Origin of the sequence: Salinibacterium sp. GXW1014, from assembly GCF_044769865.1 — a bacterium.
GTDB lineage: Bacteria > Actinomycetota > Actinomycetes > Actinomycetales > Microbacteriaceae > Homoserinimonas.
On record NZ_JBIZWA010000001.1, the window covers coordinates 1512780 to 1568449 of the forward strand.

General features: G+C 65.9%; 62 protein-coding genes (2 of these 62 cut by a window edge). 57 read left to right on the forward strand and 5 right to left on the reverse strand.

What is annotated here, in order from left to right:
- Positions 1–237: the 5' portion of a PQQ-dependent sugar dehydrogenase gene (locus ACIQK7_RS07470; RefSeq protein WP_403022846.1), read on the reverse strand. Its footprint begins 924 nt before the window's first position; 237 of the gene's 1161 nt are visible here — the first part of the coding sequence; the start codon lies at positions 235–237; the stop codon falls past the left edge of the window.
- Positions 238–258: 21 nt separating this feature from the next.
- A complete protein-coding gene (locus ACIQK7_RS07475; protein ID WP_403022849.1) occupies positions 259–1113 on the reverse strand; it encodes a spermidine synthase in 855 nt (284 codons plus the stop codon).
- Between the two features lie 328 nt (positions 1114–1441).
- Here ACIQK7_RS07475 and rpoB point away from each other — a divergent pair, with 328 nt between their 5' ends.
- From rpoB to ACIQK7_RS07500, 5 genes are all read left to right on the forward strand, one after another.
- On the forward strand, positions 1442–4951 hold the full coding sequence (gene rpoB / locus ACIQK7_RS07480) for a DNA-directed RNA polymerase subunit beta (RefSeq protein ID WP_403022852.1): 3510 nt from the start codon (positions 1442–1444) through the stop codon (positions 4949–4951).
- Positions 4952–4996: 45 nt separating this feature from the next.
- Positions 4997–8848 carry a DNA-directed RNA polymerase subunit beta' gene (gene rpoC / locus ACIQK7_RS07485; protein ID WP_403022855.1) on the forward strand — a complete coding sequence of 1284 codons (3852 nt, stop codon included), beginning with the start codon at positions 4997–4999 and terminating at the stop codon, positions 8846–8848.
- A gap of 115 nt (positions 8849–8963) precedes the next feature.
- The gene (locus tag ACIQK7_RS07490; RefSeq protein WP_403022858.1) at positions 8964–9767 is read left to right on the forward strand and encodes a hypothetical protein; all 804 of its coding nucleotides are present in this window, start codon (positions 8964–8966) and stop codon (positions 9765–9767) included.
- 50 nt (positions 9768–9817) lie between these two features.
- Positions 9818–10429 carry an FHA domain-containing protein gene (locus ACIQK7_RS07495; RefSeq protein WP_403024005.1) on the forward strand — a complete coding sequence of 204 codons (612 nt, stop codon included), beginning with the start codon at positions 9818–9820 and terminating at the stop codon, positions 10427–10429.
- 188 nt (positions 10430–10617) lie between these two features.
- Positions 10618–12285: an ATPase, T2SS/T4P/T4SS family gene (locus ACIQK7_RS07500; protein ID WP_325210203.1), complete on the forward strand. Its 1668-nt coding sequence runs from the start codon at positions 10618–10620 to the stop codon at positions 12283–12285.
- A gap of 196 nt (positions 12286–12481) precedes the next feature.
- On the opposite strand, the gene ACIQK7_RS07505 is transcribed toward ACIQK7_RS07500, so the two are convergent.
- Positions 12482–13321 (reverse strand): hypothetical protein, encoded by an 840-nt coding sequence (locus tag ACIQK7_RS07505; protein ID WP_403022860.1) that lies wholly within the window; start codon positions 13319–13321, stop codon positions 12482–12484.
- A gap of 37 nt (positions 13322–13358) precedes the next feature.
- Between ACIQK7_RS07505 and ACIQK7_RS07510 the strand changes: the two genes are divergently transcribed.
- From ACIQK7_RS07510 to rplQ, 45 genes are all read left to right on the forward strand, one after another.
- Positions 13359–14474, forward strand: a complete 1116-nt coding sequence (locus tag ACIQK7_RS07510) for a type IV pilus twitching motility protein PilT (RefSeq protein ID WP_403024007.1) — start codon at positions 13359–13361, stop codon at positions 14472–14474.
- Positions 14474–15706, forward strand: coding sequence for a type II secretion system F family protein (locus tag ACIQK7_RS07515; protein ID WP_403022863.1), 1233 nt, complete (start codon positions 14474–14476; stop codon positions 15704–15706). Before ACIQK7_RS07510 ends, ACIQK7_RS07515 begins: the two co-directional genes overlap by 1 nt.
- Positions 15707–15857: 151 nt before the next feature.
- The gene (locus ACIQK7_RS07520; protein WP_403022866.1) at positions 15858–16301 is read left to right on the forward strand and encodes a type IV pilin protein; all 444 of its coding nucleotides are present in this window, start codon (positions 15858–15860) and stop codon (positions 16299–16301) included.
- 101 nt (positions 16302–16402) lie between these two features.
- The gene (locus ACIQK7_RS07525) at positions 16403–17653 is read left to right on the forward strand and encodes a prepilin-type N-terminal cleavage/methylation domain-containing protein (protein ID WP_403022868.1); all 1251 of its coding nucleotides are present in this window, start codon (positions 16403–16405) and stop codon (positions 17651–17653) included.
- Complete coding sequence (locus ACIQK7_RS07530; RefSeq protein ID WP_403022871.1) at positions 17650–18345, forward strand: prepilin-type N-terminal cleavage/methylation domain-containing protein; 696 nt, start codon at positions 17650–17652, stop codon at positions 18343–18345. Before ACIQK7_RS07525 ends, ACIQK7_RS07530 begins: the two co-directional genes overlap by 4 nt.
- A complete protein-coding gene (locus tag ACIQK7_RS07535; RefSeq protein WP_403022873.1) occupies positions 18342–20138 on the forward strand; it encodes a hypothetical protein in 1797 nt (598 codons plus the stop codon). Before ACIQK7_RS07530 ends, ACIQK7_RS07535 begins: the two co-directional genes overlap by 4 nt.
- Entirely contained in the window at positions 20135–20992 is an 858-nt protein-coding gene (locus tag ACIQK7_RS07540; protein ID WP_403022876.1) for a prepilin peptidase, read from the forward strand. The genes ACIQK7_RS07535 and ACIQK7_RS07540 overlap by 4 nt, the downstream gene beginning before the upstream one ends.
- A 35-nt stretch (positions 20993–21027) precedes the next feature.
- Complete coding sequence (gene pilM / locus ACIQK7_RS07545) at positions 21028–22071, forward strand: type IV pilus assembly protein PilM (RefSeq protein ID WP_403022879.1); 1044 nt, start codon at positions 21028–21030, stop codon at positions 22069–22071.
- On the forward strand, positions 22068–22748 hold the full coding sequence (locus ACIQK7_RS07550; RefSeq protein WP_403022881.1) for a hypothetical protein: 681 nt from the start codon (positions 22068–22070) through the stop codon (positions 22746–22748). Before pilM ends, ACIQK7_RS07550 begins: the two co-directional genes overlap by 4 nt.
- Entirely contained in the window at positions 22745–23431 is a 687-nt protein-coding gene (locus ACIQK7_RS07555; protein WP_403022884.1) for a hypothetical protein, read from the forward strand. Before ACIQK7_RS07550 ends, ACIQK7_RS07555 begins: the two co-directional genes overlap by 4 nt.
- 84 nt (positions 23432–23515) lie before the next feature.
- Entirely contained in the window at positions 23516–24607 is a 1092-nt protein-coding gene (locus ACIQK7_RS07560; RefSeq protein ID WP_403022887.1) for a hypothetical protein, read from the forward strand.
- 364 nt (positions 24608–24971) lie between these two features.
- Positions 24972–25346 (forward strand): 30S ribosomal protein S12, encoded by a 375-nt coding sequence (gene rpsL, locus ACIQK7_RS07565; RefSeq protein WP_055787040.1) that lies wholly within the window; start codon positions 24972–24974, stop codon positions 25344–25346.
- Positions 25346–25816, forward strand: a complete 471-nt coding sequence (gene rpsG / locus ACIQK7_RS07570) for a 30S ribosomal protein S7 (RefSeq protein ID WP_325210190.1) — start codon at positions 25346–25348, stop codon at positions 25814–25816. The genes rpsL and rpsG overlap by 1 nt, the downstream gene beginning before the upstream one ends.
- A gap of 90 nt (positions 25817–25906) precedes the next feature.
- Complete coding sequence (gene fusA, locus ACIQK7_RS07575) at positions 25907–28021, forward strand: elongation factor G (RefSeq protein WP_403022892.1); 2115 nt, start codon at positions 25907–25909, stop codon at positions 28019–28021.
- Positions 28022–28128: 107 nt separating this feature from the next.
- A complete protein-coding gene (gene tuf / locus ACIQK7_RS07580; RefSeq protein WP_325210188.1) occupies positions 28129–29322 on the forward strand; it encodes an elongation factor Tu in 1194 nt (397 codons plus the stop codon).
- A 98-nt stretch (positions 29323–29420) separates the two neighbouring features.
- On the forward strand, positions 29421–30386 hold the full coding sequence (locus ACIQK7_RS07585; protein ID WP_403022895.1) for a DNA topoisomerase IB: 966 nt from the start codon (positions 29421–29423) through the stop codon (positions 30384–30386).
- 371 nt (positions 30387–30757) lie between these two features.
- Entirely contained in the window at positions 30758–31066 is a 309-nt protein-coding gene (gene rpsJ, locus ACIQK7_RS07590) for a 30S ribosomal protein S10 (protein ID WP_147720261.1), read from the forward strand.
- A gap of 8 nt (positions 31067–31074) precedes the next feature.
- Positions 31075–31725, forward strand: a complete 651-nt coding sequence (rplC, locus tag ACIQK7_RS07595; RefSeq protein ID WP_403022898.1) for a 50S ribosomal protein L3 — start codon at positions 31075–31077, stop codon at positions 31723–31725.
- 5 nt (positions 31726–31730) lie between these two features.
- On the forward strand, positions 31731–32381 hold the full coding sequence (gene rplD / locus ACIQK7_RS07600) for a 50S ribosomal protein L4 (protein ID WP_325210186.1): 651 nt from the start codon (positions 31731–31733) through the stop codon (positions 32379–32381).
- Positions 32378–32677, forward strand: coding sequence for a 50S ribosomal protein L23 (gene rplW, locus ACIQK7_RS07605; protein ID WP_147720264.1), 300 nt, complete (start codon positions 32378–32380; stop codon positions 32675–32677). The genes rplD and rplW overlap by 4 nt, the downstream gene beginning before the upstream one ends.
- 18 nt (positions 32678–32695) lie before the next feature.
- Positions 32696–33535, forward strand: a complete 840-nt coding sequence (gene rplB / locus ACIQK7_RS07610; protein ID WP_147720265.1) for a 50S ribosomal protein L2 — start codon at positions 32696–32698, stop codon at positions 33533–33535.
- A gap of 27 nt (positions 33536–33562) precedes the next feature.
- On the forward strand, positions 33563–33844 hold the full coding sequence (gene rpsS, locus ACIQK7_RS07615) for a 30S ribosomal protein S19 (RefSeq protein WP_147720266.1): 282 nt from the start codon (positions 33563–33565) through the stop codon (positions 33842–33844).
- 25 nt (positions 33845–33869) lie between these two features.
- Positions 33870–34265, forward strand: coding sequence for a 50S ribosomal protein L22 (rplV, locus tag ACIQK7_RS07620; protein ID WP_147720267.1), 396 nt, complete (start codon positions 33870–33872; stop codon positions 34263–34265).
- Complete coding sequence (gene rpsC / locus ACIQK7_RS07625) at positions 34265–35029, forward strand: 30S ribosomal protein S3 (RefSeq protein WP_147720268.1); 765 nt, start codon at positions 34265–34267, stop codon at positions 35027–35029. The genes rplV and rpsC overlap by 1 nt, the downstream gene beginning before the upstream one ends.
- A gap of 2 nt (positions 35030–35031) precedes the next feature.
- Positions 35032–35451 (forward strand): 50S ribosomal protein L16, encoded by a 420-nt coding sequence (gene rplP / locus ACIQK7_RS07630; protein ID WP_147720269.1) that lies wholly within the window; start codon positions 35032–35034, stop codon positions 35449–35451.
- A complete protein-coding gene (gene rpmC / locus ACIQK7_RS07635) occupies positions 35451–35777 on the forward strand; it encodes a 50S ribosomal protein L29 (protein WP_403022906.1) in 327 nt (108 codons plus the stop codon). The genes rplP and rpmC overlap by 1 nt, the downstream gene beginning before the upstream one ends.
- Positions 35777–36067, forward strand: a complete 291-nt coding sequence (rpsQ, locus tag ACIQK7_RS07640; RefSeq protein ID WP_147720271.1) for a 30S ribosomal protein S17 — start codon at positions 35777–35779, stop codon at positions 36065–36067. The genes rpmC and rpsQ overlap by 1 nt, the downstream gene beginning before the upstream one ends.
- Before the next feature lie 39 nt (positions 36068–36106).
- Entirely contained in the window at positions 36107–36475 is a 369-nt protein-coding gene (gene rplN / locus ACIQK7_RS07645) for a 50S ribosomal protein L14 (protein ID WP_147720272.1), read from the forward strand.
- A 2-nt stretch (positions 36476–36477) separates the two neighbouring features.
- A complete protein-coding gene (gene rplX, locus ACIQK7_RS07650) occupies positions 36478–36828 on the forward strand; it encodes a 50S ribosomal protein L24 (RefSeq protein ID WP_325210185.1) in 351 nt (116 codons plus the stop codon).
- Positions 36828–37412, forward strand: coding sequence for a 50S ribosomal protein L5 (rplE, locus tag ACIQK7_RS07655; protein WP_325210184.1), 585 nt, complete (start codon positions 36828–36830; stop codon positions 37410–37412). Before rplX ends, rplE begins: the two co-directional genes overlap by 1 nt.
- A 104-nt stretch (positions 37413–37516) precedes the next feature.
- Positions 37517–37915, forward strand: coding sequence for a 30S ribosomal protein S8 (gene rpsH, locus ACIQK7_RS07660; RefSeq protein WP_147720275.1), 399 nt, complete (start codon positions 37517–37519; stop codon positions 37913–37915).
- Between the two features lie 6 nt (positions 37916–37921).
- Positions 37922–38458, forward strand: coding sequence for a 50S ribosomal protein L6 (gene rplF / locus ACIQK7_RS07665; protein ID WP_325210183.1), 537 nt, complete (start codon positions 37922–37924; stop codon positions 38456–38458).
- A 2-nt stretch (positions 38459–38460) separates the two neighbouring features.
- Positions 38461–38832, forward strand: coding sequence for a 50S ribosomal protein L18 (rplR, locus tag ACIQK7_RS07670; RefSeq protein ID WP_403022913.1), 372 nt, complete (start codon positions 38461–38463; stop codon positions 38830–38832).
- Positions 38829–39542, forward strand: a complete 714-nt coding sequence (rpsE, locus tag ACIQK7_RS07675) for a 30S ribosomal protein S5 (protein ID WP_403022916.1) — start codon at positions 38829–38831, stop codon at positions 39540–39542. The genes rplR and rpsE overlap by 4 nt, the downstream gene beginning before the upstream one ends.
- On the forward strand, positions 39542–39724 hold the full coding sequence (gene rpmD / locus ACIQK7_RS07680) for a 50S ribosomal protein L30 (protein ID WP_187266457.1): 183 nt from the start codon (positions 39542–39544) through the stop codon (positions 39722–39724). The genes rpsE and rpmD overlap by 1 nt, the downstream gene beginning before the upstream one ends.
- Positions 39724–40479: a 50S ribosomal protein L15 gene (gene rplO / locus ACIQK7_RS07685; RefSeq protein WP_403022920.1), complete on the forward strand. Its 756-nt coding sequence runs from the start codon at positions 39724–39726 to the stop codon at positions 40477–40479. The genes rpmD and rplO overlap by 1 nt, the downstream gene beginning before the upstream one ends.
- A 68-nt stretch (positions 40480–40547) precedes the next feature.
- Entirely contained in the window at positions 40548–41870 is a 1323-nt protein-coding gene (gene secY / locus ACIQK7_RS07690) for a preprotein translocase subunit SecY (RefSeq protein WP_403022923.1), read from the forward strand.
- Positions 41867–42484, forward strand: coding sequence for an adenylate kinase (locus ACIQK7_RS07695; protein ID WP_403022925.1), 618 nt, complete (start codon positions 41867–41869; stop codon positions 42482–42484). The genes secY and ACIQK7_RS07695 overlap by 4 nt, the downstream gene beginning before the upstream one ends.
- A 1-nt stretch (position 42485) precedes the next feature.
- Positions 42486–43310, forward strand: a complete 825-nt coding sequence (map, locus tag ACIQK7_RS07700) for a type I methionyl aminopeptidase (protein ID WP_403022928.1) — start codon at positions 42486–42488, stop codon at positions 43308–43310.
- Positions 43311–43502: 192 nt separating this feature from the next.
- Entirely contained in the window at positions 43503–43724 is a 222-nt protein-coding gene (gene infA / locus ACIQK7_RS07705) for a translation initiation factor IF-1 (RefSeq protein ID WP_011186713.1), read from the forward strand.
- A 93-nt stretch (positions 43725–43817) separates the two neighbouring features.
- Positions 43818–43934: a 50S ribosomal protein L36 gene (gene rpmJ, locus ACIQK7_RS07710; RefSeq protein WP_022893853.1), complete on the forward strand. Its 117-nt coding sequence runs from the start codon at positions 43818–43820 to the stop codon at positions 43932–43934.
- A gap of 159 nt (positions 43935–44093) precedes the next feature.
- Positions 44094–44468: a 30S ribosomal protein S13 gene (rpsM, locus tag ACIQK7_RS07715; protein ID WP_108517783.1), complete on the forward strand. Its 375-nt coding sequence runs from the start codon at positions 44094–44096 to the stop codon at positions 44466–44468.
- 41 nt (positions 44469–44509) lie between these two features.
- On the forward strand, positions 44510–44908 hold the full coding sequence (gene rpsK, locus ACIQK7_RS07720; protein WP_108517781.1) for a 30S ribosomal protein S11: 399 nt from the start codon (positions 44510–44512) through the stop codon (positions 44906–44908).
- 161 nt (positions 44909–45069) lie between these two features.
- Entirely contained in the window at positions 45070–46062 is a 993-nt protein-coding gene (locus tag ACIQK7_RS07725) for a DNA-directed RNA polymerase subunit alpha (RefSeq protein WP_403022935.1), read from the forward strand.
- Between the two features lie 63 nt (positions 46063–46125).
- The gene (gene rplQ / locus ACIQK7_RS07730; protein WP_403022938.1) at positions 46126–46734 is read left to right on the forward strand and encodes a 50S ribosomal protein L17; all 609 of its coding nucleotides are present in this window, start codon (positions 46126–46128) and stop codon (positions 46732–46734) included.
- 109 nt (positions 46735–46843) lie between these two features.
- Here rplQ and ACIQK7_RS07735 read toward each other — a convergent pair whose 3' ends face one another.
- On the reverse strand, positions 46844–48778 hold the full coding sequence (locus ACIQK7_RS07735) for an acyltransferase family protein (RefSeq protein ID WP_403022941.1): 1935 nt from the start codon (positions 48776–48778) through the stop codon (positions 46844–46846).
- Positions 48779–48816: 38 nt separating this feature from the next.
- On the opposite strand from ACIQK7_RS07735, the gene ACIQK7_RS07740 reads away from it, so the two are divergent.
- From ACIQK7_RS07740 to glmM, 4 genes are all read left to right on the forward strand, one after another.
- On the forward strand, positions 48817–49740 hold the full coding sequence (locus ACIQK7_RS07740) for a tRNA pseudouridine synthase A (protein WP_403022944.1): 924 nt from the start codon (positions 48817–48819) through the stop codon (positions 49738–49740).
- Positions 49741–49982: 242 nt separating this feature from the next.
- Positions 49983–50429 carry a 50S ribosomal protein L13 gene (gene rplM / locus ACIQK7_RS07745; protein WP_325210773.1) on the forward strand — a complete coding sequence of 149 codons (447 nt, stop codon included), beginning with the start codon at positions 49983–49985 and terminating at the stop codon, positions 50427–50429.
- Between the two features lie 33 nt (positions 50430–50462).
- On the forward strand, positions 50463–50948 hold the full coding sequence (rpsI, locus tag ACIQK7_RS07750) for a 30S ribosomal protein S9 (protein ID WP_325210772.1): 486 nt from the start codon (positions 50463–50465) through the stop codon (positions 50946–50948).
- Between the two features lie 24 nt (positions 50949–50972).
- Positions 50973–52337, forward strand: a complete 1365-nt coding sequence (gene glmM / locus ACIQK7_RS07755; RefSeq protein WP_403022948.1) for a phosphoglucosamine mutase — start codon at positions 50973–50975, stop codon at positions 52335–52337.
- Positions 52338–52349: 12 nt separating this feature from the next.
- Here glmM and coaA read toward each other — a convergent pair whose 3' ends face one another.
- Complete coding sequence (gene coaA / locus ACIQK7_RS07760) at positions 52350–53297, reverse strand: type I pantothenate kinase (protein WP_403022951.1); 948 nt, start codon at positions 53295–53297, stop codon at positions 52350–52352.
- 69 nt (positions 53298–53366) lie between these two features.
- Between coaA and glmS the strand changes: the two genes are divergently transcribed.
- The 3 genes in view from glmS to alr are tightly spaced (at most 3 nt apart) and all read left to right on the forward strand, a layout consistent with a single transcriptional unit that may run on beyond the window.
- Entirely contained in the window at positions 53367–55223 is a 1857-nt protein-coding gene (gene glmS / locus ACIQK7_RS07765) for a glutamine--fructose-6-phosphate transaminase (isomerizing) (RefSeq protein ID WP_403022954.1), read from the forward strand.
- A 3-nt stretch (positions 55224–55226) separates the two neighbouring features.
- Positions 55227–55598, forward strand: a complete 372-nt coding sequence (locus ACIQK7_RS07770) for a holo-ACP synthase (protein WP_403022957.1) — start codon at positions 55227–55229, stop codon at positions 55596–55598.
- A protein-coding gene (gene alr / locus ACIQK7_RS07775) for an alanine racemase (RefSeq protein ID WP_403022960.1) crosses the window boundary here: on the forward strand, positions 55595–55670 show its 5' portion. The gene runs 1028 nt beyond the window's last position; the window shows 76 of its 1104 coding nt (coding positions 1–76); its start codon is at positions 55595–55597; the stop codon falls past the right edge of the window. Before ACIQK7_RS07770 ends, alr begins: the two co-directional genes overlap by 4 nt.

Here is a 55670-nt window from a genome sequence, read left to right on the forward strand (position 1 = left end):
CGTCTCCTCGTCGAGGCGCACGACCGACCACGGTGCGTTGAGCCCCTGCGCGAGTACGGTGGCCGCGCCCGTCGGTGCGACGGGGCCTTCAAGTGGCGTGGGGTCCGCGCTCGCCGAGGGGCTCGGGATGCTCGGTGTCGGCGTCGGGGCAGGCGCGGGTGCGGCGGCGCATCCCGCCAGCAGGGCGACGACCAGGGCGACGCCTGGCGCGATGCTTCTGGCTCGAGTCCTCTCCATGCGGGGCACGGTACCCCCGTTTCAGCCCGCGCCGAAGACGCTCTTGTTGGGGGCGGGGGAGGGGATGGCGGTCTGGTCGGTGACGACGGGGGCGCCCGCGATCCAGTCGCGCAGTTCGCGTCCCGTCACGACCTTGGCTGGATGCGGTCCGCCGGCGAGGAGTCGCGGCATCCACTCCATCGGCAGCGACGAGGTCGAGCCGACGAGCACGACATTGCCGAAGCGGCGCCCCTTGAGGATCTGCGCCTCGGCGAGGGCCGCGACATCCGCCACAGCCATGCCGAGCGTGGCCGCCTGTCCGCGTGCGAAGGCGAGGCCGGGACCGTCAGCGATGTTGACGGCGACGATGCCGCCGGGCGCGAGCAGCGCAGCCACGGACCGGTAGAACTCGACGCTCGTCACGTGGGCGGGGGTGCGCGAGCCGCCGAAGACATCGACGACGACGAGGTCGACGCTGCCGCGCAGGCCGGCGGGCAGCTTCTCGAGCACGGCCCGCGCATCGCCGTGTCGCACCCGGATCGACGCCTGCTTGGGCCACGGCAGGTGCTCGCGCACGAAGTCGACGAGGTCGCTCTCGAGTTCCACGACCTGTTGTCTCGAGCCGGGCCGGGTCGCCTCCACGTAGCGGGGGATGGTCAGCGCGCCGGCGCCGAGGTGCACCGCCGTGATGGGGCCCTCGGGAAGCTGATCGATGACGTGCCCGATGCGCTGCACGTATTCAAAGAAGAGGCGCGTGGGGTCGCCCAGGTGCACGTTCGACTGGGGTGTGCCGTCGACGACGAGGGTGTAGCTGCCCTCGAACCACTTCTCGGGCTCGATCACGGCCCGGTAGCCGCTCAGCGAGAGGACGGTCGACGGATGCTCGGGGTGGCCCATGAACGCATCATTCCACCCTCCGCAGGGCAGCGTCTGTGGCCGCACGCCTGCCAACTCGCCCGCTTATAGTCCAATTCCCGATTCAGGTCAAGAATCGACTGGACAAGGCGGGTCGCGCCGAACTATAGTTGACCTTTGCGCTCCCAGAATTGCTCTGCCTTCATATTGCGGTCGGCCTGTGCGTATCGGATCCCTCGATCCGGTAACCCAAATGTAGGTTCTGGCGTGCGCTTCTCGAACGATCGACTCCACCAACAAAGCACACAACACTCACCGGCTGGCAACGCCCGACTGTATTGGCCCCATGAGGGCCACGGAGGTTATTTCCTTGGCTGCTGCGCGCAACGCATCCACCACGAACTCATCACAGAAGGGACAGCCGAAGAACGGTCGCAACCATTCTCGGCTCTCCTTCGCCAAGATCTCGGACAACCTCACCGTTCCGGATCTGCTCGCTCTCCAGACCGAGAGCTTCGACTGGCTCGTCGGCAACGACGCGTGGAAGGAGCGGGCCGCTGAGGCCGCCGCCTCCGGCCGCCAGGACCTCCCGTCGCTGACCGGCCTCGAGGAGATCTTCGAAGAGATCTCCCCCATCGAGGACCTCGGCGAGACGATGCAACTCTCCTTCACGAACCCGTTCCTCGAGGAGAAGAAGTACTCGATCGACGAGTGCAAGGAGAAGGGCAAGACCTACTCGGCTCCCCTCTACGTCGAGGCCGAGTTCATGAACCACCTCACGGGTGAGATCAAGACCCAGACGGTCTTCATGGGGGACTTCCCGCTCATGACCCCCAAGGGCACCTTCGTCATCAACGGCACCGAGCGTGTCGTCGTGTCGCAGCTCGTGCGCAGCCCGGGCGTCTACTTCGACCGTTCGCCCGAGAAGACCTCCGACAAGGACCTCTACTCGGCGCGCATCATCCCGAGCCGTGGTGCATGGCTCGAGTTCGAGATCGACAAGCGCGACCAGGTCGGCGTGCGTATCGACCGCAAGCGCAAGCAGTCGGTGACGGTCTTCATGAAGGCCCTTGGCATGACGAGCGAGGAGATCCTCGAGGAGTTCAAGGGCTACGCGTCGATCGAGGCGACCCTTGAGAAGGACAACATCCTCACCAAGGAAGAGGCGCTCAAGGACATCTACCGCAAGCTGCGCCCGGGCGAGCAGGTCGCCGCGGAAGCCGCTCGCGCGCTCCTCGACAACTTCTACTTCAACCCGAAGCGCTACGACCTCGCGAAGGTCGGTCGCTACAAGATCAACCGCAAGCTCGGCATCGAGGCGCCGCTCAGCTCCTCCGTGCTGACTCGCGAGGACATCATCGCGACCATCAAGTACCTCGTGGCCCTCCACGACGAGCGCACGACCCTGCCCGGCATCCGTGACGGCAAGAAGGTCGACATCCGCCTCGACGTCGACGACATCGACCACTTCGGCAACCGTCGCATCCGTGCTGTGGGGGAGCTCATCCAGAACCAGGTTCGCACCGGTCTCTCCCGCATGGAGCGCGTCGTCCGCGAGCGCATGACGACGCAGGACATCGAGGCGATCACGCCGCAGACCCTGATCAACGTGCGCCCCGTCGTCGCGGCGATCAAGGAGTTCTTCGGAACCTCGCAGCTGTCGCAGTTCATGGACCAGAACAACCCGCTCGCGGGCCTGACCCACAAGCGTCGCCTCTCGGCGCTCGGCCCTGGTGGCCTGAGCCGTGAGCGTGCCGGCGTCGAGGTTCGTGACGTCCACCCCTCGCACTACGGCCGCATGTGCCCGATCGAGACCCCTGAAGGCCCCAACATCGGCCTGATCGGTTCGCTCGCATCGTTCGCGCGCATCAACTCCTTCGGTTTCATCGAGACGCCGTACCGTCGCGTCGTGAACGGCAAGGTGACCGAGCAGATCGATTACCTCACCGCGAGCGAGGAAGACGAGTTCCACGTCGCGCAGGCCAACGCGCCCCTCAAGGCTGACGGCCACTTCGTCGATGACCGCGTGCTCTCCCGCAAGAAGGACGGCGAGGTCGACCTCATGCCCGTCGACGAGGTCGCCTACATGGATGTCTCGCCGCGCCAGATGGTGTCGGTTGCGACCTCGCTCATCCCCTTCCTCGAGCACGACGACGCGAACCGCGCCCTCATGGGTGCCAACATGCAGCGCCAGGCTGTGCCGCTGCTGCGCAGCGAGTCGCCGCTCGTCGGAACCGGTATGGAGAACTACGCCGCGATCGACGCCGGCGACGTGATCACGGCCGACAAGGCCGGTGTCGTCGCCGAGGTCTCGGCCGATGTCGTCACGCTGCAGCTCGATGAGGGCGGCACGCAGGAGTACTACCTGCGCAAGTTCGACCGCTCCAACCAGGGCACCTCGTACAACCACCGTGTCGTCGTCAGCGCGGGTGACCGCGTAGAGGTCGGCGAGGTCATCGCGGATGGCCCCGCGACGGAGGACGGCGAGCTCGCGCTTGGCAAGAACCTCCTCGTGGCGTTCATGCCGTGGGAGGGTCACAACTTCGAAGACGCGATCATCCTCAGCCAGAACCTGGTGAAGGACGACGTGCTCAGCTCGATCCACATCGAGGAGTACGAGGTCGACGCCCGCGACACGAAGCTCGGCAAGGAGGAGATCACCCGTGACCTCCCCAACGTGAGCCCCGAGCTCATGGCCGACCTCGACGAGCGCGGCATCATCCGCATCGGTGCCGAGGTTCGCCCCGGTGACATCCTCGTCGGCAAGGTCACCCCCAAGGGCGAGACCGAGCTGAGCGCCGAGGAGCGCCTGCTTCGCGCGATCTTCAACGAGAAGAGCCGTGAGGTGCGCGACACCTCGCTCAAGGTTCCCCACGGTGAAGAGGGCACGGTCATCGGCGTCAAGGTCTTCGACGCGCAGGACGGCGACGACGAGCTCGGCTCGGGCGTCAACCAGCGTGTGGTCGTCTACATCGCCCAGAAGCGCAAGATCACCGAGGGTGACAAGCTCGCCGGCCGTCACGGCAACAAGGGCGTCATCTCGAAGATCCTCCCCGTTGAGGACATGCCGTTCCTCGAAGACGGAACGCCGGTCGACATCATCCTCAACCCGCTCGGCGTGCCCGGTCGAATGAACTTCGGCCAGGTGCTCGAGATCCACCTCGGGTGGATCGCCAAGCAGGGCTGGAACGTCGAGGGCAAGCCTGACTGGGCTCGCCAGCTTCCCGCCGAGGCCTTCTCGGCCGAGCCGGGCACCAAGGTTGCGACCCCCGTGTTCGACGGTGCGACGGAGGAGGAGATCGAGGGCCTGCTCGACTCGACCAACCCCACGCGCGACGGCGACCGCCTGATCGGTTCCACCGGCAAGGCACGTCTCTTCGACGGTCGTTCGGGTGAGCCGTTCCCTGACCCCATCTCGGTCGGCTACATGTACATCCTCAAGCTGCACCACCTCGTCGACGACAAGATCCACGCGCGTTCGACGGGCCCGTACTCGATGATCACCCAGCAGCCGCTCGGTGGTAAGGCGCAGTTCGGTGGCCAGCGCTTCGGCGAGATGGAGGTGTGGGCGCTCGAGGCATACGGTGCCGCCTACGCGCTCCAGGAGCTCCTCACGATCAAGTCGGATGACATCCTCGGCCGCGTCAAGGTGTACGAGGCGATCGTCAAGGGCGAGAACATCCAGGAGCCCGGCATCCCCGAGAGCTTCAAGGTCCTCATCAAGGAAATGCAGTCGCTCTGCCTGAACGTCGAGGTGCTCTCGGCCGATGGCACCGCGGTAAGCCTTCGTGACACGGATGACGAGGTCTTCCGCGCGGCGGAGGAACTCGGCATCAACATTTCCTCCCGGTTCGAGAACTCGTCGATCGACGAGATCTAAGCCAGGCCTTTACGACACTTCAGATTTCATTTCCAAGGAGAAAAATTGCTCGACGTAACCACGTTCGATGAGCTTCGTATTGGCCTCGCGACCGCTGACGACATCCGTCGCTGGTCGCACGGTGAGGTGAAGAAGCCTGAGACGATCAACTACCGCACGCTCAAGCCGGAGAAGGATGGCCTCTTCGGTGAGCAGATCTTCGGACCCTCCCGCGACTGGGAGTGCTCGTGCGGCAAGTACAAGCGCGTGCGCTTCAAGGGCATCGTGTGTGAGCGCTGTGGCGTGGAGGTCACCAAGTCCTCCGTGCGCCGCGAGCGCATGGGCCACATCGAGCTCGCCGCGCCCGTCACGCACATCTGGTACTTCAAGGGTGTGCCCAGCCGCCTCGGCTACCTGCTCGACATGGCGCCGAAGGACCTCGAGAAGGTCATCTACTTCGCCGCCTACATGGTGATCTCGGTCGACGAGCAGGGCCGTCACGACGACATGCCCGGCCTCGAGAACGAGATCCGCCTCGAGATCGCCGAGCTCGAGAAGCAGCGCGACTCGCGCATCGCCGACCGCCTCGCGAAGCTTGAGACCGACCTCGCCGCTCTTGAAGAAGAGGGTGCGAAGGCGGATGTCAAGCGTCGCACCAAGGACGGCGCCGAGAAGGAGATGTCGCAGACGCGCAAGTCCTTCGACGAGCAGATCGCGCAGCTTGAGCGCGTGTGGGAGGACTTCCGCACCCTCAAGGTCGGCGACCTCAAGCCCGAGGACAGCGTCTTCCACGAGCTGCAGGACCGCTTCGGCATCTACTTCGAGGCCCACATGGGCGCCGAGGCGATCAAGAAGCGCCTTGAGACCTTCGATCTCCAGGCAGAGTCCGACGAGCTGCATGAGCAGATCGCCAACGGCAAGGGCCAGAAGAAGATCCGCGCCATCAAGCGCCTCAAGGTCGTCAACTCGTTCCTGCAGACGGGCAACTCGCCCGCCGCGATGGTGCTCGATGTCGTTCCGGTCATCCCGCCGGAGCTTCGCCCCATGGTGCAGCTCGACGGTGGCCGCTTCGCGACCTCCGACCTCAACGACCTCTACCGTCGTGTGATCAACCGCAACAACCGTCTCCGTCGACTGCTTGACCTCGGTGCCCCCGAGATCATCGTCAACAACGAGAAGCGGATGCTGCAGGAGGCCGTCGACGCGCTGTTCGACAACGGCCGTCGTGGTCGCCCCGTCACGGGTACCGGCAACCGCGCCCTCAAGTCCCTGAGCGACATGCTCAAGGGAAAGCAGGGTCGCTTCCGCCAGAACCTGCTCGGCAAGCGCGTCGACTACTCGGGCCGTTCGGTCATCATCGTTGGTCCGCAGCTCAAGCTGCACCAGTGCGGCCTGCCGAAGCAGATGGCGCTCGAGCTGTTCAAGCCCTTCGTTATCAAGCGCCTCATCGACCTGAGCCACGCGCAGAACATCAAGAGCGCCAAGCGCATGGTGGAGCGTTCGCGTCCGCAGGTGTGGGACGTGCTCGAGGAGATCATCCGCGAGCGTCCCGTGCTGCTCAACCGCGCACCTACCCTGCACCGCCTCGGCATCCAGGCCTTCGAGCCCCAGCTGGTCGAGGGCAAGGCCATCCAGCTCCACCCGCTCGTCTGTGCTGCGTTCAACGCTGACTTCGACGGTGACCAGATGGCGGTGCACCTGCCGCTGTCGGTCGAGGCCCAGGCCGAGGCTCGCATCCTGATGCTCGCCTCGAACAACATCCTGAAGCCCTCGGACGGCCGCCCGGTCACCCTGCCCACACAGGACATGATCATCGGCCTGCACCACCTCACGACCATCCGCGAGGGTGGCGAGGGTGAGGGCCGTGCGTTCTCCTCGATCGCCGAGGCGATCCTGGCGTTCGACCAGAAGTCGCTGCACCTCAACTCGAAGGTGCGCATCCGTCTCGTCGGCGACAAATTCGAGAACGGTGCCGAGCTCAAGGAGACGACCCTCGGTCGCGCCCTCTTCAACGAGGCGCTGCCGGAGGACTACCCCTGGGTCGAGGCTCTCGCTGACAAGGGCCAGCTCTCCGCGATCGTCAACGACCTCGCTGAGCGCTACCCCAAGGTGGAGGTCGCGGCAACGCTCGACCGCATCAAGGATGCCGGTTTCTACTGGGCGACCCGCTCTGGCGTGACCGTCGCGCTCTCGGACATCCTCACGCCGCCCACGAAGCGCGCGATCATCGAGGGCTACGAGAAGCAGGCCGCCAAGGTGCAGAGCCAGTTCGAGAAGGGCCTCACGACCGACGCCGAGCGTCGTCAGGAGCTCATCGAGATCTGGAACAAGGCCACGGCCGAGGTTGCGACGGCGATGCAGGACAACATGCCCGCCGACAACAACATCAACCGCATGGTCACCTCTGGTGCTCGTGGTAACTGGATGCAGGTGCGTCAGATCGCCGGTATGCGTGGTCTGGTGTCGAACCCGAAGGGTGAGATCATCCCGCGTCCGATCCTCTCGAGCTACCGTGAGGGCCTCTCGGTCGCCGAGTACTTCATCGCGACGCACGGTGCCCGTAAGGGTCTTGCCGACACGGCACTTCGTACGGCTGACTCCGGTTACCTCACGCGTCGTCTCGTGGATGTCTCGCAGGATGTCATCATCCGTGAAGACGACTGTGGCACCTCCCGCGGCCTTGAGCTCGTGATCGCTGCCCCCGACGCCAACGGCGTGCTGGTGCGCGACGCGAACGTCGAGAACTCGCTCTACGCCCGCAGCCTCGCTGAGGATGCGACCGACGCGAACGGCAACGTCGTGGCGAAGGCCGGTGACGATGTCGGTGACGTGCTCATCAACACCCTCATCGAGGCGGGCATCACGCACGCCAAGGTGCGCTCGGTGCTCACGTGTGAGTCCGCCGCGGGTGTCTGTGCTGTCTGCTACGGCCGTTCGCTCGCGACCGGCAAGCTCGTCGACATCGGTGAGGCCGTCGGCATCATCGCGGCCCAGTCGATCGGTGAGCCCGGCACGCAGCTGACGATGCGTACCTTCCACACCGGTGGTGTCGCATCCGCTGATGACATCACGCAGGGTCTGCCCCGCGTCACCGAGCTGTTCGAGGCTCGTACCCCCAAGGGTGCGTCCCCGATCGCCGAGGCGGCCGGAAAGATCACGATCGAGGACACGGACCGCAGTCGCAAGCTCATCCTGACCCCCGACAACGGCGACGAGCCGATTGCCTACCCCGTGCTCAAGCGCGCCACCCTCCTCGTGGAGGATGGCGAGCACGTCGAGCTCGGCCAGCAGCTGCACGTCGGTGCGGTTGACCCCAAGGAGGTGCTCCGCGTTCGCGGTGTCCGTGCGGTGCAGCAGCACCTCGTGGATGGCGTGCAGGGCGTGTACCGCTCGCAGGGTGTGCCGATCCACGACAAGCACATCGAGGTCATCGTGCGCCAGATGCTGCGCAAGGTCACGGTCGTCGACCACGGCGACACCGAGCTTCTCCCGGGTGAGCTGGTCGACCGTTCGCGGTACAACGAGCTCAACCGTGGGGCGCTGACGGAGGGTCGCAAGACCGCCTCGGCTCGCCAGGAGGTCATGGGTATCACGAAGGCGTCGCTCGCGACGGAATCGTGGCTCTCGGCCGCGTCGTTCCAGGAGACCACGCGTGTGCTCACGCAGGCGGCGATGGACGGCAAGTCCGACCCGCTGCTCGGTCTCAAGGAGAACGTGATCATCGGAAAGCTGATCCCGGCCGGTACGGGTCTGCCCCGCTACCGCAACGTCTCGGTCGAGGCAACGGAAGAGGCGAAGGCGGAGCGGTACCCCAACCGCATCTTCTCCGACGACTCCTCGTTCAGTGAGGCCGACCTGAGCTTCGTCGACTTCGACAGCTTCAGCTCGGACGACTTCACGCCCGGCACCTACAACTAGGCAGCGCCAGTCGAACGGCCCGTCACCTCACGGTGGCGGGCCGTTCGCCGTTTCCGCCCTGTTGCCGGCGCCAGACCCGCCGCTAGACTCGGGGCGCTCGGCCGAGGGGGAGACGATGGAGCGCGAGTTGGGGGCGACTGCGTCGCTAGGCGCGACGGAGTATGCGGCGCAGATTGAGTCGGGGCATCCGCTGCGCTGGGACCTGCTCGAAGCGGCGGCCTTCCGCGAGGTCTCGTCGGTGTTCGCGAGTGTGCCGCCTGCCACCCTCGGGTGGCCGCGGACCCCACGCGACCGTCTCCTCTGGGTGGTGGCGGCCCCGATCTGGCTCGCAGCCTATGCGGGCGGCTTCTCTGTGGCTCGGCGCACGAGGAATCGCTTGTGGGGCGACGCGTTCGAGCGGATCCCCACCGCCGGTGCCTGTTACGCGTTGCTCTTCCTCGGGCTCCTGGTCTGGCTGGCAATCTGGCTGGCTCGCGGCTCCCGCTGGAATCCGACCGCGGCGCTCTTGTGTGTCACGACCGCCGGGCTGGGCGCCGTGACCTTCGTCAACATGTCCGTCTGGGGCGGCTGGCTTCGACTCGAGTCCTGGACGTGGTGGGCGGCCCCAGTCGTCGCGAGTGTCCTGCTGGCCGCCGCCTGGCTGATCGCCCTCTTGGTCGCCTACTCGCGCATGGCAACCGCGACGTTGCCCCGGGGAAGTGCGCTTCCGGATGCCTCAGCCGAGGTGCGCCGGCGGCAGGTGGCCCGCATCCCGGTGGCGGTCCGCGAGGAGATCACCGCAGACATCCGGGCGGCGATCACAGATCTCGAGGCCCGCGGGGTCATCTCGACGGAGGAGGCGTGGCGTGCTCGCGAGGCGGAACCGGGCATGCTGGCGCAGCGGATGCGCGAGCCAGTGGGGAATGCGGCGGCGGGCTAGGGGAGTTCTCCCCATCGACGGGCGCGCTCGGGTCTGGTGCAATCGTGGAGATGTACTCTCCGGTTGCCATTGCCGTGCTCACTGCAGCCCTCGTGCTGTGCGCTGCGGCGGCCGCGGTCATGCTGTCAGTCGGGGTCGCAAGCGGGACCACGGTGTGGCTTCTCTCCCGCTGGCACCGCGGCGGGGGTGGCGCTGTCACCGCGCCGCCGAGTGCCGAGGCAATGGCGACGGAGCTGGAGGTGCATCCGGCGTGGCTCGAGCCGTATGTGCCAAGCCGCGAGACGGCGCACGGGGCATCCGTGTGGAAGCTTGAGACCGCGCAGGGCCAGCGCATCGAGCTGACCGAGACCACCGTCATCATCGGGCGAAACCCTGCAATGCCGGAGGGCGTCGAGCGCGCCCAACTCGTGCCGCTGCGAGACTCAGACCTCTCTGTATCGAAGACCCACGCGCGTCTCGACCTTGTCGACGGCACCTGGGTCGTCACGGATCTCTTCTCGACGAACGGTGTGCGGCTCGCGGCGAGCGAGCGCTTCACGGGCGACAATCGGCTGGATGCCGGCGTGCCGTCGTACGCGGAGGCACACGTGACCTTTGGGGAGCTTGCCGCACGCATCCGCCTTGAGCGCCACGAATCGGCCGACGCATCCGGAGCCTTCTAGGGGCTGACGGCCCACCCGACCACTAGATGTGGTGTCCTCAGCTTCACCGGCGTGTTGCCGCGACGTACTCCCCGGATGCGGGTATGGCACTTGTGCTGTCTGTGAGGTAATTTGACTGAACCGATCGTGTCTACCGGCACGGTCGGAGGCTTACCGGGGGCGGTAGTAAGCAGGGGGGTCCAGCTGTCATGTCATCTCTTACCGAGATCCTGATCATTCGCGGCGTCATGCCGATCGAGGCGCTCGACAATGTTGTCGACGGCTGGAAGGGCGATGACGAGATGGTGCGCCAGCTCGTCGCCGACGGCACGATCTCCGCCAAGGACTACGCTTCGGCGCGGGCCGCGCAGCACGGGCTGCCGTTCGTCGAGCTCACGGAGTACCCGGTCGACAAGATGGCCGTCTCGCAGGTGCCCGCGACGATCTGTCGTCGCCACGAGGTGCTGCCGATCGCGAACATCGGCAACACCCTGACGCTCGCGGTGGTCGACCCGGGCAACGTCTTCGCGATCGACGACGTTCGCGCGGCCGTGCGCATGCAGGTGAACCTTGTCGTGGCGGAGCGCACCGACCTCCTCGCCGCGATCGACCGCTACCACCGCGCAGACAACGAGATCAACTCGCTGACGACCGTGCTGGAGGAGGAGAGCAGCGGGCAGGAGCTCGCACTCGCCGACAACGAGCCGGGCCAGGATGACGCCCCCATCGTGCGCTTCGTGAACCTGCTGATCGGGCAGGGAATCCAGGACAAGGCATCCGATATTCACATCGAGCCCGGCCAGCACGACATGGGCGTGCGATACCGCATCGACGGCGTGCTGCACGAGGTGCAGCGGGCGCCCAAGGCGATCCAGAACGGTGTCATCTCGCGCCTCAAGATCATGGCCGACATCGACATCGCCGAGCGTCGCAAGCCGCAGGATGGTCGCATCTCGGTCAACCACGGCGGCCGCCAGATCGACCTCCGCGTCGCGACGCTGCCGACGGTGTGGGGCGAGAAGGTCGTCATGCGTATCCTCGACAACTCGGGCACGACGCTGAGCCTGAGCGACCTCAACATGCTCGACGGCAACCTCGCGAAGTACCGCGCATCGTTCGTGAAGCCCAACGGCATGATCCTCGTGACGGGCCCGACCGGTTCGGGTAAGTCGACGACGCTCTACACGACCCTCCACGCGGTCGCGAAGCCCGAGGTCAACGTCATCACGGTTGAAGACCCGGTCGAGTACCGCATGGAGGGCATCAGCCAGGTACAGGTCAACGTCAAGGCGGGCCTGACCTTCGCCGCGGCGCTCCGAAGCATCCTTCGTTCCGACCCGGATGTCGTGCTGATCGGTGAGATCCGCGACAAGGAGACGGCGCAGATCGCGATCGAGGCGTCGCTCACGGGTCACCTCGTGTTGTCGACGCTCCACACGAACAGCGCGCCGGCCGCCGTCACGCGTCTCATCGAGATGGACATCGAGCCCTTCCTCGTCGGTTCGGCGCTTGAGGCGGTCGTCGCCCAGCGCCTGGCGCGTCGCCTCTGCGACCGCTGCAAGGAGCAGTACCAGAGCACGATCGAAGGCCTCGCGAGCCTCGGCTTCTACCTCGATCCCAGCAAGCCCGCCCCCATGCTGTACCGGCCGGTCGGATGCACGCACTGCTCCAACACGGGCTACCGGGGTCGCATCGCGCTCCACGAGGTCATGATCGTGACCGAGGAGATCGAACGTCTCGCGGTGGCACGGGCATCCAGCATTGAGATCTCCAAGATGGCGGTCTCGCAGGGCATGGCGACGCTGCGGCAGGATGGCTGGACCAAGGCCCTCATGGGCCACACGGCGGTCGAAGAGATCCTTCGCGTGGTGGTGTGACCGATGATCGGTGTCGCTGTGGGCGGGGGACGACCCGCGGCGCAAGGCAAGGCCGGCGGATGCGCCGGAGGCAGTGAGCAAGGGGGAATCGCATGAACGATCCGGTCTACGACCTTTCGACCTCGGTCGACGGGGCTGCAGCGCCCACGGGTGACGCGGAGCCGATGTACGAACCGCCCGGGTACCTCCCGTCGAGCTACCAGCCCGTGACCGGGCCGGTGAACCTCGTGCCGCAGTTCGACGCGCCCGCGCCGTCGTATGCCGCGCCGTCGTCGCCTGCCGCTGCGCAGTCGTCGACTGTCGCCGCGAACCGTCCCGAGTCGATGGCCGAGTTCCTCCAGAGCCTTCCCGCACCGACGGATGCCCCGGTCCCTGCGCCCGCGAAGGAACCCGCCATGGCGGGCGCCCCCGCGATGGCGGCAGCGCCTGCGTCAGCCGCGACCCTGTCGAGCATGCCCGCACCCTCCGCGGGAACGGCTGCCCAGCCGGGTGCCGCGGCCGTGCCGGGATCCGTCGCCTCGGCTCCGCCGCCCGCGGTTCCCGCGGCCGCGCCCAGCGGAGCACCAGCAACGAGGGCGGAGGCGCGCGCCGCAAGTGCGTCGTCGCCCGTCGCGCCGACAGCGACAGCGCCGGCGGCATCGGCTGCGCCTCCCTCGCAGCGTTCGGCCGCACCCTCGGCTCCCCAGGCCTCAGGGGCGCAGCAGCCGCCCGTGAGCCGTCCTGCCGCTCCGACGCCTGCAGCGTCGGCACCTGCAGCGCCGGCAGCGGCGCCACCCGCCGCCGCGCCCTCGGCGCCGACGGCGACCGCCGCAACGTCGCCCGTCACTGCGCCTACTGCCCCCTTGTCGGGCGCCCCGGCAGCGGCGGCTACAGCGCAGCCGAGCCCCGCGGCATCCGCCCCTCGTCCTCCCGCCTCGGAGTCGACCGTGCACACGCTGCCCGGCCCGGTGCCGGTCGAGCCAGCCGCCGTCGTGCCCGCGCCGGAGCCGAGCGCTGCCCCCGCGGCGGTGCCCGCTGGCTTCGTGTCGCGTCGCAACCCGAACCTCAAGGCCGACCCTGACCTCGACGGCGCGCTGCAGCAGGTGCTGCTGACGAGCGGTTCCGACCTGCACATCTCGGCCGGTGCCCCACCGATGATCCGCGTCGACGGCGCCCTGCGGCCCATCAAGGATGCCCCCGTGTGGAGCCAGGACAAGGTCGCGTCGGCGCTCACGAGCATCCTGACCGACAAGCAGAAGGAGATCTTCGAGGAGCACCTCGAGTTCGACTTCGCCTACACGCTCTCGGAGAATGCGCGTTTCCGCGTGAACCTCTACCAGCAGCGGCACAACATGGGTGCGGCGTTCCGTCTCATCCCGACCGAGATCAAGCCGCTCGCGGCGCTGGGCGTGCCGGAGTCGATCGGCTCCTTCGCGAAGCTCGCGCGCGGTCTCGTGCTCGTGACGGGGCCGACGGGTTCGGGCAAGTCGACGACGCTCGCGGCGCTCATCGACCTCGTAAACAAGACGCGCACCGACCACATCATGACGGTGGAAGACCCGATCGAGTTCCTCCACCAGAACCAGAAGTCGCTCGTCAACCAGCGCGAGGTCGGCCACGACACGCACAGCTTCGCGGCGGCCCTCAAGCACGTGCTGCGCCAGGACCCCGACGTCATCCTTGTCGGCGAGCTCCGTGACCTCGAGACGATCTCGGTGGCGCTGACCGCGGCCGAGACCGGCCACCTCGTCTTCGCGACACTGCACACGCAGGATGCCCCGCAGACGATCGACCGCATCATCGACGTCTACCCGCCCCACCAGCAGAACCAGGTGCGCGCGCAGCTCGCGGCGACCCTGCAGGGGGTCGTCTGCCAGACGCTGCTCAAGCGGGCGAACGGCAAGGGCCGTGTCGTCGCGACGGAGGTGCTCATGGCGACTCACGCTGTCGCGAACCTCATCCGTGAGGGCAAGACCTATCAGGTGCACTCGGCGATGCAGGCTGGTCGGGAGGCGGGCATGCACACGATGGACCAGCACCTTGCCGACCTCGTCAACAGCGGCCAGATCACCTTCGACGCCGCGGTCGAGAAGGCGCATGACTTCGAGGTGCTCAAACGGCTCGTGACCCGTGTCGAGACGACGGGCGCACTCGGCGCCAACATGACGGATGGCGTCAACTACAGCGACGCCTACTCGGTGCAGCGCTGATGGCCACCGCGACGAAGGAGTTCGCCTACAAGGGCCGGGATGTCTCGGGCAAGGTCGTCAAGGGGCGACTCGAGGGCGCATCCGAGGGTGCGGTCATGGCCAAGTTGCGCGCCATGAACGTGACGCCCATCGACATCAGCGAGGCGGCGGCGGGAACGGGGCTCCAGAAGGAGATCTCGATCCCCGGCATGCAGAAGGGGGTCGGCCTCAAGGACCTCGCGATCATGGCACGCCAGATGGCGACCATGACCTCCTCGGGGCTGTCGCTCATCCGCACGCTCACGATCCTGTCTGAGCAGACGGAGAACAAGACGCTCGCGTCAACCCTGTCGACGGTGCAGGCGGATGTCGAGGCCGGCTTCGCGCTGTCGGCGGCGATGGCGAAGCATCCGAAGCACTTTCCGCCGCTGTTCATCAACCTCGTGCGGGCGGGTGAGGCGGGCGGCTTCCTCGAGGACACGCTCGTGTCGATCGCCGAGAACTACGAGACCGAGGTCAAACTCCGCGCGACAATCAAGTCGGCGCTGACCTACCCAGTTGCGGTGCTCTGCATCGCGGTGGTCGCGGTCATCGGCATGCTGATCTTCATCGTGCCCGTGTTTGAGACGATGTTCTCCGACCTGGGCGGCGACCTGCCGCTGCCGACCCAGTTCCTCGTGATCCTGTCGAAGAACATGGTGTGGGCCGGCCCGCTTTTGCTGGTGCTCAGCGTGATCTTCGTGTTCTGGTGGCGGGCGAACAAGAACAGCGACAAGGTGCGGGGCTTCCTCGACCCCTTGAAGCTCAAGATTCCGGTCTTCGGGCCGCTCTTCGCCAAGGTCGCCATCGCGCGCTTCACGCGCAACTTCGCGACCATGATGGGGGCGGGTGTGCCCATCCTGCAGTCGCTCAATATCGTGGGCGAGGCATCCGGCAACATGGTGATCGAGAACGCGCTCAAGAAGGTCTCCGACTCGGTGCGCTCGGGCAAGTCGGTCTCGGGGCCGCTCGCACTCGAGCCGGTGTTCCCGTCGATGGTGACGCAGATGATCGCCGTCGGTGAGGATGCCGGCGCCCTCGAGACCATGCTCAACAAGATCGCGGACTTCTATGACCAGGAGGTCGAGGCGACGGCGGAGCAGCTCACGGCGCTCATTGAGCCGCTCATGATCGCCGTGATCGGCGCCGTCGTCGGCGGCATGATCGTGGCGCTCTACCTGCCGATCTTCAGCATATTCGAGCAGATCCAGTAGCTGGCCCCACAACTGGGGGCGAGTTGCTGAGCATTCTCCTCGTTTGGGGGGCTTCCCTTCGTTGAACGGCATCCGCAACAATCGTCCACAGGGGGTCTGAACTTTTGGGGGGCCACCTGTCCGAAGTCATCACAGACAGGAAGAGATCATCATGATCAGCACGATCAACAACGCAATCGCCAAGAAGCGCGAGGACGGCGAGAAGGGCTTCACCCTGATCGAGCTCCTCGTCGTCATCCTCATCATCGGCGTCCTCGCCGCGATCGCCATCCCGGCGTTCCTGAACCAGCGCCAGGGTGCGTGGCAGTCGCAGGTCGAGTCCGACCTGAAGAACGCCGCCATCGCTGCCGAGCAGATCGCGATTGAGAACAACGGCGCGTACCCGTCCGCAGCGGAGACAGTCTCCACGACGGCCGGTGTGGTCGACGCGGACTGGTCTGATGCTGGCTTCAACGCTACGCCCGACGTTGGCATCGCCTACGCACCCATCGCTGACGGGTACACCCTGACTGGAACGCACGCTCAGCGCACTGGTGACACTTGGGTCTACAACAGCACGACGGGGAACACGACTTTCACCGCCGCGACCCCGTAGCGGGAACAACGCAATAGATGCGGGCCGTCGCTCCGGCGGCGGCCCGCATTCGCGTCCGGGGGGACGCACACCAGCAGCATCAATCCAACCGGGGGGTGAGGATGTTCCAGACGATTCGACGCAGGCTCGATTGCCGGCATGAGGGAGGCTTCTCCCTCATCGAGGTCGTCATGGCGATGTTCATCTTCGCCCTTGTCTCGACCGGCATCATGTACTCGCTCCTATCAATCCTCGCCGTCTCCCGCGACAATCGAGCACGCCAGGTCGCCACCAACCTCGCCGCTGAGGAAATCGACGCGGCTCGTGGGGTGAGCGACATCGTCAACGACCTCGTGCCGACGACCTCGGTCCGTGAGCTCAACGGCGACAGGTACGTCATCACTCGAACGGTCGAGTGGGTGAGCGATGCGGCGTCGAGTCTCAGCTGCGGTGCCTCGCCGGCGGGGGAGAAGCTGCAGTACAAGAAGGTCAACGTCGAGGTGACCTGGGACAACATGCGGTCCAATCGTCCTGCTCGGGCGGACACCGTCATCAACCCCACCGAGCGTGTCAATGATCCGACCAAGGGCACCATCCTCATGTCGGTCATCAGCTCCGACGGCACCGGCACGCAGGGCGTCGCCGTATCCGCCTCGCCTGGCCTCGGTTCGTCCGTGGCCCCAACCGACTCGCTCGGATGCGCCTTCGCGCTCAAGGTCAATCCAGGTACGTACACGGTCAACCTCGCGAAGAGTGGGCATGTCAACGAGAAGAACGAGCCGACCGCCTCTCGTTCGGGGGTTGTCATCACGCCCGGGTCGACCACCTCTCTCGCGTTCGAATACGACGAGGCCGCACGGTACTCGATAGCGGTTCCCGCACTCGCTGGGCCGGGAGCGGCCGAGTCTCCGTCGCCGCACAAGTTCAGCTTCATCAACACCTATCGCACGCATGTGGCCACCGGTTCGTCGCACAACATGTATCCGCGCTCGGCCGGTTACACAGTGGTGGCAGGCGACGCAGCAACCTGCCCCGCCGCTGACCCCGCCAACTGGCCCGCAAGCCCCGACGGATCACTGGTCCCTGCTCCGCTCGAGCCCGTACCGAGTCAGCCAGGCGACTCCGTCAGCGTTGACGTTCCCATGGCGACGGTGACGGTCACGGGTGCTTCGGGTTGGCAGCTCCGCGCGGTGTCTCGCGCCGGCGCGGCAGGAGGAGACTGCAGCAGCCCCGTGACGCTCACCTTCCCCGCAGGCGGCGGGGGTGCCCGCACATTGGCTCTCCCCTACGGGGCATGGGACATCTCGAGGGCAACGTGGCCATACAACGCGGTTACCTCCGTGACACTCGACCCGAGAGTGCCCGCACCGTGAGCGTCTTGAATGCGGGTCGCCTGCGCCACGACGAGAACGGCTTCAGCCTTCCCGAGCTCATCACTGCGATGGCAGTCTTCGGCATTCTGATGACTCTCGTGTTGACATTCGTGGTCTCCTTCTCGCAGACCTTCCATAAGGAGCGTTCGGCAGCCGACAGCACGAACGTCGCGGCGATAGGCATGAACTCCGTGACGAAGGTCATTCGTTCGGGCACGACGCTCACGCAGCCGGACCGTGCGATCTTCGTGCGTGCCGAGCGTGAGGAACTCATCATGTACACGTACCTGGCTGACACTGCGACGAGCCCAAAGCCCATCAGGGTACGCCTCAGCATCGATGGGGACCGCCAGCTTCGCGAGTCCCGCTGGAACCCCTCGTCATCCTCGGCACCTTGGACATTTCCCGCTGTCACGGCACCCGTCGCGTCGAGCCGAGTCGTCGCCCGCAAGATCATCGCTCCGACGGCCGCGCAGGTCGCCGCGGGCCAGTCTTACCTCTTCACTTACCTCGATTCGAACGGCAACGAGATGGCGACCCCGGTGCCGGCCGACCAGCGAGGCAATATCGCGACGGTAAGGGTCACGATGACGGTGCAGGCCGATGATACGGCGCGCACCCCGCCCGTGACTCTGCAGAATCGCGTAGGGATGCCGAACCTGACCGACTCCAGATTGGGGCTGAACGGATGATCCGCCTACGAGCTCTTCGACTTCGACTGTGGGGCGGCGCGGAGGACGGCATCGCGATGGTGACCGTCATCGCCATCACCGCCGTCCTCGCCACCTTCGTCATCGCGGGCATCGCGGTCTCGGTCGGCACCATGAAGAAGTCCCACAACGATCAGGACTGGAACGGCGCACTCGCTGCCGCCTATGCGGGCGTCGAGGACTACCAGAGCAAGCTCGCCAATGACCCAAGCTATGTTCGGTTCGGCAACGCCGCATCTCCGTTCACGGCCTCGCCGGCGAGTTCTGTCTCGACGCCGCACGTGCCGAACCCAGCGTTCGGCTTAGGCACTGCTGGCACCTGGGCCGAGGTACCCGGCAGCGATGGTACGGCGCACTTCCGTTACGAGGTCAACAACTCGAGCTACTACACGAATGGGGCATTGACGCTTCGCTCGACGGGGCGAGTGGGAGACGTGACTCGCACGATCTACGCCGACCTCAAGCAGAGCGGCTTCGTCGACTACGTCTACTTCACCAATTACGAGACGATCGACCCGTTCAACACGTCCAGCGCCTGCTACGCCTACGCCTACGAGGGCCGCCCCTCATCCTGCAGCAAGATCAACTTTGCCTCCGGCGACGAGATCGATGGGCCCGTCCACTCCAATGACCGCATGGTCATCGAATGTGGGGCGACCTTCCGCAGTCCAGTGACTACTGCCTACAATCCGGCTCCGCCTGCGATCAAGTACGAGAAGGCGACCGCTGGTTCGTGCACGCCGAACTTCGCGGGTGGCGTCGCGCCGACCTATGCGGGCAACCTGCCCATCCCGCCGACCAACTCGGAGATGCGCAAGGAGACGCGTTTCGACCTGCCCACCGAGGTGCCGCTTCCAGGATGCCTCTACACGGGGCCCACGAGCATCCAGTTCCACAGCGACGGCACCATGACGGTCAGGTCGCCTTGGACGAAGTTCACGCAGGTGCAGGCATCGGGGCCGGGTCGTAATCCGAACACACCGACGGCTAATTACTGTGGCACGCCAGGCACATCGTCGGGACGGCTCGGCCACATGAACGGCCAGCGCATCGCGGTGCCGAACAACAACCTGATCTTTGTGCAGAACGTGCCCGGCCTCGCGTCAGACGTCAACTACTCCTCCCCGAGCACGTCGCTGCGTCTTGGGGGTGGGTACTCTGCCCCGGCAGCGTGCTCGGGCACGGTGAACCGCAACAACCTCGGCTATCCCGTGAACAACGAAGATGCGCCCGACAACGCCTACATGTGTCGCAACGGTGACGTCTTCATAAGCGGAGTGCTCGAGGGGCGCGTCACAGTGACGGCGGAGAACAACATCTACGTTGTGGGCGACGTCACCTACGACGATGTCGACCGCGACGCCCTTGGCCTTGTCGGCCAGAATGCGGTCATTGTTTGGAACCCCGTGCGCAACAAGAGCTATATCGGAATGTCCAGCGGTATGCGCGCGTACTCGGGCAACTGCATCTCTGGCTACTGCAACACCAACCGGTCCATCCAAGCGGCCATACTCTCGGTACAGCACACCTTCATGGTGCAGAACACGGACGTCACGTCCGGAAACCGTGGCGACCTGCGTGTGTATGGGTCCATCGCCCAGATGTTCCGCGGCGTTGTGCGTTGGCAGAGCGGTTACACGAAGGACTACGTCTATGACAAGAAATTCCGCTACACCGCGCCGCCCAAGTTCCTGACGCCGGCGAGTACCACCTATGGTGTTTCCACGTGGGTTGAGGTCAACCCCGTATTCAACCCGGATGGCACCTATCGATGATCGCCCTGACGTTGGCCGCTGACCCCGCCGTGGCGGCCACCGTGATCGTCTTGGCCGGCATCCTTGGTCTCATCATCGGGTCCTTCCTCAACGTGGTCATCTGGCGGGTGCCGCGACGGGAGTCGCTCAGCGAGAAGGGCAGCGCGTGCCCCAAGTGCGGGCACCCCATCCGCTGGCGTGACAACGTGCCCGTGTTCGGCTGGGTGCTCCTGCGCGGGCGCTGCCGTGACTGCGGCGAGAAGATCTCACCCCGCTACCCGGCCGTAGAACTGCTGACCGGGGCCGTCTTCGCGGCAGTCGCCGCCTGGATGCTCAGTCCGATCGGCCCAGTCATGCCCGAGGCCATGCCCGCGCAACTCGTGGCGCTCGTCGCATTCCTCTATCTGGCGTCCATCTCGATCGCGCTCGCCTTCATCGACCTCGACACCCACACGCTGCCCAACCGCATCGTGCTGCCCGCATACCTCGTCGGGGGAGCGCTACTGGTCGTCGCATCCGTGCTCGCCGGCACGCCGGATGCCATCATCCGCGCCCTCATCGCGATGGCCGCCATGTTCGTCGCCTACCTCGTGATGGCGCTCGCCTACCCCGGCGGCATGGGACTCGGCGACGTCAAGCTCGCTGGGGTGCTCGGTCTCTACCTCGGCTGGATCGGCTGGGGAGCCCTCCTGGTCGGCGCATTCGCGGCCTTCGTTCTGGGGGGTCTCTTTTCGATCGTTTTGCTTGCGCTTCGCCGAGTGAACCGCAAGAGTGGGATTCCATTCGGGCCCTGGATGTTGGGGGGCGCGTGGGTGGGGGTCTTCATGGGGGAGATCCTGTGGCGGTCATATCTGTCACTGTTCGGCCTGGCCTGAAGGTCGAACGCGTAATTGGGGGGAAGGGCTGAACCATGGCCAAACGCATAGTGGGGGTCGACATCGGCAACGATGCGATCCGCGCCGTCGAGGTGCTCGATCCTGCGGGCGCGCGCCCGACGATCGAGCGATTCCATGAGGTGCCGCTGCCTGAGGGTGCTGCCCGCAGCGGTGACGTGCTCGAGGTTCACACCGTCTCGGCGAGCCTCAAGCGGCTGTGGAGCGAGGGTGGCTTCAAGAGCAAGTCGGTCGCCCTCGGCATGGGTAACCAGCGAGTGCTGGCCCGTGACCTCACGGTGCCCCGGATGCCGCTGGCCCGCATCCGCGAGTCCCTCCCGTTCCAGGTGCAGGAGATGCTGCCGGTGCCGGTTGCGGATGCCCTCCTCGACTTCTACCCCGTCTCCGAGGCGGAGGGAGAGAACGGCCCCGTCATCAACGGCCTCCTCGTCGCCGCCATCAAGGACGCCGTCATGGCCAACGTCAACGCGGTCGAGCTCGCCGGACTCGCACCCGTCGAGGTCGACCTCATTCCCTTCGCACTCACGCGCGTGCATGTTCGCGGTGAACAATCGCAGGGCACGACGGCCCTCATCGACATCGGCGCGACGACCACCAACGTTGTGATCGCGACCAATGGCATCCCGCAGTTCGTGCGCATCATCCCCGCGGGCGGCGACGACATCACGACCGCGCTCGTGCAGCGCCTCGACATGGCACACGACATCGCGGAGCAGGTCAAGCGCCGGCTCGGCATCATCACGGCGGGTGCCGCACCCGAGCATCGTCCCGCGATCGAGGTCATCTACGAGTCGACAGGCCAGCTGCTCAACGGCCTCCGCAACACGCTCAACTACTTCGTCAACTCTCACCCCAACGACCCGATCGTGCGGATCGTGCTGACGGGTGGCGGGGCGCAGCTGCCAGGCTTCTCGGCTGCACTCTTTGAACTGACACGTGTCGCCGTCGTCGCGAACGACTCCTTCAGTGGCGTCAAGGTCGCGAAGTCTGCCGAGGCGGGCATCGGCCATTCCGACAGCTACTCGGTCGCACTCGGACTCGCCCTGGGGAGCAAGGCATGAGCGCCAAGGACAACGTCGTCGTCGTTGGCGGCGAACCCAGGATCGACTTCCTCCCGCCCGAGATCCGCGAGAAGAAGAAGGCGCGTCGCACCATCCGCAGCCTGGTCCTCCTCGTTGTCATGGTGATCGTCGTCTGTGTTGTCGCGTACGTCGGGGCGACGTCGCTCGCCGTGACGTCACAGGTGCGGCTGGCCGCCGAGCAAGAGCGCACTCAGGAACTGCTGAGAAACCAGGCCGCGTTCTCTGACGTTCGCCAGTTGAAGCAGACCGTGGAAGCCGCTCAGGATGCCCGCATCGTCGCATCCGGCAACGAGATCATGTGGAAGCCCATCGTGGACGCTGCGCTGGCGGTCCTGCCTGCGGGTGAGGAGCTGATGGAGCTGAATATCGACTCCTATGTCGTCGGCGAGGCGCCGGCAGCTCCTGAGGACCTGCAGATCACCTCGCAGGCCACCATCGAGTTCAAACTGAGGTTCGACCGCGTGAGGACCATCGCCGACTGGGCCGACCGACTGGCGGAACTTCCCCAGGTCGCCGGTGTGTCGTTCGGGGGAGCCGTGCTCGACGAAACGACCGGAGTCTACGAAGCGGTTGTGATTGTCCACGTTGACGAGAGCCAGTTCGAACGGCGCTACTTCTTGACACCTCGCCCTGAGACAGAGGAGGGAACCCAGTGAACTCCATCAAGCGACTGAGCATCCTCATCGCGGTCGTAGTGATCGCAGGCTTGCTGGCTGGCACCTGGTTCGTGGCGATCTCGCCGCGACTGGCAGAAGCGCGCGCCGCCGACGATGAGCGCGAGACGGTCGAAACGCAGAACGCGATTCATGAAACCACTCTCAAGGGGCTCATGGAGCTCGCCGACCGCGAAGAGGAACTCGAGGCGGACCTGGAACTCGTGCGCGCTTCAATCCCTGACGACATCGAACTCTCCGCCATTTTGCGTCGCCTCGATGCAGTCGCGGAGGCCACAGGCACGATCATCAAGGTGACGGGGCTGGAAGGTCCGACTCGGTATGCCCCGCTAGAAGCTGCCGCCGAGACTGCCGAAGCGAGCGGACCTTCGGCCGACCCTGAGTATGCGGATGCCCTCGGGAGTGTGACGCCGGAGAACTTCTTCACGATCGCTCTTACCTTCGAAATCATCGGCGACCACCTGCAGATGCTCGCGGCAGTAGAGCAACTCCAGTTGAGCGAGCGCCTCACGCTCGTTGGCGACGTCAAGTACAAGGCGGGGGAATCCACGGTCGTGACGGGCCAGATGTTCGTGCTCCTGGACGCTGGCACCGTGATTCCGGTTGCAACTACAGGCTCGCCCGCAGGCACGCCAGCAGAGAGTGACGGTCCGGCCCCGGAATAGACGGCACGCCTCCTGTCCCGCGTTCGGGGGCGTTGCTAGCATGGGCGACGCGCCGCCGCGGCGTGCCGACGAAGAGGAGCCCTCATGAGCAACGCGCCTGACGACAAGCACCCAAAGTCCGACATCGCCGATCAGCTCGCTGGCACCCCCGCAACGGACGTCGAGACCACGCAGACGGATGCCGCGGCTCCAGGCGACGCAGCGGCCGACGAGTCAGACGCCGACGGTCTGGGGGAGCCGGCTCCGCTCGCGGAACCGAACGCCGACGCCAGCGCAGACTCCCACGGCACGCCGACTACGGAGATCGAGCCAGAGCCGCTCGTCGAGCCTGCGCCCTCCGCCGGTCTCTTCGACGCGCGCACGGAGCCGTCGAGCGCCGAACCGGTTGCAGACCCGACAGCCACGCACGCGACATATGCGGACGAGCCCGAGTCGAAGGATCCCTCCGAGCCGACAGTCGCCGCAGAGGCGGCGCCGCTCCCGCAGGGAGTCACGCCGCCGGCCACATCGGAGACGCCCACACCCGCCGCAGAGGCGCACGCGCCGGCATCCGACGCGCCCGCCGCATCCGCGTACCCTGTGTCCGACCCGGTCGTGAGTTCGGCCCCTGCGTCTCCTCAGACGGTCTATGTCACAGCCCCGACGCCGCCCAAGAAGCGCAGCAACCGCGGGATCGGTACCCTCTTCGCCGTCCTGGGCACGATCGCCTTCGGTCTCCTGCACAGCCTCATCACGGCGATCGCCTACGCCGCCGCGGACCGTGCCTTCGACATCCCCCGCTTCCTCCTGTCGAGCGGCTTCCTCGTGCCGACGATCACGTTCCTCGTGGTCTTCGTGCTCGCGGTGCTCCTCATCAACCGCGCCGGCTGGTGGGCCTGGGTGCTCGGCAGCCTCGTCGTTGCGGCGGCCACCTACTTCGCGTCAATCGGCATCATCATGCTGCTCAGCAACGCGGTCGCCCTGACGCCCGCCGAGGGCCAGGAGATGTTCCTCCGCCTCGCCGTGAGCGCACCGCTCGTCGTCGCTGTCGTCGTCGCACGCGAGGTCGCCATCTGGTTCGGTCTCGCGATCGCCGCCCGCGGACGCAAGGTCAAGGCGCGCAACGCCGAGGCCCGGGCCGCCTACGACCGCGAGCTCGCCGAGTCCCGCACACGCTACGGCGCTACTGCCGGCTAAGGCCTCCTCGCCGCGTTCAACCAAGTCGGCACAAGCCAGAGGCCAGCGGATGCCCGGGCCACCGCCATTTGACCGTGCCCCCAGCGCCGACTATCCTTGTCTGGGTGTGCGCATTGCTGTGCGCTCCCCTGTGCCCAAAAGCGTGACGGGCGTCGGGGAACGCATGAACTGGCACCAACCGGAATCGAGTTACGGGCGTGGCCTCACGGTCGCGCCGGGCTCCCACGGCATACCCACCACCGAAACCAGGCGAGAGCCTGCGATCAACGATGGGTCCAGCATCCACAAGATTCCCGGGCTTCGGGACGAAGCGGATGCATGCAAGCAACAACTGTCACCGTGCAGGATATCCAAGGAGTAAGAAGTGCCAACTATTCAGCAGTTGGTCCGGAAGGGTCGCTCGCCGAAGGTCACCAAGACCAAGGCTCCCGCCCTGAAGGCCAACCCCCAGCAGCGCGGCGTGTGCACGCGTGTCTACACGACCACCCCGAAGAAGCCGAACTCGGCGCTTCGCAAGGTCGCTCGTGTCAAGCTCTCCAACGGCACCGAGGTCACCGCGTACATTCCCGGTGAGGGCCACAACCTGCAGGAGCACTCGATGGTGCTCGTCCGCGGTGGTCGTGTGAAGGACCTCCCCGGTGTTCGCTACAAGATCGTTCGCGGCGCCCTCGACACGCAGGCCGTCAAGAACCGCAAGCAGGCTCGCAGCCGCTACGGCGCGAAGATGGAGAAGAAGTAATGCCTCGCAAGGGACCAGCTCCTAAGCGCCCCGTAGCGATCGACCCGGTCTACGGCGCCCCCATCGTCAGCCAGCTCGTCAACAAGATCCTGCTCGACGGCAAGAAGTCGCTCGCTGAGCGCATTGTCTACGACGCACTCGCGGCCGTTGAGGCCAAGAGCGGTCAGGATGCCGTGACGGTGCTCAAGAAGGCGCTCGACAACGTGCGCCCCACGCTTGAGGTCAAGAGCCGCCGCGTCGGTGGTTCGACCTACCAGGTGCCCGTCGAGGTCAAGCCGCACCGCGCCAACACCCTGGCGCTTCGCTGGCTCACGACCTACGCCAAGGGTCGTCGTGAGAAGACGATGACCGAGCGTCTCACCAACGAGATCCTCGACGCCTCGAACGGCCTCGGCGCCGCTGTGAAGCGTCGCGAGGACACCCACAAGATGGCCGAGGCGAACAAGGCCTTCTCGCACTACCGCTGGTAACCATCTTTGCTGTCAGGGCGCGTCGGATTCGTCGCGCCCTGACAGAGCGGCACCCCATCATCGTTCATCCCCAATTTTCGGAGGACCACCGTGGCACAGGAAGTGCTCACCGACCTTAACAAGGTCCGCAACATCGGCATCATGGCGCACATCGATGCCGGCAAGACCACCACGACTGAGCGCATCCTGTTCTACACGGGCGTCAACCACAAGCTCGGCGAGACCCACGACGGTGGCGCGACGACCGACTGGATGGAGCAGGAGCAGGAGCGTGGCATCACCATCACGTCCGCTGCTGTGACGTGCTTCTGGAACAAAAACCAGATCAACATCATCGACACCCCCGGCCACGTCGACTTCACGGTCGAGGTCGAGCGCTCGCTTCGCGTGCTCGACGGTGCCGTTGCCGTCTTCGACGGCAAGGAGGGCGTCGAGCCCCAGTCGGAGACCGTCTGGCGCCAGGCCGACAAGTACGACGTGCCCCGCATCTGCTTCGTCAACAAGATGGACAAGCTGGGCGCCGACTTCTACTTCACGGTTGACACGATCGTCAAGCGCCTGGGTGCCAAGCCGCTCGTCATGCAGCTCCCCATCGGCTCCGAAAGCGACTTCGTCGGCGTTGTCGACCTCGTTGAGATGAAGGCACTCGTCTGGGCCGGAGACTCGAAGGGTGACGTCACCATGGGCGCCTCCTACGAGACGAAGGAGATCCCCGAGGAGCTCAAGGAGAAGGCGGACGAGTACCGCACCAAGCTGCTCGAGACGGTCGCCGAGACCAGCGACGAGCTCATGGAGAAGTACTTCGGTGGCGAAGAGCTGACCGTCGCCGAGATCAAGGCTGCGATCCGCAAGCTCACCGTCGCGAGCGAGATCTACCCCGTGCTCTGTGGCTCCGCGTTCAAGAACCGCGGCGTGCAGCCCATGCTCGACGCGGTCGTCGACTACCTCCCCAACCCGCTCGACGTCGGTGCCATCGAGGCACACGACCCGCGCGACGAGGAGAAGGTCATCGAGCGTCACGCTTCGTCCGACGAGCCCTTCGCGGCCCTCGCGTTCAAGGTTGCGGTGCACCCGTTCTTCGGTCGCCTCACCTACATTCGCGTCTACTCGGGCACGATCGAGAGCGGCTCGGCCGTTGCGAACTCGACCAAGGGCAAGAAGGAGCGCATCGGAAAGATCTTCCAGATGCACGCCAACAAGGAGATGCCGGTCGATCGGGTCCAGGCTGGCCACATCTACGCGGTCATCGGCCTCAAGGACACGACCACGGGTGACACCCTCTGCGACGAGAAGCAGCAGGTTGTCCTCGAGTCGATGACGTTCCCTGAGCCCGTCATCGAGGTCGCCATCGAGCCCAAGACGAAGGCTGACCAGGAGAAGCTCGGCACGGCCATCCAGAAGCTCGCTGAAGAAGACCCGACGTTCCGCGTCGAGCTCAACTACGAGACCGGCCAGACCGTCATCAAGGGCATGGGTGAGCTCCACCTTGACATCCTTGTCGACCGCATGAAGCGCGAATTCAAGGTTGAGGCCAACGTGGGCAAGCCCCAGGTCGCCTACCGTGAGACGATCCGCCGCACGGTCGAGAAGCACGACTACACCCACAAGAAGCAGACCGGTGGTTCCGGTCAGTTCGCGAAGGTGCAGATCGCGCTCGAGCCGATGGAGGTCACTCCGGAGAGCTCGTACGAGTTCGTCGACAAGGTGACCGGTGGTCGCGTCCCGCGCGAGTACATCCCCTCGGTCGACGCCGGCATCAAGGACGCCATGCAGACGGGTGTCCTCGCGGGCTTCCCCACCGTGGGTGTCAAGGCCGTGCTGCTCGATGGCGCCTACCACGACGTCGACTCCTCGGAGATGGCGTTCAAGATCGCCGGCTCGATGGCCTACAAGGAGGCCGCTCGCAAGGCGAACCCCGTGCTGCTCGAGCCGCTCATGGCCGTCGAGGTGCGTACGCCCGAGGAGTACATGGGCGACGTCATCGGCGACCTGAACTCGCGTCGTGGACAGATCCAGTCCATGGAAGACGCGACCGGTGTCAAGGTCGTCTCGGCCAAGGTACCGCTGTCAGAGATGTTCGGGTATGTTGGCGACCTGAGGTCCAAGACCTCCGGCCGTGCGGTGTACTCGATGTCCTTCGACAGCTACGCGGAGGTCCCGAAGGCTGTTGCCGACGAGATCGTCCAGAAGAACAAGGGCGAATAGCCCCAGTTCGCAGGGGCCTCCCGCCCCGAGTAACATAAATACACACTCCACCCAGCAGCTATCCGAGGCTTTCGGATGCCTGCACCATTGTCCTGAGGAGGACCATAGTGGCTAAGGCCAAGTTCGAGCGGACCAAGCCGCACGTCAACATCGGAACCATCGGTCACGTCGACCACGGCAAGACCACGCTGTCGGCTGCGATCTCGAAGGTTCTCGCTGACAAGTACCCGTCGGCGACCAACGTGCAGCGTGACTTCGCCACCATCGACTCGGCGCCGGAAGAGCGCCAGCGCGGCATCACGATCAACATCTCGCACATCGAGTACGAGACCCCGAAGCGCCACTACGCGCACGTTGACGCCCCCGGCCACGCCGACTACGTCAAGAACATGATCACGGGTGCGGCTCAGATGGACGGCGCGATCCTCGTCGTCGCCGCCACCGACGGCCCCATGGCCCAGACGCGTGAGCACGTGCTGCTCGCCCGCCAGGTCGGCGTGCCCTACCTCATGGTTGCGCTCAACAAGTCCGACATGGTCGAGGACGAAGAGATCCTGGAGCTCGTTGAGCTCGAGGTTCGCGAGCTCCTCTCCAGCCAGGGCTTCGACGGCGATGACGCTCCCGTCATCCGCGTGTCCGCTCTTAAGGCGCTCGAGGGCGACGAGAAGTGGGTCAACGCGATCGTCGACCTCATGCAGGCCGCTGACGACAACATCCCCGACCCCGAGCGTGACCGCGACAAGCCGTTCCTCATGCCGATCGAGGACGTCTTCACGATCACCGGTCGTGGAACGGTTGTGACGGGTCGCGCCGAGCGTGGCACGCTCGCGATCAACTCCGAGGTCGAGATCGTCGGCATCCGCCCGACGCAGAAGACCACGGTCACGGGTATCGAGATGTTCCACAAGCAGCTCGACGAGGCCTGGGCCGGCGAGAACTGTGGTCTGCTCCTCCGCGGCACCAAGCGCGAGGACGTCGAGCGCGGCCAGGTCGTCGTGAAGCCGGGTTCGGTCACGCCGCACACCGTGTTCGAGGGCACCGCCTACATCCTTTCCAAGGACGAGGGTGGCCGTCACAACCCGTTCTACGCGAACTACCGTCCGCAGTTCTACTTCCGCACCACCGACGTCACCGGCGTCATCCAGCTGCCCGAGGGCACTGAGATGGTCATGCCCGGCGACACCACCGACATGACGGTCGAGCTGATCCAGCCGATCGCCATGGAGGAGGGCCTCGGCTTCGCCATCCGTGAGGGTGGCCGCACCGTCGGCGCCGGTAAGGTGACGAAGATCGTCAAGTAACTTCGGTTACCTCTCGGAAGGGCCCGCGACTTCGGTCGCGGGCCTTTCTGCATGTTCGGCGTCTGTTCGCATCTGCGTCGCTGGCGTACGTTCAGCTCATGCCCCGCCTCCGCCGCTCGAACACCGCGTCATCCGGCATCACCCGTCGGCGCAGGGGCAAGGGGTTCTCCTACTGCGACAGGCTCGGCCAGCCCGTCGACGCTGAGACTCGGCGGCGCATCGAAGACCTAGTGATCCCACCCGCGTGGACCGATGTATGGATCTGTCCCCACGCCAACGGGCACATACAGGCGACAGGCGTGGATGCCGCGGGTCGCCGCCAGTACCTGTACCACCCGCAATGGCGGGAGCAGAAGGACCGCGTCAAGTTCGACCGCGCACTGGAGCTCGCGGGTGCGCTGACGCCGGCGCGGCGACAGGTCACGATGGACCTCCGCGGGGACGGCGCCTCGCGAGAGCGTGTGCTGGCGGGCGCCTTCCGGATGCTCGACCGGGGGAGTCTGCGGGTCGGCTCCGAGCAGTACGTCGAGGCCAATGGCAGCCATGGCCTGTCAACGCTGCTGGGGCGGCACGCCCGAGTCGCCTCCGATGGTGTCGTGACGCTCGAGTTCCCCGCCAAGGACGGTATCGAATGGTCGTCGTCCATCCAAGACCCCGACCTCGCGCGGCTCATCCGCACGCTCAAGCGGCGCGGGGGAGACGAGCGACTGCTCGCCTGGTTCGACGGTGAGGCGTGGCATCCGCTCTCTCCCGAGGAGATCAACGCCGACGTGCGGTGCCGAACGGGCGGAGACTTCACCGCGAAGGACTTCCGCACGCTCCACGGCACGATCGCAGCCGCCGTGAGCCTTGCGCAGTCCGGCCCGCAAGCCTCGGCCAGGGCTCGCGCGAGGGCGATCAAGCACGCAGCGGATGCCGCGGCCGAAGTGCTGGGAAACACGCCCACGATCGCGCGCAAGAGCTACATCGACCCGCGCGTGATCGACCGTTTCGAGCGCGGCGCGACGATCGATCCAGAGCGTGTGAACTCGGCCGAATCACAGCTGCTGGAGCTGCTTTCCTGAGCATGTCTTGGGCATCGCGCTCGCGCGACACGCCCGGGTTGCAGGTGGGTGGGGAATGTGGCAAACTCTTCTAGTTCAACATTTCCGCCCGGTGCACGATCGACCGGGGCTGGGATCACTGCCAGGCAGTGCATAGATTCGCCCCTCAGGGGCATCTAGGCCGCGGGTAGCAGGACAAAGCTTAATCGACACTCGATGAACACACGGATAGCCGTGTGCCTGCAAAGGCTTGCGCCTGAGCTCGAGGGTCGACACGGTGCCGTGGTCAAGAGCCACGGCGTTTGACATGAAAACAGTGGTGCGACAGCAGAAGTGCTCCGCAGCGTGTGCGTGGAACAAGCGCACTTGGTACTAAAGAGAGAGAGTCAGACATGGCGGGACAGAAGATCCGCATCCGACTTAAGTCGTATGACCACGAGGTCATCGACAGCTCGGCGCGCAAGATCGTCGACACGGTGACCCGTGCGGGCGCGACGGTTGTCGGGCCGGTGCCCCTTCCTACGGAGAAGAACGTGGTCGTCGTGATCCGCTCTCCTCACAAGTACAAGGACGCGCGCGAGCACTTCGAGAAGCGCACTCACAAGCGCCTGATCGACATCATTGACCCGACTCCGAAGGCTGTCGACTCGCTCATGCGTCTCGACCTGCCGGCCGACGTCAACATCGAGATCAAGCTGTAAGGATCACCATGGCTACTACTACGACCCGAAAGGGCCTGCTGGGCAAGAAGCTCGGCATGACCCAGGTCTGGGATGCGAACAACAAGCTCATTCCCGTGACCGTCATCGAGATCACGCCCAACGTCGTGACGCAGGTCCGCACCCCCGAGGTTGACGGCTACGAGGCTGTCCAGATCGCCTACGGCCAGATCGACCCGCGCAAGGCCAACAAGCCCGCCACCGGTCACTTCGACAAGGCCGGTGTTACGCCGCGCCGCCACCTCACGGAGATCCGCACCTCCGACGCATCCGAGTTCTCGCTCGGCCAGGAGCTCACGGTCGACATGTTCGAGGCCGGCCAGAAGGTCGACGTCGTCGGCACCAGCAAGGGCAAGGGCTTCGCCGGTGTCATGAAGCGCCACAACTTCGCTGGCGTCTCGGCATCGCACGGTGCGCACCGCAACCACCGCAAGCCGGGCTCCATCGGCGCCTCCTCGACCCCCAGCCGTGTCTTCAAGGGCATGCGCATGGCGGGCCGCATGGGTGGCGACCGCGTGACCGTCCAGGGCCTCACGGTCCAGGCAGTCGACGCTGAGAAGGGCCTGCTGCTCGTCAAGGGTGCCGTTCCCGGCGCTCGTGGCCGCATCGTTTTCGTTCGCAACGCAGTGAAGGGAGCCTGAGCTTCATGGCTACCGCAATCGACGTCATCGACGTGAAGGGCAAGAAGGTCGGCACGGTCGACCTTCCCGCTGACACGTTCGACGTGCAGACCAACGTTCCGCTCATCCACCAGGTCGTCGTCGCCCAGCGCGCCGCCGCCCGCCAGGGCACGCACAAGACCAAGGGTCGCGGCGAGGTCTCGGGTTCCGGCACCAAGCCCTTCAAGCAGAAGGGCACGGGCCGCGCCCGTCAGGGCTCGATCCGTATGCCGCAGCACCGCGGTGGTGGAATCGTGCACGGACCGGTGCCGCGCGACTACGCGCAGCGCACCCCCAAGAAGATGATCGCTGCAGCGCTTCGCGGAGCTCTCTCCGACCGCGCCCGCGGTGGACGCCTTCACATCGTGGAGTCCCTCGCCCTCGGTGACGTGCCCTCGACCAAGTCGGTCGTCGCGCTCCTCGCCGACATCGCCACCAGCAAACACGTCCTCATCGTGCTCGAGCGCGGCGACGAGATCAGCTACAAGAGCGTTCGGAACATCCCGACCGTTCACGTGCTTCCCTACGACCAGCTCAACGCCTACGACGTGCTCGTGAGCGATGACATCGTCTTCACCAAGGGCGCCTTCGAGGCATTCACCGCGCCCAAGGCCGAGAAGGAAGAGGTGAGCGCATGAGCGCCACATACAAGGACCCGCGCGACGTCATCATCGCGCCCGTCGTCTCTGAGAAGAGCTACGGCCTGATCGACCAGGGCAAGTACACCTTCGAGGTGGACCCCCGCTCGAACAAGACCGAGATCAAGCTCGCGATCGAGAAGATCTTCGGCGTGCAGGTCGAGTCCATCAACACGCTCAACCGCCAGGGCAAGACGCGTCGTACCAAGTTCGGTATGGGCAAGCGCAAGAACACCAAGCGCGCGATCGTGACGCTCAAGTCCGGTTCCATCGACATCTTCACGGCTGTCGGCTAGGGAGCAGAGGAATAACCAATGGCAATTCGCAAGTACAAGCCCACGACCCCCGGTCGTCGCGGTTCTTCGGTCGCAGACTTCGCTGAGATCACCCGTTCGACGCCCGAGAAGTCGCTGCTCCGCCCGCTGCCCAAGACCGGTGGCCGCAACAACGCCGGACGCATCACCACGCGTCACATCGGTGGTGGCCACAAGCGTCAGTACCGCGTCATCGACTTCCGTCGCAATGACAAGGACGGCATCAACGCCAAGGTCGCTCACATCGAGTACGACCCCAACCGCACGGCGCGCATCGCGCTCCTGCACTACTTCGACGGCACGAAGCGCTACATCATCGCGCCGGAGAAGCTGAAGCAGGGCGACATCGTCGAGTCGGGTGCTGGCGCTGACATCAAGCCGGGCAACAACCTCCCGCTCAAGAACATCCCCGTGGGTACCGTCATCCACGCCATCGAGCTCAAGCCCGGTGGCGGCGCGAAGATCGCCCGCTCGGCTGGTTCCTCCGTGCGTCTCGTCGCCAAGGACGGCCCCTACGCCCAGCTGCGTATGCCCTCCGGTGAGATCCGCAACGTGGATGCCCGCTGCCGCGCGACGATCGGCGAGGTCGGCAACGCCGAGCAGTCGAACATCAACTGGGGTAAGGCCGGCCGTATGCGCTGGAAGGGCGTCCGCCCGACCGTCCGTGGTGTCGCGATGAACCCGGTCGACCACCCGCACGGTGGTGGTGAGGGCAAGACCTCCGGTGGTCGTCACCCGGTCAGCCCCTGGGGCCAGTCCGAGGGCCGCACCCGCAAGCCCAACCGCGAGAGCGACAAGCTCATCGTTCGTCGCCGCAACGTCGGCAAGAAGCGCAAGTAGCCCAGGAAAAGGAACAAAGGGTAGAAAATGCCACGCAGTCTTAAAAAGGGCCCCTTCGTCGACGAGCACCTTTTCCGCAAGGTCGCCGCGCAGAACGAGGCCAACAGCAAGAACGTGATCAAGACCTGGTCGCGCCGCTCGATGATCGTCCCGGCCATGCTCGGCCACACGATCGCGGTGCACGACGGTCGCAAGCACATCCCGGTGTTCGTCACCGAGACCATGGTTGGGCACAAGCTCGGAGAGTTTGCTCCCACCCGCACCTTCCGTGGACACGTGAAGGACGACAAGAAGGGTCGCCGCCGCTAATCGCGGTGGTGAAGGAGGTAGAGAAATGGTGGAGTCGATCGCCCGCGTGCGACACATCCGCGTGACCCCTATGAAGGCTCGTCGTGTCGTCAACATGATCCGCGGCAAGCAGGCCCACGAGGCCCTGGCCATCCTCAAGTTCGCGCCCCAGGGTGCGAGCGAGCCCGTGTACAAGCTGGTCGCCTCGGCGATCGCCAACGCACGGGTCAAGGCGGATGCCAGCAACAGCTTCCTCGACGAGCAGGACCTGTACATCAGCCAGGCCTACGTCGACGAGGGCACCACGCTCAAGCGGTTCCAGCCGCGTGCGCAGGGACGTGCGTTCCAGGTCCTCAAGCGCACCAGCCACATCACCGTTGTGCTGGCCACGCCTGACGAGGCCGACGCGAAGAAGACGACTGCGAAGGCAGGGAAGAAGTAATGGGCCAGAAAGTAAATCCCTACGGTTTCCGTCTGGGAATCACCACTGACCACGTGTCGCGGTGGTTCGCCGACAGCACCAAGCCGGGCCAGCGTTACAGCGACTACGTTGCCGAGGACGTTCGCATCCGCAACATGCTGAAGACGAGCCTCGACCGTGCCGGCGTCGCCCGCATCGAGATCGAGCGCACCCGTGACCGCGTCCGCGTGGACATCCACACGGCGCGCCCGGGCATCGTCATCGGCCGTCGTGGCGCGGAGGCCGAGCGCATCCGTGGCGACCTCGAGAAGCTCACGAAGAAGCAGATCCAGCTCAACATCCTCGAGGTCAAGAACCCCGAGGCCGAGGCGCAGCTCGTCGCCCAGGGCATCGCTGAGCAGCTCAGCGCCCGTGTCGCGTTCCGTCGCGCCATGCGCAAGGGTCTCCAGGGTGCCCAGCGCGCCGGCGCCAAGGGTGTTCGCATCCAGGTGTCCGGTCGTCTCGGCGGCGCCGAGATGAGCCGCTCGGAGTTCTACCGCGAGGGTCGTGTGCCGCTGCACACGCTTCGCGCGAACATCGACTACGGCTTCTACGAGGCCCGCACCACCTTTGGTCGCATCGGCGTCAAGGTGTGGATCTACAAGGGTGACATCACCAACAAGGAACTCGCCCGCGAGCAGGCGAACCAGAAGTCGTCGCGCCCCGAGCGCGGTGACCGTGACCGTCCGCGTCGCGGCGCTGCTCCCAAGGCTGAGGCGCCCGTCGCAGCAGGAGTTGAGGCATAACAATGTTGATCCCACGTAAGGTCAAGTTCCGCAAGCAGCACCACCCCAGCCGCAGCGGTCACGCCACCGGTGGCACGAAGGTGACCTTCGGCGAGTTCGGCATCCAGGCGATCACGCCGGCGTATGTCACGAACCGTCAGATCGAGGCTGCTCGTATCGCCATGACCCGTCACATCAAGCGTGGTGGAAAGGTGTGGATCAACATCTACCCCGACCGCCCGCTGACCAAGAAGCCCGCCGAGACCCGAATGGGTTCCGGTAAGGGTTCGCCCGAGTGGTGGGTCGCCAACGTCAAGCCGGGCCGCGTGCTCTTCGAGGTCGCTGGCGTCAACGAGACGCTCGCCCGCGAGGCACTCACCCGTGCAATCCACAAGCTTCCACTGAAGGCGCGCATCATCAAGCGCGAGGAGGGCGACGCATAATGGCGATCGGTTCCAAGGAGCTCGCAACCAGCGAGCTCGACACATTCGAAGACGAGCGACTCGTCGACGAGCTCAAGAAGGCCAAGGAAGAGCTCTTCAACCTGCGGTTCCAGTCGGCCACGGGCCAGCTCGAGAGCCACGGACGCCTGCGCGCCGTCAAGCGCGACATCGCTCGCATCTACACGGTTATCCGTGAGCGCGAGCTGGGCATCCGTGCCACCCCCGCCCCGGTTGAGGCTCCTGCCAAGGCAGAGAAGAAGACCAAGGCGAAGAAGGATGCTGCTGACGCGGCTCCCGAGGCCGAGAAGACCGAGGAGTCCAAGTAATGGCTAAGGCAGAAGAGAAGGCGACCGCCCCGGCCGTCGTCCGCGGCTACCGCAAGACGCAGCGTGGCTACGTCGTCTCCGACAAGATGGACAAGACCATCGTCGTCGAGGTCGAGGACCGCGTGAAGCACCCGCTCTACGGCAAGGTCATCCGCCGCACCGAGAAGCGCAAGGTTCACGACGAGACGAACTCGGCCGGCATCGGCGACCTCGTCGTCATCAGCGAGACCCGTCCGCTGAGCGCCACCAAGCGCTGGCGCCTGGTCGAGATCCTCGAGAAGGCCAAGTAGCCCTTCCGCGGTCTACTTAGGAATTAAGGACACAGACACATGCTTCAGCAGGAATCAAGGGTCAAGGTCGCCGACAACACGGGCGCCAAGACGCTGCTCACGATTCGCGTCCTCGGCGGCTCCGGCCGTCGCTACGCCGGCCTCGGCGACGTCATCGTCGCGACGGTCAAGGATGCAATCCCCGGCGGCAACGTGAAGAAGGGTGACGTCGTCAAGGCGGTCATCGTTCGCACCAAGAAGGAGACGCGCCGTCCAGACGGCTCGTACATCAAGTTCGACGAGAACGCAGCGGTCATCCTGAAGGCTGACGGGGACCCCCGCGGTACCCGCATCTTCGGGCCGGTCGGTCGTGAGCTTCGTGACAAGAAGTTCATGAAGATCGTCTCGCTGGCACCGGAGGTTATTTAGTCATGGCGAAGATCAAGAAGGGCGACCTCGTCCAGGTGATCACGGGCCGTACCCAGGCGCGCGGCGGAGACCGTGGCAAGCAGGGCCGTGTGCTCGAGGTCATCGTTGAGAAGAACCGCGTCGTGGTCGAGGGCGTGAACCTCGTCACGAAGCACGTTCGCGTCGGCCAGACCCAGCGCGGCACCAAGACCGGCGGCATCGAGACGCACGAGGCTCCGCTTCACATCTCGAACGTCGCCCTGGTCGACCCCGAAACCAAGAAGCCGACCCGCGTCGGCCACCGTGTGGAGACGAACGCAGACGGCAAGACCGTCCGCGTGCGCTACGCCAAGAAGTCAGGTAAGGACCTGTAATGACTGACACCGCAGTGGCTGGCAAAATCCAGCCCCGCCTCAAGCTCAAGTACCGCAGCGAGATCACGAAGCAGCTGACCGAGCAGTTCGGGTTCACCAACCCGCACCAGGTTCCCGGCCTCGTGAAGATCGTTGTCAACACCGGCGTCGGTGAGGCTGCGCGTGACGGCAAGATCATCGACGGTGCGGTCAAGGACCTCATCGCGATCACCGGCCAGAAGCCGCAGATCACGGCCGCCCGCAAGTCGATCGCGCAGTTCAAGCTTCGCGAGGGCCAGCCCATCGGCGCCCACGTCACGCTTCGCGGCGACCGTGCCTGGGAGTTCCTCGACCGTCTCATCACGCTTGCGCTCCCGCGTATCCGTGACTTCCGCGGCTTGAGCCCCAAGCAGTTCGACGGCAACGGCAACTACACCTTCGGTCTCAACGAGCAGTCGATGTTCCACGAGATCGACCAGGACAAGATCGACCGCGTTCGCGGCTTCGACATCACCATCGTCACGACGGCGAAGAACGACGACGAGGGCCGCGCCCTCCTCAAGGCCCTCGGGTTCCCGTTCAAGTCCGACGAGGCAAAGGCCTAGTAACACCCCACACCGCTGGAGGGCATCCGTCCTCCGGCACGATCGGCAGGGTCGGCATTCGTGTAACGGATGTCGAAACCGGCCGAGACAAGGAATAAGAACACATGACAATGACAGATCCGGTCGCAGACATGCTGACCAGACTGCGTAACGCCAACTCGGCGCACCACGACACCGTGTCGATGCCGAGCAGCAAGCTCAAGACCCACATCGCAGAGATCCTCCAGAAGGAGGGCTACATCAGCGGGTGGAAGGTCGAGGACGCCCGCGTCGGGCAGACCCTCACCCTGGAGCTGAAGTACGGCCCCAACCGCGAGCGCTCCATCGCGGGCATCAAGCGCGTCTCGAAGCCCGGTCTCCGGGTGTACGCGAAGTCGACTGAGATCCCCCGCGTTCTCGGTGGACTCGGTGTGGCCATCCTGTCGACCTCCTCTGGCCTCCTCACGGACCGCCAGGCAACAAGTAAGGGCGTGGGTGGGGAAGTCCTCGCCTACGTGTGGTGATCCGTCATGTCACGAATCGGACGTCTGCCGATCGACATCCCCTCGGGTGTCGACATCAAGGTCGAGAACTCGGCCGTCATCGTCAAGGGTCCCAAGGGTGAGCTCTCGCTCTCCGTTGCGAGCCCCATCGAGGTCAAGGTCGAGGACAACCAGGTCGTTGTGACCCGTCCCGACGACGAGCGCGAGTCGCGTTCGCTCCACGGCCTGACCCGCACGCTCATCGCCAACAACATCATCGGCGTGACGCAGGGTTACACCAAGGGACTTGAGATCGTGGGTACGGGTTACCGCGTGGCGCAGAAGGGCTCCTCGCTCGAGTTCGCCCTCGGCTTCTCGCACCCCGTCACGGTCGACCCGCCTGCTGGCATCACCTTCTCGGTCGAGGGCAACAACAAGGTCACGGTTGCCGGCATCGACAAGCAGCAGGTCGGTGAGGTCGCCGCCAACATTCGCAAGATTCGCAAGCCCGAGCCCTACAAGGGCAAGGGTGTGCGCTATGCGGGCGAGGTCGTCCGCCGCAAGGCCGGAAAGGCTGGTAAGTAATCATGGCTCTCGGAACACGAGGCAAGAGCAAGTCGGCCGCAAAGAGCCGTCGACACGCACGTCTTCGCAAGAAGATCGTCGGCACGGAGGTTCGTCCCCGTCTCGTCGTCACGCGCTCTGCGCGTCACGTCTTCGTCCAGGTCGTCGACGACAGCAAGGGCCACACGGTCGCTTCCGCGTCGACCATGGAGGCAGACCTCCGCAGCTTCGACGGCGACAAGACCGCCAAGGCCCGCAAGGTCGGCGAGCTCGTCGCAGAGCGTGCGAAGCAGGCCGGCGTCGCTGACGTCGTCTTCGACCGTGGCGGCAACCGCTACGCCGGACGTGTCGCAGCGATCGCTGACGGCGCTCGAGAGGCTGGGCTGAACCTGTGAGCACTGAGAACACAACGAACAAGGAGCAGGCTGTGGCTGAAGTAGCCGAGGCGCCGGTGGAGACTGCCGCAGGCACGGAGTCCAACCGCAACGAGCCTCGCGAGGCCCGCCGTGGCGGTCGCGAGCGCAACCCCAACCAGCAGCGCGGTGCGCGTGACTCCGACAAGAGCCAGTTCCTGGAGCGCGTCGTCACGATCAACCGCGTGTCGAAGGTCGTCAAGGGCGGCCGCCGCTTCAGCTTCACGGCTCTCGTGGTCGTGGGTGACGGCAACGGACTCGTCGGCGTCGGCTACGGCAAGGCCCGCGAGGTCCCGACCGCGATCTCGAAGGGCGTCGAGGAGGCGAAGAAGAACTTCTTCCGCGTTCCCCGCGTCGGCAACTCCATCCCGCACCCCGTGCAGGGTGAGTCGGCCGCCGGTGTCGTGCTCCTCCGTCCCGCCGCGGCAGGTACCGGTGTTATCGCCGGTGGCCCCGTCCGCGCCGTGCTCGAGTGCGCTGGCATCCACGACGTCCTCAGCAAGTCGCTCGGCTCGTCGAACACGATCAACATCGTGCACGCGACCGTCACGGCACTGAAGGAGCTCGAGGAGCCCAGCGCCGTCGCAGCTCGCCGTGGACTCTCGATCGAGGATGTCGTGCCCGAGCAGATCCTCCGCATCCAGGCAGCCTCGGCGAAGGCCGCGGCTACGTCAGCAAAGGCAGGTGCCTGATGGCTCGCCTCAAGGTAACCCAGATCAAGTCCAAAATTAGCGAGAAGCAGGACCAGCGCGACACGCTTCGCAGCCTTGGCCTCAAGCGGATCAACGACACTGTCGTCCGTGAGGACAATGCGCAGAACCGCGGATACGTCCGCAAGGTCGCTCACCTGGTGAAGGTCGAGGAGATTGACTAATGGCTGAAGAGAAGAAGTCGACCGCGAAGGCGGACTCGACCAAGGCTCCGGCCGCCGAGAAGGCTGCCCCCAAGAAGGACGCAGCGAAGGCCGCTGAGAAGGCGCCCGCCAAGAAGGCTCCGGCCAAGAAGGCTGCCGCCGAGAAGGCTCCCGCGAAGGCGGCTGCCGACAAGGCGCCCGCCAAGGCCGCTGCTGACAAGGCTCCGGCCAAGAAGGCTCCGGCCAAGAAGGCTGCCGCGTCTGACGCTGCCGCTGAGAAGGCGCCGGCCAAGAAGGCTCCTGCGAAGAAGGCTGCCGCTCCCGCTGAGGAAGCGCGCCCGCAGGTGCTGAAGATGCACCACCTCCGTCCTGCCCCCGGATCCAAGACCGCCAAGACTCGCGTCGGCCGTGGTGAGGGCTCCAAGGGCAAGACGGCCGGTCGTGGCACCAAGGGCACCAAGGCCCGTTACCAGGTGCGCGTCGGCCTCGAGGGCGGCAACCTCAACAGCATCATGCGTGCTCCGAAGCTGCGCGGGTTCAAGAACCCGTTCCGCGTCGAGTACCAGGTCGTGAACCTCGAGAAGCTCGCGCAGCTCTACCCCCAGGGTGGTGATGTCACCGTCAGCGACCTCGTCGCGAAGGGTGCCGTGCGCAAGAACGAGAAGGTCAAGGTTCTCGGGCAGGGTGACATTACGGTTAAGCTGAACGTTGCAGTGGACAAGGTCTCCAGCTCGGCAGAGTCGAAGATCGTCGCAGCGGGCGGCTCCGTCAAGTAGTCGACTCGGGTGGCCCCTGCTCAAGGGGCCACCCGAACGGCTCACCCATAAGCACAACTGGAGGCTTCGTGTTCAGAGCTATCGCGCGCATTTTTCGCACGCCTGACCTGCGGCGCAAGATCGGCTTCACGCTCGGCATCGTTGCACTCTTCCGGCTGGGATCCTTCATCCCCTCGCCGTTCGTGGACTACGCGAACGTGCAGAGCTGCCTCGCAGCCAACACCGGCCCCGCCGGTCTCTATGAGCTCGTCAACCTCTTTAGCGGTGGCGCTCTCCTTCAACTCTCGGTCTTCGCGCTGGGCATCATGCCCTACATCACCGCGTCGATCATCGTGCAGCTGCTGCGGGTCGTCATCCCGCACTTCGAGACCCTCCACAAGGAGGGCCAGTCGGGCCAGTCGACCCTGACGCAGTACACGCGCTACCTCACGATCGCGCTCGGCGTGCTGCAGTCGACCACCCTCATCACGGTCGCCCGGAGTGGCACGCTCTTTGGTGCCTCGGGTGCCCCCGAGTGCCAGTCCCTCATCACCAACGAGGCGTGGTACGCCATCCTCCTCATGGTCATCACGATGACCGCCGGCACCGGCCTCATCATGTGGATGGGCGAGCTCATCACCGAGCGCGGCATCGGCAATGGCATGTCGCTCCTGATCTTCGTCTCGATCGCCGCGACCTTCCCCGCCGCGCTCTGGAGCATCGCGGTGGCCCGCAACTTCGAGACCTTCCTCATGGTGATCGCCGTGGGCATCCTGATCATGGGCGCCGTGGTCTTCGTGGAGCAGTCGCAGCGTCGCATTCCCGTCCAGTACGCCAAGCGCATGGTGGGTCGTCGCACCTATGGCGGCAACAACACCTACATTCCCATCAAGGTCAACATGGCCGGTGTCATCCCGGTCATCTTCGCCTCGTCGCTGCTCTACCTGCCGGCGCTGGTCGCGCAGTTCAACCAGCCGGCCAACGGTGAGCTGCCCGCACCGTGGGTCACCTGGGTGCAGGACAACCTGACCTCGGGCGACAACCCGCTGTACATGGCGATCTACTTCTTCCTCATCATTGGTTTCACCTACTTCTATGTCGCGATCACCTTCAACCCCGAAGAGGTTGCCGACAACATGAAGAAGTACGGCGGCTTCATCCCCGGGATCCGGGCCGGCCGCCCCACCGCCGAGTACCTCGACTACGTGCTCACCCGAGTGACCCTCCCGGGCTCGCTGTACCTCGGCCTCGTCGCCCTCATCCCGCTCATCGCTCTCGCAACTGTGGGCGCCAACCAGAACTTCCCGTTCGGTGGCGCGAGCATCCTGATCATCGTCGGGGTCGGCCTCGAGACGGTCAAGCAGATCGACTCCCAGCTGCAGCAGCGACACTACGAAGGACTGCTTCGATGACGCTTACCCCAGCGCACTCCAACGCCCGCCTCCTGATCGTCGGCCCTCCCGGTGCCGGCAAGGGAACCCAGGCAGCGCGCCTCACGGCTCGCTTCGGCATCCCGGCCATCTCGACCGGCGACATCTTCCGCGACAACATTGCTCGCCAGACGCCGCTCGGTGTCGAGGTCAAGGCGATCGTTGACGCGGGAGACTACGTGCCCGACTCGCTGACCAACGCGCTCGTCGCGAGCCGCATCGAGGAGGAAGACGCCCGTGACGGCTTTCTGCTCGACGGTTACCCCCGCACGCTCGACCAGGTTGCCTACCTCGACGAACTCCTTGAGGGCAAGGGCCAGTCTCTCGACGCCGTCATCCAGCTCGTCGCCGAACAGGACGAGGTTGTCGCCCGTCTGCGCAAGCGTGCCGTCGAGCAGGGGCGGGCGGATGACTCGGAGGAGTCGATCCGTCACCGCCAGGAGGTCTACGCTCGCGAGACGCGGCCGCTGATCGACGTGTACAGCTCCCGCAACCTCCTTGTCGAGGTCGATGGCCTCGGCGAGGTCGATGTCGTGACGGAGCGCATCTTCGACGGACTCGCCGCCCGCGGCATCCGTCCCCTCGCCGTGCAGTAACGTGCGCAAAGGCATCTACAAGAGCGCGGCCGACCTTCGGGGCATGGTTGCACCCGGGGTTCTGACGGCGAAGGCGCTCGATGCCGTTCGCGAGCGCATCGTGCCCGGAGCAACGACGATCGAGCTTGACGCGATCGCCGAGTCCGTCATCCGTGCCGGCGGGGGAGAGCCGAACTTCGCCCTTGTACCGGGCTACCGCCACACGATCTGCTCCTCGGTCAACGAGGATGTCGTGCACGGCATCCCCGGCGACCGCGTGCTCGAGCCGGGCGACATCGTCTCGATCGACTGCGGCGCGCAGGTCAACGGCTGGAACGGCGACTCGGCCATCACAGTCGTGATCCCTGACCCCAGCCGTCCAGAGCTCGTCGCCGAGCGCCAGCGGCTTTCGGATGTCACGGAGGCCTCGCTCTGGCATGGCATCGCCGCGCTTGCCAAGGCGAAGCACCTCAACGAGGTCGGTTCGGCAATCGAGGACTACATCGACTCGCAGGGCGAGTTCGGCATCCTCGAGGACTACGTGGGGCACGGCATCGGCCGTTCCATGCACGAGGCGCCCACGGTGTTCAACTACCGCGTTCGCGACAAGGGGCCGGCAGTCAAGGCGGGCCTGTGCGTCGCGATCGAACCCATGGTCACGCTCGGCGGTATCGACACATTCGTGCGCGAAGACGACTGGACGATCGCGACGGAGGACGGCACGGCAGCCGCCCACTGGGAGCACTCAGTTGCGGTGCACGCGAACGGCATCTGGGTGACGACGGCGCATGACGGTGGCGCCGCCGCGCTGGCGCCGCTCGGCGTGACCCCCGTGCCGATTCCATGAGCTGCGGCATCCGTCGCCTGGGTTGCTCGGAGCGGGAGTATAGCGCCGACTTGGCGAAACGCCCGGCAATCACCTAGGATTGACCTTTGGTGTCTGTGGGCCGTTTCTGCGTGCCCGACTTCCGCGTTTGGCGCGGGGCTTACGCCACAATCCGCATGACCAGCAATCAATACTTTTAGCGACGAAGAGGCTATGGCCAAAAAAGACGGTGTCATCGAAATCGAGGGCTCTGTGATCGAGGCTCTGCCCAACGCGATGTTTCGCGTTGAGCTGACGAACGGTCACAAGGTGCTTGCCCACATCTCGGGCAAGATGCGCCAGCACTACATCCGCATCCTCCCCGAGGACCGCGTGATCGTCGAGCTGAGCCCCTACGACCTCACCCGCGGCCGGATCGTCTACCGCTACAAGTAGTGACGCACAACGGATGCTCGTGCAGCATCCGGCTGGAAAGTAACGGCCCGCGGCATCCCGCGGGTACGAAGACAGCGAGATCAAGGAATCACCATGAAGGTCAACCCCAGCGTCAAGCCCATCTGTGACCACTGCAAGGTCATCCGTCGCCACGGCAACGTGATGGTCATCTGCAAGTCGAACCCGCGTCACAAGCAGCGCCAGGGCTAGGTGCAACGCCCGCCGGTTGAGCCTGTCGAGACCAGCGGTACCCACAACTGAATATTCACGAAGAGCAGCACCAGAACCCGCGTGCGGGGGAGACCACCGGTTGGAGGCCGGTGCACAGGTTCTGCTCCAGACCTCCACCACTCATTAGGAGAAGCCACCATGGCTCGTCTAGCAGGCGTAGACATTCCGCGCGACAAGCGTGTTGAAGTCGCACTCACCTACATCTACGGCGTTGGCCGCACCAAGTCGCTCCAGGCGCTTGAGGCCACCGGTATCGATGTCAACATCCGCGTCAAGGACCTCACCGACGACCAGCTCGTCGCGCTCCGTGACTACATCGAGGGCAACTACAAGGTAGAGGGTGACCTCCGCCGCGAGGTCGCCGCCGACATCCGCCGCAAGGTCGAGATCGGCAGCTACCAGGGCATCCGTCACCGCCGTGGCCTGCCCGTCCACGGTCAGCGCACGAAGACGAACGCTCGCACCCGCAAGGGCCCGAAGCGCACCGTCGCCGGCAAGAAGAAGGCGCGCTAAGCCTTCCGGCTTCGCCCAACACAAGGTTCTAGGAGAAGACATTGGCTACACCGAAGTCGGCAGCGCGCAAGCCGCGCCGCAAGGAGAAGAAGAACGTCGCCGTGGGTCAGGCCCACATCAAGTCGACCTTCAACAACACGATCGTCACGATCACCGACCCCACGGGTGCGGTGCTCAGCTGGTCCTCGTCCGGCGTCGTCGGATTCAAGGGCTCGCGCAAGTCCACGCCCTACGCTGCGCAGATGTCGGCCGAGTCGGCCGCTCGCCAGGCGCAGGAGCACGGCGTCAAGAAGGTCGACGTGTTCGTGAAGGGTCCGGGTTCGGGTCGTGAGACGGCGATCCGTTCGCTTCAGGCCGCGGGCCTCGAGGTCGGCAGCATCAACGACGTGACGCCCCAGGCGCACAACGGATGCCGCCCGCCCAAGCGTCGTCGCGTCTAACAACGTGTCTGTGGGCTGGGCCGGCCTGAATGCTTGCCCAGCCCCACTGCCTTTCCACAACTCAACAAGCTTCACCGGCGGGCCAGCCACCCGTTGAAACGCCGCAGCGCCTATTAACGCCTCAGTGTCAAATAGCGGACACTTTGCCGAAAGGAATACACGTGCTCATTGCACAGCGCCCCACTCTTTCCGAAGAGAACATTTCCGAGTTCCGTTCACGCTTCGTGATCGAGCCGCTCGAGCCCGGCTTCGGCTACACCCTCGGAAACTCCCTCCGTCGCACCCTCCTCTCGTCGATCCCCGGTGCTGCCGTCACGAGCATCCGCATCGACGGCGTGCTGCACGAGTTCAGCACCGTCGCGGGTGTGAAGGAGGATGTCACCGAGATCATCCTCAACATCAAGCAGCTCGTCGTCTCGAGCGAGCACGACGAGCCGATCACGGCCTACCTGCGCAAGCAGGGTGCTGGCCAGGTCACGGCTGCGGACATCTCGGCGCCCGCGGGCGTGGAGATCCACAACCCTGAGCTGCTCATCGCCACGCTCAACGACAAGGCGAAGTTCGAGCTCGAGCTGACGGTCGAGCGTGGCCGCGGCTACGTCTCGGCGACGCAGAACCGCAACGAGTTCAGCGAGGCCGGCCAGATTCCGATCGACTCGATCTACTCGCCCGTGCTCAAGGTCACCTACCGCGTCGAGGCGACGCGTGCCGGTGAGCGCACCGACTTCGACCGCCTCGTGGTCGACGTGGAGACGAAGCCCGCCATCAGCCCCCGCGACGCGATCGCGTCGGCCGGCCGCACGCTGACCGAGCTCTTCGGGCTCGCCCGTGAGCTCAACTCGGCCGCTGAGGGTATCGAGATCGGCCCCGCGCCGGTTGACGCCGTGCTCTCGACCGAGCTCAGCATGCCGATCGAAGACCTCGACCTGTCTGTGCGCAGCTACAACTGCCTCAAGCGCGAGGGCATCAACAACGTGAGTGAACTGGTCGCCCTCTCGGAGACCCAGCTCATGAACATCCGCAACTTCGGACAGAAGTCGGTGGATGAGGTCAAGGACAAGCTCGTGGAGATGGGCCTGTCGCTGAAGGACGCGGTTCCCGGGTTCGACGGCGCTCACTTCTACAGCGGCTACGACGAGTCCGAGGGCAACTAGCGCCTTCGGCCCCGGCCGTCTGCCTGCCTGACACCCCCTTTTTGATTACTGGAGATCTAGAAAATGCCTAAGCCCACCAAGGGTGCCCGCCTCGGAGGCGGTCCCGCGCACGAGCGGCTCATGCTCGCCAACCTGGCGGCTGCCCTCTTCACCCACAAGAGCATCAAGACGACCGAGCTGAAGGCCAAGCGCCTGCGCCCCGTCGCCGAGCGCATGGTCACCTTCGCGAAGCGTGGCGACCTGCACTCGCGTCGTCGCGTGCTGTCGGTCATCCGCGACAAGAGCGTCGTGCACGAGCTCTTCACCGAGATCGCACCGCTCGTTGCTGAGCGTGAGGGCGGCTACACCCGCATCACGAAGCTCGGCTTCCGCAAGGGCGACAACGCGTCGATGGTGCAGATCGAGCTCGTGCTCGAGCCCGTCAACGCCAAGCCGAAGGCCAAGGCTGACAAGCCCGCCAAGGCCGAGAAGCCCGCCGCCGAGGAGCCCGTCGCCGACGAGACGACGGATGTCACGGAGGAGACCCCCGCGACGGAGACCCCCGTCGAGGAGACCGCTGCTCCCGCCGACGAGGCGTCGGTCGAGGCGACCAACGAGGCTGCTGACGAGGCGACCGCCGGCACTCCCGAGGGCGCTGCCCCCGAGGGTTCGGCCAACCAGCAGAAGGACTAGTTCCGCAAGGAACATCGCGAAGGCCCCGCTCATCGAGCGGGGCCTTCGTCGTTCCTGGACCGCGGCGGCATGGCTGAACGTGCGCGGCATCGCCACGGCGACCGTCGGTCTAGGTGGGCTGCGGCGCGAGCCCGTAGTCGCGCGGTCCGACGACGGGCGGTAGTTCGGCGAGGCGCTGTAGGGCGTCTTGCACGGCGGCCGCGTAGACGAGCCCGCCCGCATCACCGGGGTGGATCTGGTCGCGAGCAAGGAGCCGCAGCTGGGGTGCGATGGAGTCCCGCCAGTTCGCGAGCTCCACGTCGCGGTACTGCTGCGCGAACGACGTGAGGGTCGAGTTCACCCCGTCGGTCCACCAGCGTGGCGCGTGCACGTTGACGAGCACGAGCTGGTGTGCGGTGCCGAGCAGCTCGCGAACTTCGGCGAGCGTCTCGGTGTCGACCGGGCCGTTGGTGCCGAGGCCCAGCAGCACGACGGGGCGAAGGGTGCCCGCGTCGAGGTGCGCACGGATGAGTGCTGGTGCGCTGGAGAACTGCCGGGAGACGGCGGCGTCGATATCGATGCCGGGGAGCACCTGCTGCATTGAGGCAGCGGAGGCGAGCATGACGGAGTCGCCGATCGCCGTGATCTGGTCGCCACCCGGGATCTCGGCTGGCGCGGACTGTGCCTCAGCCTCGGTCTCTCCGCCGTCTCCGGGAGCAGCGGGTGCCGGAGTCGCGGCATCGCGGATCGCATCCTGTCCCGCCTGGATCTGCTGCTGCACGCTTCCCGTTCCGGGGTCGGCCGCGATGCCCGCGATGGTTCCCGCGGTCAGGGCGATGCTGCAGACGATTGCGAGGCCGGATGCCACGGCACGGCCCCAGCGCCGGGTCACCGTGCGCGCAGGGTCGACGCTGGCCCCGCGCCATCCGCTCAGCGCACGCCATCCCGCTTGGGTCGCACCGCGGAAGCCGAGCCGTCGCACCGGTTGCTCGAGGTATGCGTAGGAGAGCTGCGCGGCGATGACTGTCACGAGGAGGGCGATTCCCGCCGTGATCCATGGTGCGCCCGGCCCGGGGGAGAGATCGGTGACGACGGCGGCCGCCAGCACGTGCACGGGCCAGTGCCAGAGGTAGAGGCCGTAGGAGCGTTCGCCGATCCATGCGAGGGGGCGGATATCGAGCGCGCGGCCGAGGCGTGACTCCGGCTGAATTCCCGCGAGGATGACGAGCGCGGTGAGTGCCGCGACGATCGCGAGACCGCCGCGGTAGGTGAGCGCGGAGTCGTCGCGCAGCACGAAGGCCGCCGCGATGACCAGGCCGAGCGCGGTCACGCCGGCCGCCTGGATGGCCTTGGCACCTCGACCGCTGGGTCCGGATTGCGCGATGAAGGCGAGCGCCGCTCCCAGCGCGAGCCCAAAACTGTGCGTGTCGGTGCCGAAGTAGGCGCGGGTGGCGTCGCCCGCCGGGTCGGCCGTGAGCGCCATGCCGATGGCTGATGCGACGGCGAGGACGAGCAGGATGGCGATCCGGAGGCGTCGCGCGGGCACGAGGAGCAGGAGCAGCAGCAACGCTGGCCAGACGACGTAGAACTGTTCCTCGACGGCGAGAGACCAGAGGTTCCTGAAGAGCTCTGGCGTGGAGTCGTCGAAGTAGCTCTGGCCCGCCGCGACGGCGATCCAGTTGCTGCTGAAGGTGGCCGCCCCGAGCACCTGCAGCCCGAGCCCGATGAGCACGTCGCCGCCGATGAGCCAGGCGATGCCGCCGCAGGTGATGACGAGCAGCCCGATCGCGGGGAGCAGCCGTCGCGCGCGGCGGAGCCAGAAGCGCCCGAGGTGGATGCGCCCGTCGCGTTCGCGTTCGCGCAGGAGCAGCGAGGTGATGAGGAAACCGCTGATGACGAAGAAGATGTCGACGCCGAGGAAGCCGCCGGGGAGTGCCGCGGGCATGAAGTGGTAGACGATGACGGCCAGCACCGCGACGGCACGTAGCCCGTCGAGGCCTGTGAAGCGCCCGGCTGCCGGGGTGCCGCGGAGGGCAGGCTCGGTCGTACTGGGTGTCGCGGTCATGGCCTATCGATGGTAGCCGGGACTCGTAGACTCGGCCTGTGGATTCGCAGACGACGGTGGCAGGCGACGCGACCACACGCATCCGTCTCGACATTGCCTACGACGGTTCGGGCTTCAGCGGCTGGGCAAGGCAGCGGGGCCAGCGCACGGTGCAGGGCGAGATCGAGGCGGCGCTCGGGGTGCTTCTCAAGCGGCATCCTCCGGCGCCTCGACTGGTGGTTGCGGGACGAACGGATGCGGGCGTGCACGCGACGGGCCAGGTCGCCCACATCGACCTCACCCCTGACCAGCTGGCCGCCCTCCCGCTCGGGAGGCGGCCCGGCTCGAAGGGCGCGGCAGCGAACAGGACCGCGGATGCCGACGGCCCAGAGTCCCTGGCGCGTCGCATCAACGGCATCGCTGGCCTCGATAGTGACTTCGTCGTGCACCGCAGCGCCGTCGCACCCACCGGCTTCGACGCGCGGTTCTCGCCCGTGTGGCGCCGTTACGTATATCGGGTCGGCGACTCCTCGGTGGCGAGGAACCCGCTCCTGCGCCACAACACGGTCTGGTACCCGGCGCCCCTCGACGAGGCGCGCATGAATGAGGCGGCGGCCGAGCTCCTGGGCCTGCACGACTTCGCCGCCTACTGCCGGCCGCCGCAGGAGGGCGCGACGACCGTTCGCACCCTGCAGGAGTTCTCCTGGCGGCGCGATGCCGACGGCGTGCTGGTGGGGGAGGTGCGGGCCGATGCCTTCTGCCACAGCATGGTGCGCTCGCTGGTCGGCGCGTGTGTCTCGGCGGGGCGCGGAGTGCTCACGGCGACCCGCGTCGGCGAGATCCTGGAGGAGCGCGTGCGCGGCAGCGAGTTCAAGGTCATGCCCGCGAAGGGGCTCACGCTGGTCGAGGTCGGTTACCCGAGCGACGCAGAACTGGGTGCGCGTGCCGAGCAGACGCGCGCCCGCCGCGACCCCCTCGACTGACCCCGCTTTCCCAACTCAGGAGTCTCGGGCTGTGCCGGTCGGCCGGTGAAGTGACTCCTGAGTTGGGAACGTGAAATTGACCGACGGATGCCCGTGGGATAGAGTTTCCCCTTGGTGTGTGCGTCTTGTGCGCCGCGCCCGATCTTGAGCCCTCCACCGGCCTGTTCTCACGTCATCGATGTGACAACCGCCACCGGAGTGGGATTCACGAACACCTCACTCGATCAGAAAGCAGCACTATTGTGACTCGCACATTTTCTCCCACGCCCGCTGACGTCAAGCGCGAATGGCTCGTCATCGACGCGACCGACGTCGTGCTGGGCCGTCTGGCCAGCCACGCTGCGACGCTTCTGCGTGGCAAGCACAAGCCGACCTTCGCGCCCCACATGGACATGGGTGACTTCGTCATCATCATCAACGCAGACAAGGTCGCGCTGACGGGTTCCAAGCTCGCGCAGAAGAAGGCCTACCGTCACTCGGGTTACCCGGGCGGCCTCAAGGCCACGAGCTACTCGGAGCTCCTCGAGACGCGCCCTGAGCGTGCGGTCGAGAAGGCCATCCGCGGCATGCTCCCCAAGAACTCGATCGGTCGCGCCCAGCTCGCGAAGCTCAAGGTCTACTCGGGCCCGGAGCACCCCCACGCTGCCCAGCAGCCCAAGACCTACACCCTCGGCCAGGTCGCGCAGTAGCGCCGGCCGTAAGAAATAAGGATTTCGAAGACTATGGCGAAGATCGCAGACTCCATCGAGCAGGCTCCCGAGAGCTTCACGACTGAGACCCCCGCATCGGAGGCGCCCAAGGCTCCCCGTGCCGTCCTCAACGTTTCCGGCGCAGCCGTCGGCCGTCGCAAGCAGGCCATCGCCCGCGTGCGCATCGTCCCCGGCAGCGGCAGCTTCACGGTCAACGAGCGTCAGCTCGCCGACTACTTCCCCAACAAGCTGCACCAGCAGCTCATCAACGACCCGTTCAAGGTGCTCGACCTCCTCGGCAGCTACGACGTGACGGCCAAGATCACGGGTGGTGGCCCCTCGGGCCAGGCCGGTGCACTCCGCCTTGCGATCGCTCGCGCGCTCAACGAGGTCGACCGCGAGAACAACCGCGCGACCCTCAAGAAGGCTGGCTTCCTCACCCGTGACGCTCGCGTCATCGAGCGCAAGAAGGCTGGTCTCAAGAAGGCCCGCAAGGCGTCGCAGTTCTCCAAGCGCTAATCCTTTCCGGCGACGGACAAAGGAATGGCTCGGCTGTTCGGTACCGACGGTGTTCGGGGTCTCGCTAATCGCGACCTGACCGTCGAACTCGCGCTCGGCATCGCACAGTCTGCGGCCGTCGTGCTCGGCAAGGGCCGAGTCGCTGACGGCCGCAGGGCCTCCGGCCGCCGTCCCGTCGCGGTGATTGCACGTGACCCCCGAATCTCGGGCGAATTCATCTCGGCCGCTGTGGCCGCTGGGTTCGCGAGTTCGGGGGTCGACGTGCTTGACGCGGGGGTCATTCCGACGCCCGCTGCCGCATTCCTCATCGAGGACATCCGCGCCGATTTCGGCGTCATGATCTCGGCGTCGCACAATCCGGCTGACGACAACGGCATCAAGCTCTTCGCGGTGGGCGGTGTCAAGCTTCCCGACATCGTCGAGGACCGCATCGCGGATGCCTATGAGAAGGGCCGCAAGCTCGCGCCGACTGGCGTGGAGGTTGGGCGCATCCGTCGCTTCGCCGACGCCGAGGACCGCTACGTGCTGCACCTCCTGTCGACGCTTCCTGCGCGGCTCGACGGGCTGCACATCGTGCTCGACTGCGCGCACGGCGCCGCATCCGGTGTCTCGCCGCAGGTGTTCACGGATGCCGGTGCCCGCGTCACTGTGATCGGCGCCGATCCCGACGGCTTCAACATCAATGATGGTGTCGGCTCGACCCACATCGATCGCCTCGCGGAGGCGGTCGTCGCGCATGAGGCAGACCTCGGCATCGCCCACGACGGTGACGCCGACCGCTGCCTCGCGGTCGATCACACGGGCGCCATCGTGGATGGCGACCAGATCATGGCCATCCTCGCCCTTTCTCTCAAGGAGCGGGGCCTGCTCAAGCACGACACACTCGTTGCCACGGTCATGAGCAACCTCGGGCTGCGCCTCGCGATGGAGGAGAACGGCATCTCGACGGTGCTCACCTCGGTCGGCGACCGCTACGTGCTGGAGGCGATGGAGGAGCACGGTTACAACCTGGGCGGCGAGCAGTCTGGCCACGTCATCATGAGCGATCATGCGACGACGGGCGACGGCATCCTGACGGGCCTCCAGCTGGCGGCCGAAGTCACTCGCACCGGAAAGTCCCTGGCAGAGCTCGCCTCGGTCATGACCGTGTACCCGCAGGTCATGATCAACGTGAAGGGCGTCGACCGTACGGCCCTCGAGGGCAACGAGATCATCGCATCCGCTGTCTCGGGCTGGGAGGAGCGCCTCGGTTCCACGGGTCGCGTACTTCTGCGCCCTTCCGGCACGGAGCCGATGGTGCGCGTCATGGTCGAAGCGGCCGATCACGAGACCGCGCAGCAGGCAGCTGAGGAACTCGCCGCCGTCGTTCGCGAGCAGCTCGCGAACTAGCTGCGGGATCTCTCAGATCTTGCGCAGCAGGATCTTGCGCACCGCGTGATCCGCGTCCTTGCGCAGCACAAGTGTCGCGCGCGACCGTGTGGGAAGGATGTTCTCACTCAGGTTGGGAAGGTTGATGCTGTTCCAGATGCCTGAGGCTGTCTCCCGCGCCTGCTGCTCGTCGAGTGACGCATAGCGGTGAAAGTATGACTCGGGGTCGGCGAATGCCCCGCGCTGCAGTTTGAGGAAGCGCTCCTCGTACCAGCGGGCGATGTCGTTCGTGCGGGCGTCCACATAGATGCTGAAGTCGAAGAGGTCGCTGAGCGCGAGGGTGTGGCCTGGCTGCGGGGGCTGCAGCACGTTGAGCCCCTCGACGATGAGGATGTCGGGCCGCCGCACGACGACCTCGGCCCCGGGGATGATGTCGTAGGTGAGGTGCGAGTAGACGGGCGCGCGCACTTCGGCGACGCCGCTCTTGACCTGGGTGACGAAGCGCAGGAGGCTGCGGCGGTCGTAGGACTCGGGAAAGCCCTTGCGCTGCATGAGACCTCGCCGCTCGAGTTCGGCGTTGGGATGCAGGAACCCGTCGGTCGTGAGGAGCGCAACGCGTGGTGTCGACTCCCAGCGGGCCAGGAGCACGCGCAGGAGGCGGGCGATGGTCGACTTACCCACCGCGACCGAACCGGCGACGCCGATCACGAAGGGTGTCGTGGGGGAGCGTTCCCCGAGAAAGCCGCTCGTCGCCGCGTGGAGCTCGCGGGCGCCCACGACGTAGAGGTTGATGAGCCTGCTGAGCGGCAGGTAGACGTCGGACACCTCGTCGACACCGAGTGCGTCGCCGAGGCCACGGAGCCCGACGATCTCCTCTTGGGAGAGCGGCAGCTTCGTCGCTGGCGCGAGTTCTGCCCAGGCCGCCCGCTCAATCTCGACGAATGGCGTGCTGCCTGGCGCGCCTGTTGTGGGGTCGGACATCGCTGAGAAGCCTAGCGCGAGCGGGGCGCGCGAATTTCCGCTCAGCACCGCTGGCATAGAATCGGGCGCATGTGTGGAATCGTGGGATACGTCGGAACCGACAAGAGCATCGAGGTGCTGATGGGCGGTCTCCGTCGTCTTGAGTACCGTGGCTACGACTCAGCTGGCATCGCGGTGCTGGGTGCGGACGGCACCCTTGACACCCGCAAGAAGGCGGGCAAACTGCAGATGCTCGCCGACGAGCTGGTTTCGCAGCCGGTCGCGAATGGCGCCACCGGCATCGGCCACACCCGCTGGGCGACGCACGGTGGTCCCACCGACTCGAACGCGCATCCGCACCTCGGCGATGACGGCCGCCTGGCACTCATCCACAACGGCATCATCGAGAACTTCGCCGAGCTCAAGCAGGAGCTGCTCGACGAGGACCCCGAGACGGAGTTCCTCAGCGAGACCGACAGTGAGGTCGCCGCGCTCCTCGTGGGCCGCGCCTACCGTCGCACCGGCAACCTCGCCGAGGCGCTTCGCGAGGTCGTCGCGCGCCTGCACGGTGCCTTCACGCTGCTCGTCATGCACGTCGATGAGCCGGGTGTCGTCGTGGGGGCACGCCGCAACTCGCCGCTCGTGATCGGGCTCGGTGACGGCGAGAACTTCTTGGGTTCGGATGTCGCGGCATTCGTCGAGCACACGCACCGCGCGATGGAGATCGGTCAGGACCAGCTCGCCATCATCACCCCCGACAGCGTCACCGTCACCGACTTCGACGGCCACGCGGTCGAAGCCAAGACCTTCGAGGTCGCCTGGGATGCCTCCGCCTCGGAAAAGGGCGGCTGGTCGAGCTTCATGGCGAAGGAGATCAGCGAGGAGCCCGAGGCTGTCGCGAAGACCCTCCTCGGGCGCGCGACGGAGGACGGCGTGAACATCGCCGAACTCGATGGCATCGGCGACGACGCGCTCCGTGCCATCGACCGCATCGTGATCGTCGGCGCGGGCACGGCCAACTACTCGGGCATGGTCGCGAAGTATGCGATCGAGAAGTGGGCCCGCGTGCCCGTGGACGTCGAGCTCGCGCACGAGTTCCGCTACCGCGAGCCGATCCTCACCCCCGACACGCTCGTCGTCTCGATCAGCCAGTCGGGCGAGACGATGGACACGCTCATGGCGGTCAAGTACGCGAGCGAGAACGGCGCGCGCACGGTGTCGATCTGCAACACGCAGGGTGCGACGATCCCGCGCGAGTCCGACGCCGTCATCTACACGCACGCCGGCCCCGAGGTGGCGGTCGCCTCGACCAAGGCCTTCGTCGCCCAGGTGATCGCGCTCTACCTGCTCGGACTGCACATCGCGACGGCCCGCGGCACCCTGTCGGCGCAGGAGGTCGCCTCCGCGGTCGAGGAGCTTCAGGCGCTTCCCGACAAGATGGCGACCGTGCTCGAGGAGCACGAGACCATCAAGCAGATGGCCGGCTGGATGGCCGACACGCGTTCCGTGCTGTTCCTTGGCCGCCACGTGGGCTTCCCCGTCGCGCTTGAGGGTGCGCTCAAGCTCAAGGAGATCGCCTACATCCACGCGGAGGGCTTCGCGGCCGGTGAGCTCAAGCACGGTCCCATCGCGCTGATCGAGCCCGGCATCCCGGTCTTCGTCGTCGTGCCGAGCCCGCGCGACCCCGACTCGCTGCACAAGAAGGTCGTCTCGAACATCCAGGAGATCCGCGCTCGCGGCGCCCGTGTGCTCGCGATCGCGGAGCAGGGCGACGCGGCAGTGCTGCCCTACGCGGATGTCGTGCTGCCGATCCCGCTCGCGGGTCGCTTCTTCGAGCCGCTGCTCGCGGTCATCCCGCTGCAGATCTTCGCGATGGAGCTCGCTTCGGCCAAGGGCCTCGACGTCGACCAGCCGCGTAACCTCGCCAAGTCCGTCACGGTGGAGTAGGCCGTGATCCTCGGGGTGGGCGTCGACCTGGTCGATCTCGCCCGCTTCGAGCGGGCGGCGAGCCGGACTCCGAGGCTCCTCGACCGCCTGTTCGCCGAGAGCGAACAGTGGGCGGATGGCCGTCGGCGTTCGCTGCCCTCGCTCGCGGCACGGTTCGCCGCGAAGGAGGCGCTCATCAAGGCGGTCGGAGATTCGACCGGGATGCGCTGGCACGACATGCGCGTCGTCTCGAACGAGCTGCGCAACCCCTCGTTTGAGCTGCACGGCGGCATCGCCGAGATCGCCGAGCGGCGCGGCATCGCTACCTTCCACCTCTCGATGAGTCACGACGGCGGTCTCGCGATCGCCTACGTCGTCGCGGAGGGCCGGGCATGAGTGGGCGGATGCGCGAGGCATCCGTCTCGCTGTCGGCCATCAGCGGCAACGTGGCCAGGCTCCGGGAGCTTG

What these genes read in the sequence shown, in the direction of transcription:
- ACIQK7_RS07475 (WP_403022849.1), bottom strand. Translation starts at nt 1,113, where the DNA reads ATGGGCCACCCCGAGCATCCGTCGACCGTCCTCTCGCTGAGCGGCTAC.
- ACIQK7_RS07490 (WP_403022858.1), top strand. Translation starts at nt 8,964, where the DNA reads ATGGAGCGCGAGTTGGGGGCGACTGCGTCGCTAGGCGCGACGGAGTAT.
- ACIQK7_RS07495 (WP_403024005.1), top strand. Translation starts at nt 9,818, where the DNA reads ATGTACTCTCCGGTTGCCATTGCCGTGCTCACTGCAGCCCTCGTGCTG.
- ACIQK7_RS07500 (WP_325210203.1), top strand. Translation starts at nt 10,618, where the DNA reads ATGTCATCTCTTACCGAGATCCTGATCATTCGCGGCGTCATGCCGATC.
- ACIQK7_RS07515 (WP_403022863.1), top strand. Translation starts at nt 14,474, where the DNA reads ATGGCCACCGCGACGAAGGAGTTCGCCTACAAGGGCCGGGATGTCTCG.
- ACIQK7_RS07520 (WP_403022866.1), top strand. Translation starts at nt 15,858, where the DNA reads ATGATCAGCACGATCAACAACGCAATCGCCAAGAAGCGCGAGGACGGC.
- ACIQK7_RS07525 (WP_403022868.1), top strand. Translation starts at nt 16,403, where the DNA reads ATGTTCCAGACGATTCGACGCAGGCTCGATTGCCGGCATGAGGGAGGC.
- ACIQK7_RS07535 (WP_403022873.1), top strand. Translation starts at nt 18,342, where the DNA reads ATGATCCGCCTACGAGCTCTTCGACTTCGACTGTGGGGCGGCGCGGAG.
- ACIQK7_RS07540 (WP_403022876.1), top strand. Translation starts at nt 20,135, where the DNA reads ATGATCGCCCTGACGTTGGCCGCTGACCCCGCCGTGGCGGCCACCGTG.
- pilM (WP_403022879.1), top strand. Translation starts at nt 21,028, where the DNA reads ATGGCCAAACGCATAGTGGGGGTCGACATCGGCAACGATGCGATCCGC.
- ACIQK7_RS07550 (WP_403022881.1), top strand. Translation starts at nt 22,068, where the DNA reads ATGAGCGCCAAGGACAACGTCGTCGTCGTTGGCGGCGAACCCAGGATC.
- ACIQK7_RS07560 (WP_403022887.1), top strand. Translation starts at nt 23,516, where the DNA reads ATGAGCAACGCGCCTGACGACAAGCACCCAAAGTCCGACATCGCCGAT.
- rpsG (WP_325210190.1), top strand. Translation starts at nt 25,346, where the DNA reads ATGCCTCGCAAGGGACCAGCTCCTAAGCGCCCCGTAGCGATCGACCCG.
- ACIQK7_RS07585 (WP_403022895.1), top strand. Translation starts at nt 29,421, where the DNA reads ATGCCCCGCCTCCGCCGCTCGAACACCGCGTCATCCGGCATCACCCGT.
- rpsJ (WP_147720261.1), top strand. Translation starts at nt 30,758, where the DNA reads ATGGCGGGACAGAAGATCCGCATCCGACTTAAGTCGTATGACCACGAG.
- rplC (WP_403022898.1), top strand. Translation starts at nt 31,075, where the DNA reads ATGGCTACTACTACGACCCGAAAGGGCCTGCTGGGCAAGAAGCTCGGC.
- rplD (WP_325210186.1), top strand. Translation starts at nt 31,731, where the DNA reads ATGGCTACCGCAATCGACGTCATCGACGTGAAGGGCAAGAAGGTCGGC.
- rplW (WP_147720264.1), top strand. Translation starts at nt 32,378, where the DNA reads ATGAGCGCCACATACAAGGACCCGCGCGACGTCATCATCGCGCCCGTC.
- rplB (WP_147720265.1), top strand. Translation starts at nt 32,696, where the DNA reads ATGGCAATTCGCAAGTACAAGCCCACGACCCCCGGTCGTCGCGGTTCT.
- rpsS (WP_147720266.1), top strand. Translation starts at nt 33,563, where the DNA reads ATGCCACGCAGTCTTAAAAAGGGCCCCTTCGTCGACGAGCACCTTTTC.
- rplV (WP_147720267.1), top strand. Translation starts at nt 33,870, where the DNA reads ATGGTGGAGTCGATCGCCCGCGTGCGACACATCCGCGTGACCCCTATG.
- rpsC (WP_147720268.1), top strand. Translation starts at nt 34,265, where the DNA reads ATGGGCCAGAAAGTAAATCCCTACGGTTTCCGTCTGGGAATCACCACT.
- rplP (WP_147720269.1), top strand. Translation starts at nt 35,032, where the DNA reads ATGTTGATCCCACGTAAGGTCAAGTTCCGCAAGCAGCACCACCCCAGC.
- rpmC (WP_403022906.1), top strand. Translation starts at nt 35,451, where the DNA reads ATGGCGATCGGTTCCAAGGAGCTCGCAACCAGCGAGCTCGACACATTC.
- rpsQ (WP_147720271.1), top strand. Translation starts at nt 35,777, where the DNA reads ATGGCTAAGGCAGAAGAGAAGGCGACCGCCCCGGCCGTCGTCCGCGGC.
- rplN (WP_147720272.1), top strand. Translation starts at nt 36,107, where the DNA reads ATGCTTCAGCAGGAATCAAGGGTCAAGGTCGCCGACAACACGGGCGCC.
- rplX (WP_325210185.1), top strand. Translation starts at nt 36,478, where the DNA reads ATGGCGAAGATCAAGAAGGGCGACCTCGTCCAGGTGATCACGGGCCGT.
- rplE (WP_325210184.1), top strand. Translation starts at nt 36,828, where the DNA reads ATGACTGACACCGCAGTGGCTGGCAAAATCCAGCCCCGCCTCAAGCTC.
- rpsH (WP_147720275.1), top strand. Translation starts at nt 37,517, where the DNA reads ATGACAATGACAGATCCGGTCGCAGACATGCTGACCAGACTGCGTAAC.
- rplF (WP_325210183.1), top strand. Translation starts at nt 37,922, where the DNA reads ATGTCACGAATCGGACGTCTGCCGATCGACATCCCCTCGGGTGTCGAC.
- rplR (WP_403022913.1), top strand. Translation starts at nt 38,461, where the DNA reads ATGGCTCTCGGAACACGAGGCAAGAGCAAGTCGGCCGCAAAGAGCCGT.
- rpmD (WP_187266457.1), top strand. Translation starts at nt 39,542, where the DNA reads ATGGCTCGCCTCAAGGTAACCCAGATCAAGTCCAAAATTAGCGAGAAG.
- rplO (WP_403022920.1), top strand. Translation starts at nt 39,724, where the DNA reads ATGGCTGAAGAGAAGAAGTCGACCGCGAAGGCGGACTCGACCAAGGCT.
- ACIQK7_RS07695 (WP_403022925.1), top strand. Translation starts at nt 41,867, where the DNA reads ATGACGCTTACCCCAGCGCACTCCAACGCCCGCCTCCTGATCGTCGGC.
- infA (WP_011186713.1), top strand. Translation starts at nt 43,503, where the DNA reads ATGGCCAAAAAAGACGGTGTCATCGAAATCGAGGGCTCTGTGATCGAG.
- rpmJ (WP_022893853.1), top strand. Translation starts at nt 43,818, where the DNA reads ATGAAGGTCAACCCCAGCGTCAAGCCCATCTGTGACCACTGCAAGGTC.
- rpsM (WP_108517783.1), top strand. Translation starts at nt 44,094, where the DNA reads ATGGCTCGTCTAGCAGGCGTAGACATTCCGCGCGACAAGCGTGTTGAA.
- rplQ (WP_403022938.1), top strand. Translation starts at nt 46,126, where the DNA reads ATGCCTAAGCCCACCAAGGGTGCCCGCCTCGGAGGCGGTCCCGCGCAC.
- ACIQK7_RS07735 (WP_403022941.1), bottom strand. Translation starts at nt 48,778, where the DNA reads ATGACCGCGACACCCAGTACGACCGAGCCTGCCCTCCGCGGCACCCCG.
- rpsI (WP_325210772.1), top strand. Translation starts at nt 50,463, where the DNA reads ATGGCGAAGATCGCAGACTCCATCGAGCAGGCTCCCGAGAGCTTCACG.
- glmM (WP_403022948.1), top strand. Translation starts at nt 50,973, where the DNA reads ATGGCTCGGCTGTTCGGTACCGACGGTGTTCGGGGTCTCGCTAATCGC.
- coaA (WP_403022951.1), bottom strand. Translation starts at nt 53,297, where the DNA reads ATGTCCGACCCCACAACAGGCGCGCCAGGCAGCACGCCATTCGTCGAG.
- glmS (WP_403022954.1), top strand. Translation starts at nt 53,367, where the DNA reads ATGTGTGGAATCGTGGGATACGTCGGAACCGACAAGAGCATCGAGGTG.